The sequence below is a fragment of the Candidatus Alistipes pullistercoris genome (assembly GCF_027665465.1).
Classification (GTDB): Bacteria; Bacteroidota; Bacteroidia; order Bacteroidales; family Rikenellaceae; genus Alistipes_A; species Alistipes_A hominis.
Window position 1 is genome coordinate 1 of sequence record NZ_JAQDED010000003.1, and the last position, 57,671, is coordinate 57,671.

47 protein-coding genes, 1 tRNA gene and 1 pseudogene (1 of these 49 running past the window's edge) are annotated in these 57,671 nt (G+C 55.7%); 19 read left to right on the forward strand and 30 right to left on the reverse strand.

Features of this window, described 5'->3' with window-relative positions:
- Positions 1 to 49: 49 nt before the first annotated feature.
- The 5 genes and pseudogenes from PGR91_RS05580 to PGR91_RS05600 all read right to left on the reverse strand — a co-directional run.
- Positions 50 to 253, reverse strand: a pseudogene (locus tag PGR91_RS05580) (PcfK-like family protein); the annotation flags it as partial.
- A 23-nt stretch (positions 254 to 276) separates the two neighbouring features.
- Positions 277 to 498, reverse strand: a complete 222-nt coding sequence (locus tag PGR91_RS05585; protein WP_008019901.1) for a hypothetical protein — start codon at positions 496 to 498, stop codon at positions 277 to 279.
- A gap of 11 nt (positions 499 to 509) precedes the next feature.
- Complete coding sequence (locus PGR91_RS05590; protein ID WP_005643957.1) at positions 510 to 725, reverse strand: hypothetical protein; 216 nt, start codon at positions 723 to 725, stop codon at positions 510 to 512.
- A 7-nt stretch (positions 726 to 732) separates the two neighbouring features.
- Positions 733 to 1,068: a hypothetical protein gene (locus PGR91_RS05595; protein WP_004310306.1), complete on the reverse strand. Its 336-nt coding sequence runs from the start codon at positions 1,066 to 1,068 to the stop codon at positions 733 to 735.
- 62 nt (positions 1,069 to 1,130) lie between these two features.
- Positions 1,131 to 1,541, reverse strand: coding sequence for a hypothetical protein (locus tag PGR91_RS05600; protein WP_032588465.1), 411 nt, complete (start codon positions 1,539 to 1,541; stop codon positions 1,131 to 1,133).
- A 747-nt stretch (positions 1,542 to 2,288) separates the two neighbouring features.
- Between PGR91_RS05600 and PGR91_RS05605 the strand changes: the two genes are divergently transcribed.
- Genes PGR91_RS05605 through PGR91_RS05615 form a run of 3 tightly spaced genes read left to right on the forward strand, consistent with a single transcriptional unit; the run spans position 2,289 to position 7,263 of the window.
- Entirely contained in the window at positions 2,289 to 3,455 is a 1,167-nt protein-coding gene (locus tag PGR91_RS05605) for an exo-beta-N-acetylmuramidase NamZ domain-containing protein (RefSeq protein WP_101571603.1), read from the forward strand.
- Complete coding sequence (locus tag PGR91_RS05610) at positions 3,445 to 5,934, forward strand: beta-N-acetylhexosaminidase (protein WP_101570857.1); 2,490 nt, start codon at positions 3,445 to 3,447, stop codon at positions 5,932 to 5,934. The genes PGR91_RS05605 and PGR91_RS05610 overlap by 11 nt, the downstream gene beginning before the upstream one ends.
- Positions 5,935 to 5,949: 15 nt before the next feature.
- Positions 5,950 to 7,263, forward strand: coding sequence for a serine hydrolase domain-containing protein (locus tag PGR91_RS05615; protein WP_118656490.1), 1,314 nt, complete (start codon positions 5,950 to 5,952; stop codon positions 7,261 to 7,263).
- 102 nt (positions 7,264 to 7,365) lie between these two features.
- Here the strand turns inward: PGR91_RS05615 and rho are convergent, their stop codons facing one another.
- Together rho and kdsB are read right to left on the reverse strand one after the other, a co-directional pair.
- Positions 7,366 to 9,210 (reverse strand): transcription termination factor Rho, encoded by a 1,845-nt coding sequence (gene rho / locus PGR91_RS05620; RefSeq protein WP_118656492.1) that lies wholly within the window; start codon positions 9,208 to 9,210, stop codon positions 7,366 to 7,368.
- A 117-nt stretch (positions 9,211 to 9,327) separates the two neighbouring features.
- Entirely contained in the window at positions 9,328 to 10,086 is a 759-nt protein-coding gene (kdsB, locus tag PGR91_RS05625) for a 3-deoxy-manno-octulosonate cytidylyltransferase (RefSeq protein WP_101571600.1), read from the reverse strand.
- A 102-nt stretch (positions 10,087 to 10,188) separates the two neighbouring features.
- Here kdsB and PGR91_RS05630 point away from each other — a divergent pair, with 102 nt between their 5' ends.
- From PGR91_RS05630 to PGR91_RS05645, 4 genes are all read left to right on the forward strand, one after another.
- Positions 10,189 to 11,196, forward strand: a complete 1,008-nt coding sequence (locus PGR91_RS05630; protein ID WP_118656494.1) for an acyl-CoA reductase — start codon at positions 10,189 to 10,191, stop codon at positions 11,194 to 11,196.
- Positions 11,197 to 11,238: 42 nt separating this feature from the next.
- Positions 11,239 to 11,757: an IS1096 element passenger TnpR family protein gene (locus PGR91_RS05635; protein WP_055203859.1), complete on the forward strand. Its 519-nt coding sequence runs from the start codon at positions 11,239 to 11,241 to the stop codon at positions 11,755 to 11,757.
- On the forward strand, positions 11,741 to 12,670 hold the full coding sequence (gene miaA, locus PGR91_RS05640) for a tRNA (adenosine(37)-N6)-dimethylallyltransferase MiaA (RefSeq protein ID WP_055203861.1): 930 nt from the start codon (positions 11,741 to 11,743) through the stop codon (positions 12,668 to 12,670). The genes PGR91_RS05635 and miaA overlap by 17 nt, the downstream gene beginning before the upstream one ends.
- 51 nt (positions 12,671 to 12,721) lie before the next feature.
- Positions 12,722 to 12,807, forward strand: a tRNA-Leu gene (locus PGR91_RS05645).
- 516 nt (positions 12,808 to 13,323) lie between these two features.
- Here PGR91_RS05645 and PGR91_RS05655 read toward each other — a convergent pair.
- Positions 13,324 to 14,655, reverse strand: a complete 1,332-nt coding sequence (locus tag PGR91_RS05655; protein ID WP_222613612.1) for an aspartate kinase — start codon at positions 14,653 to 14,655, stop codon at positions 13,324 to 13,326.
- Positions 14,656 to 15,062: 407 nt separating this feature from the next.
- Between PGR91_RS05655 and PGR91_RS05660 the strand changes: the two genes are divergently transcribed.
- The 6 genes from PGR91_RS05660 to PGR91_RS05685 all read left to right on the forward strand — a co-directional run bounded on the left by PGR91_RS05660 (position 15,063) and on the right by PGR91_RS05685 (position 21,311).
- Positions 15,063 to 15,836 (forward strand): class I SAM-dependent methyltransferase, encoded by a 774-nt coding sequence (locus PGR91_RS05660; RefSeq protein WP_101570846.1) that lies wholly within the window; start codon positions 15,063 to 15,065, stop codon positions 15,834 to 15,836.
- A gap of 158 nt (positions 15,837 to 15,994) precedes the next feature.
- Positions 15,995 to 16,318, forward strand: a complete 324-nt coding sequence (locus PGR91_RS05665) for a hypothetical protein (RefSeq protein WP_101570844.1) — start codon at positions 15,995 to 15,997, stop codon at positions 16,316 to 16,318.
- 27 nt (positions 16,319 to 16,345) lie between these two features.
- Positions 16,346 to 17,269: a bifunctional methionine sulfoxide reductase B/A protein gene (locus PGR91_RS05670; RefSeq protein WP_081032569.1), complete on the forward strand. Its 924-nt coding sequence runs from the start codon at positions 16,346 to 16,348 to the stop codon at positions 17,267 to 17,269.
- Between the two features lie 459 nt (positions 17,270 to 17,728).
- The gene (locus PGR91_RS05675) at positions 17,729 to 19,078 is read left to right on the forward strand and encodes a Gfo/Idh/MocA family protein (protein ID WP_101570842.1); all 1,350 of its coding nucleotides are present in this window, start codon (positions 17,729 to 17,731) and stop codon (positions 19,076 to 19,078) included.
- Positions 19,079 to 19,105: 27 nt separating this feature from the next.
- Positions 19,106 to 20,029, forward strand: coding sequence for a sugar phosphate isomerase/epimerase family protein (locus PGR91_RS05680; protein ID WP_101570840.1), 924 nt, complete (start codon positions 19,106 to 19,108; stop codon positions 20,027 to 20,029).
- A 25-nt stretch (positions 20,030 to 20,054) separates the two neighbouring features.
- The gene (locus PGR91_RS05685) at positions 20,055 to 21,311 is read left to right on the forward strand and encodes a Gfo/Idh/MocA family protein (RefSeq protein WP_118656496.1); all 1,257 of its coding nucleotides are present in this window, start codon (positions 20,055 to 20,057) and stop codon (positions 21,309 to 21,311) included.
- Positions 21,312 to 21,481: 170 nt separating this feature from the next.
- On the opposite strand, the gene PGR91_RS05690 is transcribed toward PGR91_RS05685, so the two are convergent.
- From PGR91_RS05690 to PGR91_RS05705, 4 genes are all read right to left on the reverse strand, one after another.
- Entirely contained in the window at positions 21,482 to 21,976 is a 495-nt protein-coding gene (locus PGR91_RS05690) for a DNA-deoxyinosine glycosylase (protein ID WP_101570837.1), read from the reverse strand.
- 274 nt (positions 21,977 to 22,250) lie between these two features.
- Positions 22,251 to 23,114, reverse strand: coding sequence for a 4-hydroxy-3-methylbut-2-enyl diphosphate reductase (locus PGR91_RS05695; protein ID WP_172970761.1), 864 nt, complete (start codon positions 23,112 to 23,114; stop codon positions 22,251 to 22,253).
- The gene (cmk, locus tag PGR91_RS05700; RefSeq protein ID WP_118656498.1) at positions 23,099 to 23,818 is read right to left on the reverse strand and encodes a (d)CMP kinase; all 720 of its coding nucleotides are present in this window, start codon (positions 23,816 to 23,818) and stop codon (positions 23,099 to 23,101) included. The genes PGR91_RS05695 and cmk overlap by 16 nt, the downstream gene beginning before the upstream one ends.
- Positions 23,799 to 24,461, reverse strand: coding sequence for a LysE family translocator (locus PGR91_RS05705; RefSeq protein WP_055203885.1), 663 nt, complete (start codon positions 24,459 to 24,461; stop codon positions 23,799 to 23,801). Before PGR91_RS05705 ends, cmk begins: the two co-directional genes overlap by 20 nt.
- A 102-nt stretch (positions 24,462 to 24,563) precedes the next feature.
- Between PGR91_RS05705 and lnt the strand changes: the two genes are divergently transcribed.
- Positions 24,564 to 26,141, forward strand: a complete 1,578-nt coding sequence (lnt, locus tag PGR91_RS05710; RefSeq protein ID WP_118656663.1) for an apolipoprotein N-acyltransferase — start codon at positions 24,564 to 24,566, stop codon at positions 26,139 to 26,141.
- Positions 26,142 to 26,196: 55 nt separating this feature from the next.
- Positions 26,197 to 27,486 (forward strand): bifunctional folylpolyglutamate synthase/dihydrofolate synthase, encoded by a 1,290-nt coding sequence (locus tag PGR91_RS05715; protein WP_101570834.1) that lies wholly within the window; start codon positions 26,197 to 26,199, stop codon positions 27,484 to 27,486.
- A gap of 72 nt (positions 27,487 to 27,558) precedes the next feature.
- On the opposite strand, the gene PGR91_RS05720 is transcribed toward PGR91_RS05715, so the two are convergent.
- The 8 genes from PGR91_RS05720 to PGR91_RS05755 form a co-directional block, all read right to left on the reverse strand.
- Positions 27,559 to 29,457 (reverse strand): hypothetical protein, encoded by a 1,899-nt coding sequence (locus PGR91_RS05720; RefSeq protein WP_257937026.1) that lies wholly within the window; start codon positions 29,455 to 29,457, stop codon positions 27,559 to 27,561.
- Between the two features lie 130 nt (positions 29,458 to 29,587).
- Positions 29,588 to 31,474: a hypothetical protein gene (locus tag PGR91_RS05725; RefSeq protein WP_118656500.1), complete on the reverse strand. Its 1,887-nt coding sequence runs from the start codon at positions 31,472 to 31,474 to the stop codon at positions 29,588 to 29,590.
- Positions 31,475 to 31,508: 34 nt separating this feature from the next.
- Complete coding sequence (locus PGR91_RS05730) at positions 31,509 to 33,320, reverse strand: hypothetical protein (RefSeq protein WP_101570830.1); 1,812 nt, start codon at positions 33,318 to 33,320, stop codon at positions 31,509 to 31,511.
- A gap of 2 nt (positions 33,321 to 33,322) precedes the next feature.
- Positions 33,323 to 35,170: a hypothetical protein gene (locus PGR91_RS05735; RefSeq protein WP_118656502.1), complete on the reverse strand. Its 1,848-nt coding sequence runs from the start codon at positions 35,168 to 35,170 to the stop codon at positions 33,323 to 33,325.
- A gap of 29 nt (positions 35,171 to 35,199) precedes the next feature.
- Positions 35,200 to 37,029 (reverse strand): hypothetical protein, encoded by a 1,830-nt coding sequence (locus PGR91_RS05740; protein ID WP_118656504.1) that lies wholly within the window; start codon positions 37,027 to 37,029, stop codon positions 35,200 to 35,202.
- A gap of 83 nt (positions 37,030 to 37,112) precedes the next feature.
- The gene (locus PGR91_RS05745) at positions 37,113 to 38,423 is read right to left on the reverse strand and encodes a family 43 glycosylhydrolase (protein WP_101570824.1); all 1,311 of its coding nucleotides are present in this window, start codon (positions 38,421 to 38,423) and stop codon (positions 37,113 to 37,115) included.
- A gap of 68 nt (positions 38,424 to 38,491) precedes the next feature.
- Complete coding sequence (locus tag PGR91_RS05750; protein WP_101570822.1) at positions 38,492 to 39,526, reverse strand: glycoside hydrolase family 43 protein; 1,035 nt, start codon at positions 39,524 to 39,526, stop codon at positions 38,492 to 38,494.
- Between the two features lie 19 nt (positions 39,527 to 39,545).
- Entirely contained in the window at positions 39,546 to 40,475 is a 930-nt protein-coding gene (locus tag PGR91_RS05755; protein ID WP_101570820.1) for an HAD family hydrolase, read from the reverse strand.
- Between the two features lie 497 nt (positions 40,476 to 40,972).
- Here PGR91_RS05755 and PGR91_RS05760 point away from each other — a divergent pair, with 497 nt between their 5' ends.
- From PGR91_RS05760 to PGR91_RS05770, 3 genes are all read left to right on the forward strand, one after another.
- A complete protein-coding gene (locus PGR91_RS05760) occupies positions 40,973 to 41,539 on the forward strand; it encodes a hypothetical protein (protein WP_182424238.1) in 567 nt (188 codons plus the stop codon).
- 38 nt (positions 41,540 to 41,577) lie between these two features.
- Entirely contained in the window at positions 41,578 to 42,357 is a 780-nt protein-coding gene (locus PGR91_RS05765) for a 3-keto-disaccharide hydrolase (RefSeq protein WP_118656507.1), read from the forward strand.
- Positions 42,358 to 42,436: 79 nt separating this feature from the next.
- Entirely contained in the window at positions 42,437 to 43,354 is a 918-nt protein-coding gene (locus PGR91_RS05770; protein ID WP_118458857.1) for a ThuA domain-containing protein, read from the forward strand.
- 88 nt (positions 43,355 to 43,442) lie between these two features.
- Here PGR91_RS05770 and PGR91_RS05775 read toward each other — a convergent pair whose 3' ends face one another.
- The 8 genes from PGR91_RS05775 to PGR91_RS05810 form a co-directional block, all read right to left on the reverse strand.
- Positions 43,443 to 44,993 (reverse strand): alpha-isopropylmalate synthase regulatory domain-containing protein, encoded by a 1,551-nt coding sequence (locus PGR91_RS05775; RefSeq protein WP_101570814.1) that lies wholly within the window; start codon positions 44,991 to 44,993, stop codon positions 43,443 to 43,445.
- Positions 44,994 to 45,006: 13 nt separating this feature from the next.
- On the reverse strand, positions 45,007 to 45,600 hold the full coding sequence (gene leuD, locus PGR91_RS05780; protein WP_055203912.1) for a 3-isopropylmalate dehydratase small subunit: 594 nt from the start codon (positions 45,598 to 45,600) through the stop codon (positions 45,007 to 45,009).
- 38 nt (positions 45,601 to 45,638) lie between these two features.
- Complete coding sequence (gene leuC, locus PGR91_RS05785) at positions 45,639 to 47,042, reverse strand: 3-isopropylmalate dehydratase large subunit (protein ID WP_055203914.1); 1,404 nt, start codon at positions 47,040 to 47,042, stop codon at positions 45,639 to 45,641.
- 16 nt (positions 47,043 to 47,058) lie between these two features.
- Positions 47,059 to 48,573, reverse strand: a complete 1,515-nt coding sequence (locus PGR91_RS05790; protein WP_055203916.1) for a 2-isopropylmalate synthase — start codon at positions 48,571 to 48,573, stop codon at positions 47,059 to 47,061.
- A gap of 206 nt (positions 48,574 to 48,779) precedes the next feature.
- Positions 48,780 to 50,447, reverse strand: coding sequence for a DNA repair protein RecN (gene recN, locus PGR91_RS05795; RefSeq protein WP_118656509.1), 1,668 nt, complete (start codon positions 50,445 to 50,447; stop codon positions 48,780 to 48,782).
- A gap of 52 nt (positions 50,448 to 50,499) precedes the next feature.
- On the reverse strand, positions 50,500 to 51,714 hold the full coding sequence (coaBC, locus tag PGR91_RS05800; protein WP_101570810.1) for a bifunctional phosphopantothenoylcysteine decarboxylase/phosphopantothenate--cysteine ligase CoaBC: 1,215 nt from the start codon (positions 51,712 to 51,714) through the stop codon (positions 50,500 to 50,502).
- 30 nt (positions 51,715 to 51,744) lie between these two features.
- Positions 51,745 to 52,089, reverse strand: a complete 345-nt coding sequence (locus PGR91_RS05805; protein WP_101570808.1) for a DNA-directed RNA polymerase subunit omega — start codon at positions 52,087 to 52,089, stop codon at positions 51,745 to 51,747.
- Positions 52,070 to 53,137, reverse strand: coding sequence for an outer membrane protein assembly factor BamD (locus tag PGR91_RS05810; protein ID WP_118656511.1), 1,068 nt, complete (start codon positions 53,135 to 53,137; stop codon positions 52,070 to 52,072). Before PGR91_RS05810 ends, PGR91_RS05805 begins: the two co-directional genes overlap by 20 nt.
- Before the next feature lie 356 nt (positions 53,138 to 53,493).
- Between PGR91_RS05810 and PGR91_RS05815 the strand changes: the two genes are divergently transcribed.
- Positions 53,494 to 54,744, forward strand: coding sequence for an aminotransferase class I/II-fold pyridoxal phosphate-dependent enzyme (locus tag PGR91_RS05815; protein WP_055203922.1), 1,251 nt, complete (start codon positions 53,494 to 53,496; stop codon positions 54,742 to 54,744).
- Positions 54,745 to 54,945: 201 nt separating this feature from the next.
- Here the strand turns inward: PGR91_RS05815 and PGR91_RS05820 are convergent, their stop codons facing one another.
- Both PGR91_RS05820 and PGR91_RS05825 read right to left on the reverse strand, forming a co-directional pair.
- Positions 54,946 to 57,132, reverse strand: coding sequence for a glutamine synthetase III (locus tag PGR91_RS05820; protein WP_055203924.1), 2,187 nt, complete (start codon positions 57,130 to 57,132; stop codon positions 54,946 to 54,948).
- Between the two features lie 103 nt (positions 57,133 to 57,235).
- A protein-coding gene (locus PGR91_RS05825) for a M23 family metallopeptidase (protein ID WP_118458847.1) crosses the window boundary here: on the reverse strand, positions 57,236 to 57,671 show its end. The gene runs 536 nt beyond the window's last position; only the last 436 of its 972 coding nucleotides appear in the window; its start codon lies beyond the right edge, outside the window; it ends in the stop codon at positions 57,236 to 57,238.

Below are 57,671 nucleotides of genomic sequence, written 5' to 3' on the forward strand. Positions count from 1 at the left end.
ATTTTATACTTCAACAAAAATATCAACTTGTGATAAGTCACTAATTGGGATAATAGTGTACTGCTTGTCCGTATATCTCTCCGTCCGTGAAGCCGTTACAACCGCTTTTCTGCACATAGTTCAGAATGTAGGTTACGCAATCGTCAATGTTCTTGGCTGGATTGCGGTAGTTCTTCGCAAAGAGCGTGTCTTCCTCCGCACGTTGTTCCAAATACATCTGTATCGTTCTCTTGAAATGGTCTGTTCCTTTCATATCGCTGTCGTTTTTATGAGTTGTCAAATAGTATGTTTCAAAATCTCCCTCCAATAAATCGGCTCAACCTCGCTCAATAGGAAGTCTATAAAGTCCTTCCGTGCGTCCTTGTTCAGTTCGTGGTAGAGTCCACGGAACACGGACATATTGCCGTTGAGGTATGTTTCCACCATGTACTCGAAGATGTTGCCCACCTCGTAGTATCTGCATTGTTGCTCCACTGTCTTGCTTCTTCTCTTTGCCATGTCGGTAGGGATTAAAGGGTGAATAACCAAAGAATGAAGCCGAAGAACAGGATAACGGAAAGAATAGCCACGATTACCCCTATTGCCACTCGGAACACTCCGTTTATTATCTCTCTGACGATGTACCAAAGGATGCCGGACACCCAAAAGGCGGTGCGCATGATTAGGGTGCATATCGCAAGCCCTATGTATTGCGCCATTTGTCTGAAATTTACCGTTGCTGTCATAGCCGTATCATTTGTTAAGTTCCACGATGCTGTCTATCCTGCCGTATAGGAAACTGCGGAGTGCGGTCTTGTCGGTAGCCTTGTATTCCGCCCAATGTCCATACTGCTTTACAATGTAGGTTCGGAGAATGTCGGAAAAGTCAAACATCCAACCTTGCAAGGGTACTGCGCTCTTGAAATAGGTGTTGCTGTTCACGTTGCGTGTAAGCCAATCCTTTTCCTCTCGGCTCAATTTCTCACCATTGTTCAGTTTGGTGCGAAGTCCGTACACCTTGCTGCCTTGCAGGTTCTCCAAACTTGGTACTTCCCATGCCACGAATTTTGTTGCTATTGCCGTTCTCATATCCGTTTTGTTTTTGATTTTTTGTTTTTTAATGCGGATTCAAGAGCTGAGGGAGTTGAGTTTCAAACTATCTTATCTGCTTCTCGTTTATCCGACATTTTTTTTAATGCGTCTTTCTGTCGCATCGGTCGTTTTCGTTTCGGGTGCTTAAAAAGGTAGGGATTAGGGAATGCAAGGTTTTTCGGAAAAATACTACCCGAAAGGCTGGAGATTTTTCCAGAAAACAGGAGGCTTGACCTTGCTTTCCCGTACAATCCCGGAGTTACCTTTGCACCCAGCACGAAAATGACTGCCTGATGCGGCTCACTGAAAGGCGCGAAAATGGAGGTAAACGGAAGTGGAGGCAGATTAGACAGGAAAACTTCAAAAGAGAAATCCGTGAAAAAGACATCCCCAACAGAAAAGAACATAGCCGGTAGCGTGAAACCGAGCAAACCATCGGCAAGGAAGTATGTTTTTATCTGTTTGGCCAAACGTGTTTGGTCGGATGGATAAAATCATTCTTCCCGGTTTGTCTGCCGTGAGTGACGGCTTGTTCCATTTATGGAATGTGCGGTCATACACGGCTTTCCGCTTCCGGCTCAAAAGGACAACGAAAAAAGAAAAATCGTCAAAACCCCGTAAAAGCACCTCTTTGGCATAAGCACAAAAGAAAGGGGCCTTGTCTCATCAGTCTAAACTATTGTTTAGGCGTGAGGCAAAGCCCTTTTCTCCGCTTATGCGGCAGTCGGCACACGTTCGTTCAAAATCTTTTTGGGCGATGGTGTGCTGACGGATAAAATCGCTTTTACGGAAAAACTTGTGTGAGAAGAAAAAATCAGGAGATTCATTTCTAAATCTCCCGTTTTATTGTTACTTTTGCATACGAAGAGTTCTTTGAAGGTTACGCAACGCACAGAAGAATAATGCAGTAGATAACTAACTAATTCGTAACCTATTACTATTATGAGCGATTACCCAATGCTCATTTCCAATAAATTACACTCTTTTCGTAACTTCGTGGTGCAAATATACATTAATCCGAGGGAAAATCGTTAACTTTGTAAATCGGGGATATCCGATAAAATGAAAGAGGAGGTGCGGAATTTATCGGTACTATCGGCGAGAAGGGGGGCTTGTCCGATTTCGATAAAGAGTCTGAGCCGGTTTGCTCGCCATGCCGATGCGAATGATATCAGGGTGTGGTGGATCGGCCCCGAATTTTGCTAAATCCGTTATTGTTGAATAAATTGAGACTACTGATCGTTGTTTTTGCGTTGCTGGCCTGCCGGGTTGCGGGGAGCGACCGCGTGGTCGTCGGGGCCGAGCGTACCGACCGGTACCTGCCGCTGATCGAAGGCAAGCGGGTGGGGATACTGACTAACCATACCGGCCGTATCGGTCGGACGCATATCGTGGATTCGCTGTATGCGCTGGGAGTGGATCTGAAAATGGTTTTCGCGCCGGAACACGGGTTTCGCGGCGATGCCGACGCAGGCGAACACGTTTCCGACGGCCGGGACGCCCGGACGGGGATCCCGATCGTTTCGGTTTACGGGGCCAATAAATGCCCGCCCGCCGAGTATATGAAACAGCTCGACGTCGTGCTGTTCGACATCCAGGACGTCGGCCTGCGCTATTATACGTACCTGTCGTCGATGCATTACATGATGCAGGCCTGTGCCGACAACGACGTGCGGATGATCGTGCTGGATCGTCCGAATCCGAACGGCTTTTACGTCGACGGCCCGGTGCTCGATCCGAAATACCGGTCGTTCGTCGGTATGCATCCGATTCCGGTCGTGCACGGGATGACTCTCGGCGAGCTGGCCGGGATGATCAACGGCGAAGGGTGGCTCGACGACGCTGCCGTCTGCTCCCTGACAGTGATTCCGTGCCTGAATTATACGCACCGAACGCGGTATGTACTGCCCGAAAAACCGTCTCCGAATCTGCCGAACATGCGCGCCGTTTACCTGTACAGTTCGCTGTGCTTTTTCGAAGGAACGCCGGTCAGTCTCGGACGGGGCACCGATTTCCCGTTTCAGGCTTACGGGCATCCGGATCTGAAAAGGACTTCGTTCCGCTTTACGCCGCACAGCAACGCCGGAGCGAAAAATCCGCCGCTGAAAGACCGGCTGTGCTACGGCGTCGATCTGCGGAGCGTCCCGTCCGACGAACAGGTGTGGCGCGAAGGGGTCAACCTGGCCTACGTGATCGATTGTTACCGGCAACTGAACCTGGGCGAAAAGTTCTTTACGCCGATGTTCGAAAAGCTTATCGGGGTCGATTACGTTCGCCGTATGATCGTCGAAGGAGCCGACGCCGGGCAGATCGAGGCCCGCTGGAGGGAGGATGTGGAACGTTTCAAACAGAGCCGTAAACCGTATTTGCTGTATGAAGAGTAGCCTGAGCCTGTTATTCGTTTTGCTGGGTCTGTTTTGTCACGGCCAGAACCTGATTCCGCGACCCGAACGGGCGGACAAGCGGGAGGGGGAGTTCCTGGTCGCCAAGCAGACTGAAATTTACAGTCCCGCTTTTCCGGATTTGTTCGATTACCTGAACGACCACATCGAGCGGGTGTGCGGCTACCGCCTTGCCGCCGGCGGACATCGCCGCAGCATCCAGCAGATATCCATCGAAAAGCACGAGGGCGGATTGTCCGAGGAGGGCTACCTGTTGGATATCTCCCCGAGCAGGATCACGATCCGGGCGAACGACCGGGGCGGAGCGTTCTATGCGCTGCAAACCCTGTTTCAACTGATGCCGGTATCGGTTTACCGGCCGGACGCCGCGCAACATGCCGAAACGTTCGCGATCCCCTGTTTTCATATCGAGGATGCGCCCCGTTTCGCTTACCGGGGCGTTATGCTCGACGTGTCTCGTAACTTTTCGGACAAGGCGGCCGTGATGCGGTATATCGACTGGATAGCGCGTCATAAGCTCAATACGCTGCATTGGCATTTGACCGACGACAACGGCTGGCGGGTCGAAATTAAAAAGTATCCGGAACTTACGTCCCGGGGAGCTTGGCGGGGGCCCGGCGAAGTGCTACCGCCTTCCTACGGCTCGGGGAACGAGCGTTACGGCGGATTCTATACGCAGCAGGATGTCCGCGAGATCGTGGATTACGCCGCGTTCCGCAACGTGGAGATCATCCCGGAGATCGACCTGCCCGGACACAGCCAGACGCTTACGTCGGTTTATCCGGAAACGTTCTGCCGGACGTCCGGTTCGGTTACCTACAAGCCGGAGGAGATGCGGGAAACGCTTTGCGCCGGTCGCGAAGAGAATTTCGAAATGCTGCGCGACATTCTGCAGGAGCTTGCCGGACTTTTTCCGTCGAAATACATCCATATCGGCGGCGACGAGGTCAGCGTCCGCTATTGGCGGAATTGTCCCCGCTGCCGGGCGCTGATGACGGAGAAAAAGATGAAAACGCCCGCCGAGCTGCGGGGATATTTCGTACACCGCCTCGAAGACCTCGTCCATAGCGTCGGCAAGACATGCGCGGCCTGGAACGAGGCCGTTCAGGCCCGCAATTTGCGTCCGGCGACGCTGATTTACGGTTGGGAGAACGTCGACGTATGTCGGCAGGCCGCCGCGGCCGGACAGCCTGTCGTGATGATGCCCGCTTCCTATTGCTACATTGACATGAAGCAGCATCCGTGGGACCGCGGCCATACCTGGGCCGGTCGGGTCGACGTGCGGCGGGTGTACGATTTCGAGCCGGCGGATTTTCTTTCGGCCGAACGGTTGGAACGGGTGCGGGGCGTTGAGGCGGCGCAGTGGGCCGAATTGCTGAACGAGCCGGAACGTTTCGCCGAGTATCAAGGCTATCCGAGGCTTTGCGCGTTGGCCGAAGTGGGGTGGACGCAGCCCGGACAGCGCGACTGGAACGATTTTTACCGGCGGTTGACCTCCGGGCACCTCGAACGGTTGGGTGCGATGGGCATCCGGTTCCGCATGTTTCCGCCGCAGACGGAGTACCGCTCGGGCGTCGTTACCGTTACGCCGGAAATCGCCGGCGTCGAGATTCGTTATACGACCGACCTGAGCGAGCCGGACGAGTCGTCCGCGCTCTATACCGAGCCGCTGCGCACGGATCGTCCGGAGCGCTACCGGTTTCGGGCGTTCGGCTGCGGCGGGTACAGTACGGCCGTTTTCCCTGTCGCCGAGCTTTTCCGGGCGGAGCTGGCTCCAGCCGAACAACGGGTTTTCAGGGTGCCGTTGAAAGATTACGTGACCCGCGACGGGCTCTGGCTGTTGTCGTTCACGCAGCGGCGGGACAATGCGATGATCGTGCGGCTCGAAGTGAGCGGCCCGGATACGGCTTATACGATTATTCGAAACGGGCAAAAAATCAATCCGCTGCGCGATCTGAGATTGTACGCCGATTCGGCGAACCGCACGGCCGACCTGCTGGTCACGCTGAAAAACAACAGTTCGAAACGGGAAGAATTGACGCTGAACCTCAGGCCTTCGCCCTATATCGAGCCGGCGGTTTCCGTAACCAGTTCGCTGACCTGTTCCGGGAAATTTCCGATCCGCAACAGCGCCGATTACCAATTTTCATCTTACGTACGTACGGTTTCCCCCTGCAAGGCGGGCGATTATATCCTGTTCGCGTTCGACGAGCCGGTCGATTGCGAGGCGATCGATGTCCGGACGGGACTTCCGGACGTTACCCGTTACATCGTGACCGACGGTACGGCCGCTTGTTCGGCCGACGGCAAGACGTTCGGGGAAGAAATTCCGTTGAAGCCGGACGGAAGCGTCGTGCTGCGCCCTTCGGCGCCGGTTCGGGCCGTCCGCATCTCGATCCGGGGAGGCAATGGCGAAACGATTCTCGGATGGCAGGATTTGCGGGTAGTTCCCCGGTTGTAATTTAAAAAAGATTCGATGGTTCGAAAGATTGTTTTATGTTTTATCGTATGGGCGTCGGCTCTGTCGTCGTCTGCCCGGGATATTCCGGAGTGCGTGCGTGTGAAACTGGATTCGATGATCGACGATGGGCTGAAATGCCGGGCCTTTCCCGGGGCTTCGCTCGTCGTGGGCGACCGGGACGGGATCTGCTATGCCCGCCATTACGGCTGTCACGACTATTCCGGAAAACGACCCGTAGCGGACGGAGATCTTTTCGACGTAGCTTCATGTACCAAGGTGCTTTCGACGACTTTCGCCGTGATGCGGTTGTACGATCAGGGTAAATTGAAAGTTATGGAAGCCGTCGGGCGTTACCTGCCCGAACTGGCGGCTACGCCGGTCGGAGGGATTTCGCTGCGGGAGTTGCTGACGCACACTTCGGGACTGCGCGCGCAGGTTTTTTATACGCCGTTGGTGCGCAATGCCGCCGGCGGAAGCATGTTCAGCGGTAAACGGACGGCCGCCTATCCGCATCAGGTCGGCAAAAACTATTACGTGGCCGGGGAGATCGCTTACGATACGGCTTACCTTTGTTCGGCTTCGCGGCCCGGCTGGCGGCAGGCGGCCGACGACCTGTATGTCAATCCGGCGGTCGATACGCTGATCCTCGGACAGATCGTGCGGGATTATAAGCCGGCCCGTCGCGGCAGTTACCTGTACAGCGATACGAATTTTTTGCTGTTGAAGATGATCGTCGAACGCGTTTCCGGTCGGCCCCTCGACGAACTGACGCGGGAACTGTTCGCCGAATTGGACTGCACGGACACTTATTACAATCCGTTGCAATACCGCGATAAGAGGAACTGCCTGCCTACCGAGACCGACTATATCCTCGGACGCGGAACGGTGCAGGGGTATGTGCACGATGAACTGGGAGCTCTGATGGGCGGCGTGGGCGGCAACGCCGGACTGTTTACGACGGCGTGCGACATGGCTCGTTTCTGCGAGATGATCCTCGGGGGCGGAACTTATGCCGGACGGCAGGTGCTGACCCGCAAGACCGTCGAGCTTTTTACGGAGTCGCCCTATACGGAACAGGGCGTTTGGCGCGGCCTCGGGTTCGATAAGCGGGACCCGAAAACGGGCGAATTGGGCGGCGAGACCCGTTTCGGCCATACCGGGTTCACCGGGACGATTTTCTGGATGGACAGCCGGACGGGCGTTTACATGGTTTTCCTGACCAATGCCGTGCACCCGACCCGGGTGAACAACAAGCTGAACGCTTCCATGCTGCGTACGAAAATCTGGGAAACGCTTTGCTGTATGCCGGACAGTTCCGGTAGTTTTTGAAAAATGCCCGGAGCGCCCGTGCGAACGGAGGTGCGATGATAAAAGATGCCCGGCCTTTCGTTACAGTGAAAGGCCGGGCGTCGTATTTGTCAGGGAATCCGCTTATTGATTCATCGTAACGAGCAGTTCTTCGTTCGAACGCGTGGATTCCATGTGTTTTTTGATGATCTCCATCGCTTCGCTCGAGTTCATGTCGGCCAGGTAGCGGCGCAACACCCAGATTTTCTGCAGAACCTCTTTGCTGAGCAGCAGGTCTTCGCGGCGCGTGCCGGAAGCGATGATGTCGACGGCCGGGTAAACCCGCTTGTTGGAGAGTTTGCGGTCGAGTTGCAGTTCCATGTTGCCGGTGCCCTTGAACTCCTCGAAGATCACCTCGTCCATTTTCGATCCGGTATCGATCAGCGCCGTTGCGATGATGGTCAGCGAACCGCGCTCCTCGGTGTTGCGGGCCGCGCCGAAAAACCGTTTGGGCTTGTGCAGCGCGTTGGCGTCCACCCCGCCCGACAGGACTTTGCCGGATGCCGGCTGTACGGTGTTGTAAGCTCGCGCAAGCCGCGTAATCGAGTCGAGCAGGATCACGACGTCGTGTCCGCATTCGACCATCCGTTTAGCTTTCTCAAGCACCATTTCGGCGACTTTTACGTGGCGCGAGGCCTGTTCGTCGAAGGTCGAGGCGACGACTTCGGCTTTGACATTGCGGGCCATTTCGGTCACTTCTTCGGGACGTTCGTCGATCAGCAGGACGATCAGGTAGACTTCCGGATGGTTGTCGGCGATCGCGTTGGCGATCGATTGCAACAGCATCGTTTTACCGGTTTTCGGCTGTGCCACGATCAGTCCCCGCTGGCCTTTTCCGATCGGAGAGAACAGATCGATCACCCGGGAGGACAGGTTATTGTGCCCGTTTCCGGTCAGGTTGAACTTTTCGGACGGGAACAGCGGGGTCATGTATTCGAATTGTACGCGGTCGCGGGTTTCGTCGGGACCGAGTCCGTTGATCCGGTTCACCTTGACCAGCGGGAAATATTTTTCGCCCTCTTTCGGCGGCCGGATGACGCCTTGTACCGTGTCGCCGGCTTTCAATCCGAATAGCTTGATCTGCGACGGCGATACGTAGATGTCGTCCGGGGAGTTCAGATAGTTGTAGTCCGGCGAACGTAGGAAGCCGTATCCGTCGGGCATGATCTCCAGTACGCCTTCTCCCTGTACGCTGCCCAGAAACTCGTCTTTCGCATCCTTCTTGGAACCCGTTTTCGGGGATTCGTGCTGCGGTTCCGCGTGGCGTTCCGCATGATCCGTTCCCGGCAGGGTTTCCGGAACGGTCTCGGTCGGAACGATCTCCTGGCGTACGGGGGATTCGTTGTCATGGACGGGTTGTTTTACAGCGTCGTTCTGATCCGCCGTCGGCGTTTCCGGTTTCGTATAAACGATCCGGTTTCTTTTCCGGTCGCGTTCCATTTTGTTTTTTTCCGGACTGGCCGTGTAATTCCGCGCTTTCTGGTTTTCGCGGGGGGCTTCCGGATGGGCCGTTTTTTTCGCGTTCCGGGATTGTCCCGTTTCGGTCGCCGCAGGCTGCGGGTCTGCCGTTTCGGCGCGTGCCGCGTCTTCCTGTTTTTTCTCTTTTCCTGCGGCATTTTCCGCGAAGAACGGTTCGGACGGAATCGGGAGTTCGGTTTCCGGCTTTGTATCGGAGCCGACTCCGGTTACTTTGACGGCATTGATCTTTTTGCGTCTTTCCCGTTTTTGCGGCACCGGATGGTCGCTTTGCGGAGTTTCCGCGGGACTCGTTTCCTGGAGGGGGCTTTCGCCGTTTTCCGGCCGTTCCGACTGTTCGAGGATTTTATCGATGAGGGCCTGTTTGCGCATCTGGGCTTTGATACCCAATTTTTTCCCTATTTCACGCAATTCGGCAAGACTCTTTCCGCTCAATGCTTCTGCGTCATACATAGAATATGCTGTTTTTATTTATTTCAGTGATTTACGTTTGTCCGAACGGACAACGAAGACCATCGTTTAATGATGATACAAATGTAGCGGATTTTTTGAGAATAACAAAACGGAGGTCTATTTTTCGCTTCGCCGCAGGAATTCGACGGCTGCTTTCAGGTCGTCGGGCGTGTCGATCGCCAGGCTTTCCGAATGCGTTTCCGCCGCTTTGATGCGGAAGCCGTTTTCGAGCCAGCGGAGTTGTTCGAGCGATTCCAGTTTTTCGAGCGTGCCCTGCGGTAGTTCGGCGATCCGCCGCAGCACGCTGCTCTTGTAGGCATACAGGCCGATGTGCTTCAGGAATTTGTGGGATCGTTGCCACCGATCGCGCTCCGTGCCGCGCAGGTAGGGGATCGCCGAACGGCTGAAGTAGAGCGCATAGCCGTCGGTCGAAAGCACCACTTTCGGCGAGTTGGGGTTGAAGATGTCTTCGTGCGCGTCGAACGCTTTAACCAGCGTCGCGATTTCGGTGGCAGGATCGTCGAAACATCCGGTAATCAGCCGCAGCTGTTCTTCGGCGACGAACGGTTCGTCGCCCTGGATATTGACGACCGCGTCGAATCGTTTGCCGGTCGAAGCCTCGATGCGGTCGAGGGCTTCGCGGCAGCGGTCGGTTCCGCTGCGGTGTTCGGCGGAGGTCATAACGGCCTGTCCGCCGAATCCTTCGACGGTGCGGACGATCCGTTCGTCGTCGCTCGCCACGTAACAGTCGGAGAAAAAGGCGTGCGCTTTTTCGTAGACGTGCCGGATCATCGGTTTGCCCGCGAGGTCGGCCAGCGGTTTGCCTGGGAATCGGGTCGATGCGTACCGTGCCGGTATCAGTGCCAGGAATTTCATGTTTTTCGTTTTTTTAACGGCCGGAGAGCAGCGGATGCGGAAAGTTTTACCGGCCTGAATGCGTTGCAAATTTAACTTTTTTATAGTTTTGCGCCTACGGATATGGAAACAAATTATCGGATAAGCCCTTTTGTCGAACTGGGCAGGAGGTTGGCTCGGCAACTTGCCGGCGGGGAACTGGATGCGGTCGTCGCCCGTGCGATTGCCGAAAACGGCTGGTTTACGCGGCAGAGCGTCGCGCAGGCGATCGAAGCCATTTGCACCGATCTGCTCGACGAGACCGTGCTGCGGGACTGGCTCGCCCGTTATCCCCGTCCGGACGCTTCCGCCGTTCGGCGCGTCGGGATCGTTTTGGCCGGCAACATTCCGCTGGTCGGCTTTTTCGACCTGCTGTGCGTTTGCATTTGCGGGCACCGCTGTTTCGTAAAACCTTCCTCGAAGGATCGCGTGCTGACGGGTTATGTCGTGGAGCAGTTGCTTCGGATCGAGCCCGCAATGCCGGTCGCTCCGCTGGAAGAGGATACGCCGCTGGACGCCCTGATCGCGACCGGAAGCGATTCGACCCGGAGTTATTTCGGGAAGCGTTACCGGGAAATGCCGTCGCTGTTGCGCGGTAGCCGGTACAGTATTGCCGTATTGGACGGAACCGAAACGGAAGCGCAGTTGGAAGGACTTTCGAACGACGTTTTCCAATATTTCGGTTTGGGGTGCCGCAATGTCGGCCGGATTTTTGTTCCTCGCGGTTACGATCCGACGTTGCTGCGCGATGCGTTGTCGCGCTATCCGATGTCGCATCCGGGCTACCTGAACAATTACCGCCAGGCGCGGGCGCTGCGGATGCTCGACGGAGAGCCGCTGCTGGACGGCGGTTTTTTCCTGCTCCGCGAGAGCGACGAGCAGAGTCCGAACCTCAGCGAGATCGGGTATGCGTATTACGATGATCTGGACGGAATGGAGTCCTGGATACGGCGGCACGACGACCGGCTGCAGTGCGTCGTTTCCGAAGTCGTGGACCACCCGCGCCGGGTCGGTTTCGGCCGGGCGCAGCATCCTTCGCCTACGGATTATCCCGACGGGACGGATGTGATCGCTTTTTTGCGGCGGATTTAAATAAGTTTGATTATATTTATTGGATATTAAAACGAACAGACCATGTCGATGATTTTTCAATTCAGGATGCTGTGCGACGAAGACGATTATTTCCTTCGCGAATACGAGGTGCCGTACGATATGACGCTCGCCGCTTTCCGGGATTTTATCAATAAGGATCTGCAATACCGTCCGGAAGAACTGACGTCGTTCTTCACGGCGGACGACCGTTGGAACAAGTTGCAGGAGTTTACGGCGATGGATATGGGCGCGACGGAGTCGGACGGGGAACTGTTGCCGCAGGCGATGGACCGCACGTTGCTGTCGCAGGTGGTTCGTAAAAAACGCGACCGGTTGATTTACCAGTTCGACGTGCTCGGCGACCGGGCGTTTTTCTTGGAACTGACCGAGGCCATGAAGGTGGAACCGGACAAGCGCTATCCGGCCGTAACGCTTGCCGAAGGCGATGCTCCCGACCAGTATCGTGCAGGGGCGGGAAGCGGAAGCGGTTCCGTTTTCGACGACGCGATGGGCGATTTCAGCGATTTCGCAGGCACCGACGGCTATGGCGATGACGAGTAACGTGGCAGGACATAAGACGTTGGCGGTCGTTCTGGGAGCGACCGCAACGGGCAAAACTGGGGTCGGGATCCGTTTGGCGCAGGCGTTCGGCAGCGAGATCGTCTCTTCCGATTCGCGTCAGATCTACCGGGAGATGAGTATAGGCACGGCCAAGCCTACGGCCGAAGAGCTCGCTGCCGTGCCGCACCATTTCATCGATACGCGCAGCGTGAGCGAGGATTACTCAGCCGGACGCTACGAGGAGGATGCGCTCCGCCTGCTCGGGGAGTTGTTCGCAAAGCACGATCTGTTGTTTTTGGTGGGCGGATCGGGGCTCTACATCGATGCGGTTTGCGACGGAATGGACCCGTTGCCGGCTGTCGACGAAGGGTTGAGGCGGCGGTTGACCGAACGTTTCCGTGGGGATGGGCTGGCTCCGTTGCTGGTGGAACTCGAAAAATACGATCCTGCGTATTACCGGCAGGTCGACCGTGAGAATCCGCACCGGGTGATCCGTGCGCTGGAAGTGTGCCTGCAAACAGGGCGGCCTTACAGCTCCCTGCGCCGGGGGGAGGGTAAACAGCGTCCGTTCGATATCCTGAAGATCGGGATCCGGATGCCGCGCGAGACGCTTTACCGGCGGATCGACGACCGGGTCGACGGGATGGTGGCCGAAGGTCTGGAACGGGAGGCGAGGGCACTCTACCCGCTGCGGGACTGCAATGCGCTGCAAACGGTCGGCTACCGTGAGTTTTTCGAATATTTCGACGGGAAGATTACCCGGGACAAGGCGATCGAGCTGATTAAGCGCAACAGCCGCCGGTATGCCAAGCGCCAGCAGACCTGGTTCGGCCGTGACGACCGGATCGAATGGTTCGACGGCGGGGAGGGATGCGCCGAATCGATCGAAAAGTACCTGCGAAAGTTTGTATAATCCCCGAATATCCCTATATTTGCGCTCCATGCGTAGAAATAGGGCGATGATGCTCGGATGGTGGAATAGGTAGACACGCAGGACTTAAAATCCTGTGGACAGCAATGTCCGTACGGGTTCGATTCCCGTTCCGAGCACTGTAAATAAAGTAGTTGCGATTTGCTTCGCAGCTACTTTTTTATTTGTCCCGCTATGTACATGAAAATGCGCACAAAAGAGGTTTATTATATCATCTATTTGATAGTTTTTGTCTATTAAAACGTAATTGTACTTTCTCGAAACAATTGTGATTATATCTATTGGTTTTACTTATTTTCTCTCTTCAAATCAAATGGTCTATTGATAAATAGGTATATTTGTATTTCTCTGACAGCCTTTGTGCCGATAGGGTTTTCCTGTGTGTGTTTTCTGCAATTAAAATAGCCATATCTCAAGTGTAAATATATGAAAATTAACGTTTTTGTCGTTCTTGTGCAGTCTCTGTCTCCAGTACGTTAGCCGTAGGGACTGCGTCGGCTTACAGTATGTTCAATTCAAATAGGGAGGGGATTTCCCGTTTCTTCCCGGATAATTGGAAAGTCTCCGCGATACAGGAATGTATCGCGGAGACTTTGTTTTGCAACAGATCCGTTTTCCGGGGAAAAGTATTCCGTTTACAGCGAGACGCAGCAGTTGAGCGCTTCGAGGGCTTTCTTTTTGTCATTCCGGCGCAGTACGAACGAGATATCGCAGTTGTCGCCGTAAGAGATCATGCGCACGGGGATGTCTTTCAGCGAATCGACTATGCGGTGTTCGAATCCCACGTTGTACCATTTCAGGTCGCCCACGACGCATACCACGACCATGTCGTCTTCCACCGTAACGTCGGCATAACGGCTCAGGGCGGCGGCGATTTCCGGCAGGTGCTTCCGGTTGTCGATCGACAGGGATATCTCCGTGTCGGAAGTGACCATCAGGTCGATCGGGGTGTGCGAACGAGCGAAACAATGGAATACCTTGTCGAGGAAGCGGTAGCCCGGTACCTTGTAGGTGGAGCGTATTTTTAGGTAGGTTATATCGTCCTTGGCGGCCACCGCTTTGATTCGTCCCGTGTCGGCCGCCTCGGAGATCAGCGTGCCGGGTGCCTGTGGATCCAGCGTATTCAACAGTCGTACCGGGATGTTCTTTTGCCGGGCGGGCAGGATGCAGGTCGGGTGCAGGATTTTCGCGCCGAAATGGGCCAATTTGGAAGCTTCGTCGAAAGTGAGTCTGCGTACCGGAGAGGTTGCGGATACGATCCTCGGATCGTTGCTGTGCAGTCCGTCGATGTCGGTCCATATCTGGATCTCGCAGGCGTCCAGCGCGGCGCCGAGCAGCGAAGCGGTGTAATCGCTTCCGCCCCGTTGCAGGTTGTCTATTTCGCCCGAAGCGTTGCGGCAAATGTAGCCCTGGGTAATGAAAATCCGGTTGAGGGGATAACCGTTTATGGCTTTGCGCGCATGTTTCCGGATAAATCGCATGTCCGGCTCCCCGCATTTGTCCGTCCGTATGAAATCGACTGCCGGCAGCAGGGCGGCATGTACTCCCGTCTCCGCGAGATAAAGGTACATCAGCCGGGTTACGATCAGTTCCCCCTGGGCCAGAATGATTTTTTCTCCGGCGGCGGAAAAGGGTTTCCGGCAGATTTCTCTCACCAGCGAAAAGCTGTTCTGGATATGTTTTTTCGCCTTTCCCGCGCTTCCTGCGCGGCGGTAAAGCGCGTCGGCGACCGCCGAATACTTGTTTTCCAGGCGGGCGGCGTCGTCCAGCGCGCCGTCCATATCACCGCCGGACAGTTTCGCCGCGATCCCGGCCAGCGCGTCGGTCGTTCCCGACATGGCCGAAAGTACGACCACTTTGGGCTGTTCGTCGCTGATAAGTCGTGCGACGTGTTTGATTCTTTCGACGGAGCCTACCGAGGAGCCTCCGAATTTCAGGATTTTTATTTTCCCTTGCTCGTGATTCATTGGTTTGTTTTTTTGTTTGCGATTTGGTTCGCGGTTCCTATCGGACAATTGGAGTGCCGTTTTCCGGTGTCTTAGTTTGTGCTTTGAATGTCAGTGTTGTACGGGAACGAAAGGGAGCGTGCCGGTCTACCGAAATGAAAGGGTGCCTGTCGTTTTGATATACTTCGATATGGTTCCCGATTCGCCGTATGACAAATATTGTATATCTTCGCGGCATGACGACGACGTTTAAATCGGATTTGGTGCGGTAAACAATCTGTGTTTTTGATACGGATTGTCCTTTCGTTCGTTCTCGGATCGTTCTTTCCGGGAACAATTTTCGTATTGCTGTAATTTTAATTTTTAATCTGCGTGCGGTGGTGAACGGTATGGTTATGCCTTCACGCGTGCGCTAACATACCGAAGTAATGAGTAACGAGTATAAAACGATTCACGAATTTGATTTCAATTTAATCTGCGAATATTTTTCGAACGTAGAACGTCAGGGACCGGGCAGTCCCGAAGTGACTGTCCGGGCGCTGGGCTTTATCGACGGCCTGACCCCGCAATCCCGCATTGCCGATCTCGGTTGCGGGACGGGCGGACAGACAATGACGCTGGCGCAAAGAGCGCCGGGGCAGGTCACGGGGCTCGATCTCTTTCCCGATTTTATCCGGATATTCAACCGGAACGCCCGTGCGCTCGGCCTCTCCGACCGGGTGAAAGGGATCGTCGGCTCGATGGACGACCTGCCCTTCGGGAAGGAATCTCTGGATCTTATCTGGTCGGAAGGCGCTATCTACAACATCGGTTTCGAGCGGGGATTGAAAGAGTGGCGCGACTATCTGAAAACGGGCGGATATATCGCCGTTTCCGAATGTTCGTGGTTTACCGCCGAACGCCCCGCCGAAATCCACGACTTCTGGATGGCGCATTATCCCGAAATAGATACGATTCCGAACAAAGTCGCCCGGATGCAGGACGCCGGTTATGTTCCCGTCGCGACCTTTGTTCTGCCGGAAAACTGCTGGACGGAGCATTTCTTTTTTCCGTGCGTCCGGATACAGGACGCGTTTCTGCAAAAACATGCGGGCAGTAGAACCGCTGAAGAATTTATTGCCGGTCAACGCCGCGAAATGGAATCGTACCGCAAATACAAGGAATTTTACGGTTATGCGTTTTATATCGGGAAGAAAATTTAAGTAACTTATCGCGGAGATCGTCGCCGGAGACGGTCGCATACGACCGTAGAGGGGGCTTGGACGTAAGGACACTTTCCGTATGAAGGCTCGCGAGGCCGACAGGAAAGGAATGTCCGGGCGTTCTCTCCCTTTCTTTTTTATAGTTTTGCCGTAGCGCCTTGTCGCGGACGCATGGGCGGAGGTTTCCGACGCTCGGCTCGATCGTCGTCGGGTTTCTTTCGCACCGGGAGCTGCTGTGGATCGAGGCCCGGCTCCGCGACGCGGTTTCCCGTTTCGTCCGTTCCGCTTCGTCGTCTTCCGGATACGCTTCCCGCGGTCAGGGCTTGTGCCCGCAAACGCGGCTGCGCCGGGGATTCCCCCGGCGGACGGGTAGTCCCGTCTGGGGAAGGACGTGCCGGCCGGAAAGTCCGACCGGAGCGGAATCCGGTCCGTTTTTGCCGGGCGGCAGCGCAACACGGTTGCGTCCGGATACGTTCCTGTAAAAAAGAGGCAATATTTTTGCGGGAATGATGAAATGGATTTTAATCGTACAGGCGGTACTGATGCTGTCGTGTACCCAATCGAATGGGCAGACTATGAAAAAAGAACTGACTCCCGAGGAGAAGCGCGTGATCGTCGGCAAAGGAACCGAAGCGCCGTTCTCCGGCGAATACTACCGTTTTAAAGGAAAAGGAACTTACTGTTGCAAACAGTGTGGCGCGCCGTTGTACCGCTCTTCGGACAAGTTCGACTCCGGATGCGGCTGGCCGAGCTTCGATGACGAGATCGCGGGGGCCGTCAAGCGGGTTCCCGATGCGGACGGGCGTCGGACGGAGATCGTCTGCGCGAAATGCGGCGGCCATCTCGGTCATGTTTTCGAGGGCGAGGGACTCACCCCGAAGGATACGCGACACTGCGTCAACTCGGTTTCGTTGCGGTTCGTGCCGGAAGAGACCGAAGGAGCGGAACGGAAAACCGAAACTGCCGTTTTCGCCGGCGGTTGTTTTTGGGGCGTGGAGCACCTGATGGGCAAGACGCCCGGCGTCCTTTCGATCGAGTCGGGCTATACCGGTGGAAAGACCGGGCATCCGACTTACCGCGAGGTCTGTTCGCATACGACCGGCCATGCCGAGGCCGTTCGTATCCGGTTCGATCCGGCCGTCGTGTCTTACGAGACGCTGGCCCGTCTGTTTTTCGAAATACACGATCCGACGCAGGTCGACCGCCAGGGACCCGACGTCGGGGATCAGTATCGTTCGGAGATTTTTTACACGACTCCCGAGCAGAAACGGACGGCTCTCGAACTGATCGGGCGGCTCCGAGCGAAAGGGTACGACGTGGTGACGAAACTCTCTCCCGCGACCACGTTCTGGAAGGCCGAAGATTACCATCAGAATTATTACGACCGCAAAGGCGCGTCGCCCTATTGCCACCGGTATGTCAAGCGCTTTTAGGCCCCGGACACCGTTTTCGGGCGGATTCTGTCCGGATTCGTTAAAAAGAGGACATAATCCGTTATGATTTTACGGATGTCTCTGTGGAACATGCCGGTAATAATATTTAACTTGTGCTCTGTTCTTCCGGGGTGTCCGCAGCGGGGGCGATTCGCGAATTCCGGCCCGGAACTCGGGGCTTCGGGAGAACGGATATTTTTATAACTTTTATAAAATATAACTATTGAATCAGGGCAAAGTTTACCTTAAGTTTCGTTGTACTGCGAAAGTCGCCGCTCGCGTTGCGATCGAAGGTTTGAATCCTAAGTGGCGGCTCGAAGACATATCCGGATCGTAGCGGATATCGAGGAATGAAAGGGGGGCCGGATCAGAATGAATCCGACCCCCTTTTTCGCGCTCTTTTTTGCATTTTCGCGAAGAAAAGGTTATATTTGTAAATGTCATATAACCTACTGACCCATGAAAGAGGATTTTAAATTAAGTCGTAGAGATTTTATCAAAAGTTCCGCGTTGGGAACTTTGGGCGTTTTGAGTACGGTCGGCGTGCCCGCTTTGCTGACGGGTTGCTCGTCGCCGAAGAAAAAAGTAACGGTAACGGTTCCCGAGATACTGGCCAGCGCGCCGGAAGGCCGTCCGCTGAAAGCGGGGCTGGTCGGCTGCGGAGGCCGCGGCACCGGAGCGGCTTGCAATTTTTTGGATGCCGGTCCCGGTTTGCAGATCACGGCTCTGGGAGACGTGTTTCCCGACAAGCTGGACGCGTGCCGGAAGACGCTGAAAGATAAGGGACAGGAGATAACCGACGAAAATTGCTTCCTCGGTTTCGACGCCTACCAAAAAGTGATCGACTCGGGCGTGGATGTCGTGCTGCTGTGTACGCCTCCGGTATTCCGCCCGATGCATTTCGAATATGCCATCGAAAAGGGCAAGCACTGTTTTATCGAGAAACCGTGCGCAGTGGATCCCGTAGGGGCCAAGCGGGTTCTGGTTACGGCTAAAAAAGCCGATCAGCAGGGACTGTCGGTTATCAGCGGTACGATCCGTCGTTCGCAGAAGGATTGCATCGAGACGTACCGTCGCGTAGCCGAAGGCGCTATCGGAGACATCGTATCGGCGCATGTGACGCGTTTGGGCGGGGCGCTGTGGTACATCAACCGCAGACCCGAATGGAACGACATGGAGTACATGCTGCGCAACTGGGTGAATTTCTGCTGGACTTCCGGAGATCTGGTGGTCGAACAGTTCGTTCACGAGATCGACATGATGAGCTGGTTCATGGGCGATAAGACGCCTGTCCGGGCTGAAGCCACCGGTGGCCGCCAGCGCCGTGTCACGGGCGATATGTACGACTTTTTCAGCATCGAATACGTATATGACAACGGCTTGCGCGCGCACTGTACGTCGCGCCAGATCAACGGTTGCGATACGACGCACAACGTGATGGTGTACGGAACGCAAGGGTACACGAATTGTTTCGATACGATTTACAACCTCGACGGCACCATTGCCTGGCAGTACCCGAAGCCTGCGCCGGAGGATCCCGACCAGTCGATGGCCGTTCCCGATCCGTATGTGCAGGAACTGATCCGCCTGGTGACGGCTATCCGTACCGATACGCCGGTGAACGATGCCGAGCAGCACGTCAAATCGACGCTGATGGCGATGATGGGACGGCAGTCGGCCTATACGGGCAAATTCGTAACCTGGGACGAGATCATGGCTTCCGAAATGAAACTGGGCCCCGAAACCTACGAATTCGGTCCGGTGCCGGGGATTCCCGAAACGCCTCCGGTAGCAGGATCGCCGGCCTGATAATCTGAAACCTAAAACGATACAGTTATGCACCGCAGAGATTTTTTGAAAAACGCCCTGCTGGCCGCAGGAGTTCTGTCGTTTCCGTATTTGCGCGCCGGTGTGCTAGCCGATTCCGTGTCGGTTCCTGCCGATGACAAGGAGCCGGTTTCCGGCGATTTCCGTAAGTCGATCATGTGGGGAACGGTGGGCATGGAGGGTTCCGTGCTGGACAAGTGCAAGGCGATCAAAGTCGCGGGTTACGACGGAATCGAGCCCAATAGCCACATGGATCGCGATGAAGTGCTGGCCGCCATGCGGGAGACCGGTCTCGTGGCGTCGAGCGTCTGCAACGTCCACCATTGGGCGAAACCGCTCTCGCATCCGGATGCCGCCGTGCGGCAGGAGGGGATCGACGCGATGATCGTCGCGATGGAAGACGCGAAGGCGTACGGTACCGACGCCGTGCTGCTGGTGCCGGGTATCGTCAACGAGGAGGTTAGCTATGACGATTGCTGGAACCGTTCGACCGAATGTATTAAAGAGTTGATCCCTACCGCCGAAAAGCTGGGGGTCAAAATCTGCATCGAAAACGTGTGGAATAATTTTCTGTTGAGTCCGGTCGAGGCGTGCAATTACGTCGATCAGTTCGAAAGCCCGTATGTGAAGTTTTATTTCGACTGCGGCAATATCCTGGTTTACGGATGGCCCGAGCAGTGGATCGACATTCTGGACAACCGGATCGGACGTATCCATATCAAGGAATTCAGCCGCAAGGAAGCGGACTCCAAAGGGAGGGGAGCCGGGTTCGGCGTGTCGTTGACCGAGGGCGACGTGAATTGGAGCAAAGTGATGGAAGCGGCCCGCAAGCATTACCGGGGCGGATGGCTTACCACCGAGCAAGGGAACAGCGCTTCGGCGGAAGCGCTGGCGGATCTTTGCGCCCGGCTCGACCGGATCGTTGCTTTGTAGTTTATTGATTGAATCCGATAAACCGATGGAAAAAAGAGCGGTCACCGCCGTCGTGCTGGGAGCCAGCGGGCGCGGAAAATTGTACGGCGATTATGCGCTGGAGCATCCCGAAGACCTGAAGATCGTCGGCATCGCCGAGTTAGTCGATCTACGCCGTACGATGTACGGGGACAAATACGGCGTTCCGGTCGAAAACCGGGTCGCAACGTGGCAGCAGATGCTCGACCGGCCTAAATTCGCCGATGCGGTCATTATCGCGACGCCCGACCACCTGCATTACGAACCCTGTATGAGGGCGCTCGACCTGGGTTACGATATCCTGCTCGAAAAGCCGATCGCGCAGACGTTTGACGAGTGCCGCCGGCTGGTCGCCCATGCCCGCGACAAAAAGAAGATCGTCTGCCTGACGCATGTGCTGCGCTATTCGCCCTATTTCCTGAAGCTGAAAGAGATGATCGATACCAAACGGATCGGCGACCTGGTGAGCATCCAGCATTTCGAGCCGGTGGATCATATCCATATGTCGCATTCGTATGTGCGCGGAAGCTGGCACGATTCGGTCAAAAGCACGCCGCTGGTGCTTGCCAAATCGAGCCACGACCTCGATATTCTGTACTGGATGATCGGGAAGCCCTGTCGCCGGATAGCGGCCTTCGGCGGCCTGAAACATTTTAAGTCGGAGAACGCTCCGAAAGGGAGTACCGAACGTTGCACGGACGGATGCGCCGCAGAGGCGACCTGCCCGTTCTCCGCGTTGAAAATCTACTATCGCGACCGAACCTGGCTGTACGTATTCGACCTGCCGGAGGAGGAGCCCGAACGCGGCGAAGCGATTCTCCGTTACCTGCGTACGACCGATTACGGCCGTTGCGTTTACCGTTGTAGCAACGATCAGCCGGATCATTACGTGACCAGCATGGAGTTCGAAGGCGGCGTGACGGTAAACTTTTCGATCGAGGCTTTTACCTCTTACATGGGGCGTCGTACCCGCATCATGGGAACGCGCGGCGATATCGTCGGCGATATGGAATCGTTCACGCTGACCGATTTCGCGACCGGCGAAAAGACGGTTTACGATGCGAATGCGATCGATGCGGAGAATTACAAAGGAGCCGGTCACGGCGGCGGCGACGCCGGCATGATCCGCGATTGGATCGAAGCTGTCCGCAGGCAGGATGCGACGATCATGAGCACTCCGCTCGACGACTCGCTCGAAAGCCATGCGATCGCTTTTGCCGCCGAACGGAGCCGCAAAGAGGGACGTATCGTCGAGCTCGAATAACTAACGGCGGTAAAGGAAGGGGGGGCGGTCGGTTTCCCGAAGTGTGGAGGAAAATCCCTCGCGCGAAATTTTCCGACCGGATAAGGTTTCCGGTTTTTTCTGTTCTGAATTTAAAACGGCCGCAGGATTTTTAAATCCTGCGGCCGTTTTCAGTCGGTTTTGCGTCCGGCTTATTTCAAAAAATCTTTTACGGCCTGCCAGGCCCGTAGTTTCTTCTCCAACGGAACGGCGTGTGCCGGACTGGTCGACGGCAGGATGATCCGTGTGATTTCCGGATCGACATTCGGAAAATAACGTTTGAAAAGCCGCGCGGCATACTGCCCGTTGAAAGCGATTGTGCGGATCTGCGGGTATTGCCGTAGCAGTTCCCCGATGCGGTTCGGTGCTTCGTTGCTGATGTTGCTGTCGAGGCTGCCGTCGCGCTCGCACCGGCGGCAAACGTCCCAAAGCGCGATTCGCGTCTCCAGCAGCATAGCTTTCCGATGCTGGTACGCGTCCGGAAGTTCCTGTCCGCAGAGTGCGGCCATGATGGGCCAGAATGCGTTGCGCGGGTGTCCGTAATATTGTTGTTTGCGCAACGACTCTTCGCCGGGCATCGTTCCGAGTACCAATATCCGGCAGCCTCCGTCGACGATCGGGTCGAAACTGTGGATCAATTTTCCCATGTTCTCTGTTTTTACGGCCTGAAGTCCGGTCGTTCGGACTTCAGGTCGATACAAAGATACGGAAAAACAGGGCAGCCGGGAGGTTCCCGTCTATTTTTTGCCAGGGGTTGGCATACAGGGCCGTAGTAGACCGCGCCGCCGAGGTGAGCCTCTTTTACGATCGTACGGCCGGACAAAAAAGAGGCGACTTGTTCGCTGATGGCGGTGGTTTCGGGGATTTCGAGCATGACGAGGACGGGTTGGTTGTTCCCCGAGATAAGAAATAATTTCGGGTTTATCCGATCGTTTTACGGATCGTGTCGGCGACTCGCTGCATCAGCCATTTCGGGGTGGATGTCGCGCCGCAGATGCCGACCGATCGGCAGTCGTCGAACCACTCTCTTTGCAGTTCTTGTTCGTCCTCGATGTTGTAGCAGCGCGGATTGGCTTCCGTACAGGTTTGATACAGCACTTTCCCGTTCGAACTTTTCCGGCCGCAGACGAAGATTACGACGTCGAACCGCCGGACGAACTCTTTTAGGTGCGGGTTCCGGTTCGAAACCTGCCGGCAGATCGTATCGTTGACGGTCACCTGCGACGGGTCGGCGGAGCGTTCCAGGATGGTTCGGTGCACCTCTTCGAACAGGGCAAGGCTCTGCGTGGTTTGCGACAGCAGGTAAACGGGTCTCGTGAAGTCGATGTTGTCCAGGTCGTCGAGCGTTTCGATGACGATCGCATCCCCGTCGACCTGTCCGGTCAGGCCGACCACTTCGGCATGACCCCGTTTGCCGAGGATCACGACCTGGCCGTTGCAACCGCTCATTTGTTCGTGCGCCTTTTTGACCAGCGTTTGCAGGCGGGCCACCACCGGGCACGTAGCGTCGATCAGGCGGATACGGTGGGCCGCTGCCAGCGCATAGGTCGTCGGCGGTTCCCCGTGCGCGCGGATCAGCACCGTCTGTCCGTCCAACTCCGGAAAATGGCTGTGTGCGATGGTTTCAAGCCCGAGCTTCTCGAGCCGCTGGACTTCGACGCGATTGTGTACGATATCTCCCAGCGAAAAGACCTTGCCGAGTTCTGCGAGCGATTCCTCCGCCTTGGTGATGGCTTTGACCACTCCGAAACAAAATCCCGATTTGTCGTCTATTTCGATGTACATGGAGCGCAGGTTATTTTTTCGATCCGCCGCATCACCCAATCCATTTGCTCGGGGAGGGTCATGTGGCTGTTGTCCAGGACGACGGCGTCTTCGGCCTGCCTGAGCGGGCTGACGGCGCGCGTCTGGTCGGCATGGTCGCGCTCGCGCAGGTTTCGTTCGACCTCTTCCAGCGACACTTTTTCGCCTTTGGCTTCCAGCTCCTTGTAGCGCCGTTGCGCGCGGATCGCCGGGTCGGCCGTCATGAAGATTTTCAGTTCGGCGTCCGGGAATACGACGGTGCCGATATCGCGTCCGTCCATCACGATCCCTTTCTGCCGTCCCAGTTGCTGTTGCTGCCGGACGAGTTGCTCGCGTACGGCAGCAATGCCGCTGACTTTGCTGACCAGGTCGCTGACTTCGATGCTGCGAATCCGTTTTTCGACGTTTTCGCCGTTCAGGAAGATATCGCTCGCTCCGCGTTCGGAGTTGAATGCGAACGTGATCTCTATCTCGGGAAGCATCGCGATCAGCAGCGCTTCGTTCACGTCCCCGTCCTGTACGGCGCCGTGCCTCAGGCCGTACAGCGTTACGGCCCGGTACATCGCTCCGGTGTCGATGAATACGTAGCCGATCCGCGCGGCGATCTCTTTCGCAAAAGTGCTTTTGCCGCACGATGAAAAACCGTCGATCGCGATAACGATCTTTTTAGTAGGGGAATATTTCATGGACAGGTACTTTCATGTGAATGAAGATGGATAAAATGGCTGCGGCTCCGAGCATCACGATGACGCTTCCCGATATCCGGTTCATCCACAGCAGGTGGCGGGGCCGGAATTTGCGACGCAGAAAGCTGATGCAGAACGTCAGCAAGAACCACCACAGCGAAGTGCCGCACAGCACGCCGAGGATCATCAGCAGGCCGTTGGCGTACGGGATTCCTTCGTGGTTGACGCCGAGCGCCGCGAACAGCGCGACGAAGATCAGGATATAAGCCGGATTGGCCAGCGTAATCAGCAACACCGACAGGTAGTCGCTCCACAGGTTGCTGCCTTTGCCGGCCCGGTTGCGGCGGATCTGACCGACCGGATTTTTCAGCAGGATGGTCATGCCTACGATAATGACCGAGATGCCTCCGAGCACTTTAATGATAACCATGTTGTCTTCGATGAAAGAGAGCACGACTGTCAGCGAAAACAAGGCGACGGTAGCGAAAAGCGTGTCGGCGGAGGCGGCTCCCAGACCCGATACGAACCCCGAACGCTGGCTTTTGCTCAGTGTCCGCTGGATGCACATCACGCCGATCGGCCCCAATGGAATGGAGGCCAGAAGTCCGATAACGATTCCTTTCAAAAAAACTTCAAAACCCATAAATCATGCGTTTTCACGGAGATTTCGCAGTTGCGGCCGCGAAATCTTTCATGCAAAAGTAATAAATATAATCTATCTTTGCAGAACAGAAAAAGCGAAAAGATGGGAAAACGTATTCTTTGTTTGCTGCTCAGCGTGGCGTTGTTTTCGATCCCGTGGCTCGGGGGAACTTCCCTGACGCTGTTCGTGGCTTTCGTCCCGCTGTTGTGGATTCAGAGCGACGTGGCCGCGAAAACGGGACGAAAGGGGAAGCCGTTGCGATTCTGGCCCTATGCGGTGGCGACTTTCACGCTGTGGTGGCTCGCGACGGTCTGGTGGGTCGGTTTCGCGGCCGTGATCGGGGTCGTTGCGGCGACGGTGACCGGAACGGTATTGATGTCGGGGGCCTTTCTGATCTACCATGCCGTCTGGCGCAGGGCCAAACGGGCGCTGGCCTACACGGTGTTGGTCAGCGGCTGGATCGCTTACGAATATCTTTTCCTGAACGGCGAGATCTCGTTCCCGTGGCTGGTGCTCGGCAACGGGTTCTCGATGGACGTGAAGTTAGTGCAGTGGTACGAATACACCGGTGCGCTCGGCGGATCGCTGTGGGTGCTGGTGGTGAACCTGCTTGTGTTCGAAGCGTGGAAACGGCGACGCGAGCCCGTCCGGTGGATCGCTCCGGCGGTGGCGTTGCTGCTGCCCGCGGTCGTTTCGCTGATTATGTATGCCACATACGAAGAGCCGTCCGAACGGACGAAAATAACGGTCGTTCAGCCGAATATCGACCCTTACCATGAAAAATTCGTTTTGAAGCAGAGCGAACAGAACGAACTGTTGATCGGGTTGATGGACCAGGCGCCGCAAGACGCCGACCTGATCGTGGCTCCGGAAACGGCGATCGATGAATATTTCTGGGAAGAATACCTGGAACGGACGCCTTCGATGCTGCTGTTTCACGATTTTATCCGGCAGCGTAAACCGGGGACGATGGTGGTGACCGGTGCGAATACGTATGTTCCTTACGATTCCGAAGAGACCGCGTCTCCTACGGCGCGCGAGCGGGGCGGACAATGGTACGATGTTTTCAACACGGCGTTGGGGCTCGATTCGACGGAAGCGATCAAAATACACCATAAAGGGAAACTGGTGATCGGGGCGGAGATGCTCCCTTATTATTCGGTAATTCGAAAATGGAAATTCTTATTCGTCGATCTGGGCGGACTGTCCGGACAGATCGGATACGGGAAAGTGCGCGAGGTGTTTACCGCTCCGGGCGGCGTCCGTGCCGGGCCGGCGATCTGTTACGAGGCGGTTTACGGCGAATATTTCACCGAGTTCGTTCGCAACGGGGCGCAGGTGATGTGCGTGATTTCGAACGACGGCTGGTGGCGGGATACGCCCGGACATCGCTATCTGTTCGCTTATTCGCGGTTGCGGGCCGTCGAAAACCGGCGTAGCATCGCCCGCAGCGCCAATACCGGTATTTCCGGATTCATCGACCAGCGCGGCGACGTGTTGCAAAAACTCGGATGGGACCAGCGCGGAGCGTTGACCGATTCGTTGAGCCTGAACGACAGGATGACTTTTTATACCCGTTACGGGGATGTGATCGGTCGGGTGTCGAGCTATGTGTTCGTGCTGGGCCTGCTCTATTTCATGGCCTACCGTTTCCGGCGGAAGAGCCATATCGTCGATTAAAAGTGTACCTTCCGGTTTTTGCCCGGAAGGTTTTGTTTGTCCAAATAGTATTCGAATGACTTATCAGCAGACGCTCGATTTTTTGTATAATTCGCTGCCGGTGTTTCAGCACGTCGGCGGTAGCGCTTACAAGGCCGGATTCGATAATATCGTGGCGCTGGAGGAGGCTTTGGGGAATCCGCACCGCAAAATCCGCAGCGTTCACGTAGCCGGGACGAACGGTAAAGGCTCCGTGTCGCATATGGTCGCTTCGACGCTGACGGCGGCCGGATATCGGACGGGGCTTTTCACTTCGCCGCACCTGAAGGATTTCCGGGAACGCATCCGGATCGACGGACGAATGATTTCCGAGGAGGAAGTGATCGGTTTCGTCGAACGGAATCGCGGGACGATCGACCGGGTGCAGCCTTCGTTTTTCGAGATCACTACGGCCATTGCATTCGATTGTTTTGCGCGGCACGAGGTCGATGTAGCGGTGGTCGAAGTCGGAATGGGCGGCCGTCTCGATTCGACCAACATCATCCGTCCGTTGGTGAGCGTCATTACCAACATCGGTTACGATCACACGCAGTTTCTCGGCGATACGCTCGAAGAAATCGCCGGCGAAAAGGCCGGGATCATCAAGGAGGATACGCCGGTGGTCGTCGGCGAAAGCCGGATCGAAACGCAGCTCGTTTTTATCGACAAAGCCAAAGCATCCCGCGCCCCGATTCTCTTTGCCGACCAGACCTACCGGGTGCTCGGACAGATTTCCCGGCCGCAGGGACAGTCTTTCGAAATCGAAAACCGGCTGGACGGCTCTCGCTTCCGGATCGACAGCGATCTGCCGGGACTGTATCAGCGCAAGAACGTATTGACGGCGCTGACGGCGCTGGACGTACTGAACGGGGCGGGCGGGCTTTCCATCTCACGGGAACAGGTGTTTCGGGGAATTGCGACGGCGGCCCGGACGACCGGGTTGATGGGACGCTGGCAGCAGTTGGGCGAACGCCCGCTGGTTGTGTGCGATACCGGTCACAATGAAGCCGGAATTACGGAAGTGGCGGCGCAGCTTGCCGCGCAGCATTATCGCAAACTCTTGATGGTCGTCGGCTTCGTCGAGGACAAGGACTTGTCGAAGGTATTGCCGCTGTTGCCGAAAGACGCTTACTATTTTTTTACCCGGGCGGCGATCCGGCGCGCGCTCGACGAAAAAGAACTGGCGCGGCGCGCGGGAGCGTACGGATTGCGCGGGGAATGCGTCGGAAGCGTTTCCGAGGCGCTCCGTTTGGCCAGGTCGCAGGCCGGCCCGGAAGATCTGATATTCGTCGGCGGTAGCACGTATGTCGTGGCGGAGATCATCTGATCTTTGTCGGGGATAAAAACGATCAGGCCGGCACTCGTTGGGGTGCCGGCCTGATCGTTTTTCGGGAAGAATCTATTTGACCGTGTAGATAAAGTTGAAACGCGCTCCCGGCGCAGCGTCGCCGCAGGTATAAAACTGCGAGGCGTTGTATTCGGGTTTGCCCGATTCTGTATTTTTCGGCATGTTGTCCACCCATTTGAATTCGAGGTCGATTTTATCCTTGATTCCGAGTACCGACCGTTTCATCCGAATCGCCATTTTGTTGCCTTTGACGACGTAATCGAAATCTCCGGCTTTATCCCATTCGCATTTGCCTCCGACGTTTTTCGAGACGGTTCCGGTCGATGCGTCCGGCGTTTCGTAATTGACGACGTAGTCGTAGCCTTCCCATCCGGTCGATTTGTTCCGGTCGATGTCGATGAAAAGCATCATCCAGTTTTCGTCCTGCGGAGAAGTCATCGCCGAAGCGGTTTCGACATAGAAGTAGATGTATTCGGCATCGCGGGCGATTTTCGCATCGACGATATCGTTGCGTCCCAGCGAGCTGTTGTAATACTTGTCGGCATGCCCGGCGTGGGCCCGCTTGATCGCGTTTCCCTTGTAGTGCCTGAAGTCGGGTTTCACGTCTGTCCAAGCTGCCATCGAGTCGAGTTTGATCGTTTTGGTTTCCGACGCATATTCGCGCTGAGTCATGCCTTTGAATTTACGCACGTTCTGGATCAGTTGGTAATAATAGGTGTCTCCCCTGTAATTGCCGTCGGCATCCCACCATTCGTTGTTCGGTTCGATGTCCCGGCTGTGTTCCCAATCGAATTGGTCGACGAACGAGAACGGGTCGCCCTGCCATCCCGTATCCCATTTCCCGGCGATGTATTCGTTCCATCCGGTGACGAAAATCAGGTACGGATCGAGCTGGATGCCGCGGTCCCATTGTTCCTGGAAATTGGCTCCGTACAGGTAAGAGTCCGGGCGCGTGTCCCAACTTTTGTTCTTTCCCGTGTAGCTTCGTCCCAACGTACCGGGAATATTGAATGCGCTGGCATGGTAGTAGTTCGAAGCGCAGGTATTCTGGGCTACGCCGACCGCTACTTCCTCGTTATAGGCGTATTTGTTCTGCGGGTAAATCTCCAGCCAGCCCCACTGGGTGTTGTTCGAAGGGCCGTTGACGTAGTCCGCCTGACCGGGCCGGAATGTGAAGAAATTCTTCATTTCACGGTCTTCGGCGTTGTTCGTCGGGATGTTGTCGTTATAACCCATCAGCATCGGCTTGCCCTGCCAGGTGAACCAGAGGTTCTGGTATTTGCGGACTTTATACACGTCGTTGTACAGCCTTTTGATCATGTCGTACGATGCGTCGCTCGGCCCGAAAGGAAGCAGGAACGAAATTTTCGGGACTTTCACGCCGTCCTTACGCGCCTGATCCCAGGTTTTCATCAGGGCATTGTAAGACTCGTCCCACAGGAACGGCGCGTTCGTGCAGTCGAAGAACACGACGTCGACTCCGGCGTCGGCGAGCATTTCGGCATGTTTGCGCAGTACGTACGGGTCGGTCGTCCGGTAATAGCCGAACAGCGGTTCGCCCCAGAAGTGCGTATTGCTGCCTCCGCGGTCCCATACCGGGTTGTCCTTCTCCTTGATGGCATTGGGGTTCTCTTTCAAAATTTGGGAAATATTTCCGACCGTACCGTAACTGACCATGTTGGGGTTGTGCCACGTCCAGTAGAACATGGCTATGTATTTGTTTTTCTTTTTTGTGCCGGCCTGTTCGTAGTCGGGCAGTTTGCGTCCCAGCGGATCGGTGGCCGTCCACAGGTCGCTGTTTACCTGCGCTTCTTCGTAAACAGGACCGGGCGTATTGCCGCCGTTATCGCCTCCTTCGCCGCCGTCGCCTTTCTCCGGTTCGTCTTTCGAGCAGCCCGCCAGCAGAGCCAGCATCATCGCCAGAACGGATAGCCTTAAAAAATTTTTCATACGTATCATACATTTGAAATTTTAGGGAAATTGGTTAATAGTTGTATTCGTAAAATTACAAAAATATTTTTTCGGGACAACCGGATTCCGGCAAGAAACGTTCTGCCGGAATCCGGCCGATCCGAAGATTTTACTTTTTGAATTGGTAACGGTAACGGAACCGCCCGTTCGGGGCGGCGTCTCCGTCGGTCAGGCACTCTTGGATGTCGCCTTTGGATACGGCGTTGTCGATCCATTTGAAGTCGATCTTGAAGTCCCGGACGTTTTTGATTCCGAGGCTCGCCATCGGGATCGCGAGTTCCATTTCGCTGCCTTCGACCCGGTAGCTGATCTCCTGCTGCGTTTCCCAGTTCCAATTGCCGCGGCATACGGCCAGCGAGGTGGTCGTTTCGTCGGTCACCTCGCCGTTGATCATATACTGGAAATGTTCCCAATTCGGCTTGTCGCTTCCGATTACGTTGATAAACAGTCGCATCCAGTTCTTGTCCTTGTACGGCGTGATATCCGACGCGGTTTTTACGTAAAAGTAGAGGTAAGTGCCGTCATTAGCGACTTTCGCCTGGACGATGTCGTTGCGGCCGGTCGTATTGACCAACTGTCCCATGCGTCCGTATCCGAAATGATTCCGGAAAGCGATGTCGCCCTTGTCGTCGGCGTAAGCCGCCTGCACCGGTTTCCATTCGTCGGTTTGGCCGTCGATCCGGATAGTGTCCGTCGTCGTGAACGTAGGCGACGGTTTGGTTCCTTTGAAACGACGGATGAAGTCGGCCATCTGGTAGTAATAATTATCTCCGTAATCGCCTCTCAGCGGTTCGATGTCGCGGCTGAACTCGTGGTTGTACTGGTCGACGAAGTAGGAGCCGCCGGCGGGCAACGGTTTGCCCAGCATGTAATCTCCGCCGCTTTTGGAGATAAACCGTTGGGCGACCCATTCGTTCCAACCCGTAAAGAACAGGAATTGCGGATCGAGGGTATACGCCCTTTCGAACTGCGCCTTGAAATGGATGCCTTCTCCCGAACGCAGGGCGCTCGGTCCCGGCTGCACCTGGGTGTTTACGTTGTAACTGCGGCCGATGTTCGAGGTGGGGTGGGTCGCCGGCATCACCGAAACGCATTCGCGGACGCCGTTGTGCGTGCCTACTTTTTGCGGGTAGACCGATCCCCAGGGCCATTTGTCTTCTCCGTTGCCGAACCAGGCGTCCGCCGAACTGTTGTTGCTCAGAAACCAGGCGTGGCGGATCGTAAAGAATCCTTTGACGGTCGACGAAACTTCGTCCGGGTTACAGAGCAGCAGCGGTTTGTGATCCCATTGGAACCAGAGGTCTTTGTACAGTCCCCGCAGGTAAATGTCCCGGTACACGGAATGTGCTGTCTCAGATGCGCCGGAGTGCACAACGAACGCGAATTGGGGCGTTTGAGAGCCTTCTTTGCGCATCGCCGTATAGACGTCTCCTACCTTTTTGACTACGTCGAGGTAGGTGAATCCGTTGGTTACGTCGAACAGCACCACGTCGACGCCGGCATCGCTGAGCATCTGGGCGTGTTTGCGGATGACCCATTCGTCGTCGGATACGTAGTACCCCATGTAGGGTTCTCCCCAGTGATGGAAAATGTTTTCGGGCCCCAGTGCCGGATCGGTCGGATTCGCATTGAGCAGCTTCTGGATGTCGTAAGGACTTTCCACATCGGTTGCGGACGGCTTCTGAACGCCGCCCGTGTAGGTCGGCAATCCGGTGTCGTACGAGTGGCATCCCAGCCACAGGAAGTAAAAAATGCCCACTGTTTTTTCTCCGCGGGTTTCGGGCGTTTCGTAATTCACGCCGGGTTCGATGGTTCTGTCGAGGCCGTCGACCGACGTCCACGACAGGGGATCCACTTCGGCGATCACTTCTTCGGCGGGAGGCGTGGGATCGGGTCCGGGGTCTGGCCCTGGACCCTGGTTATCGGAATTTGTCTTGTCGTCTTTGCACCCGACGGTCAGCAGCGTGCAAAGGAGCACGCAAACGAATTTGTTCATGGGTGTGTTTTAGGTTATTAAAATTCAGACGTTTTTATTTTTTAAATTGGTAGCGGTAGCGGAAGCGTCCGTTCGGCGCGGCGTCTCCGTCCGAGAGACATTCCTGGATATCGCCTTCTTCGACCGCATTGTCGATCCATTTGAAGTCGATCGCGAAATCGTTCGCATTCGCGATTCCGATCGCCTGGGCGGGAACCGCCACGACCAGTTCGTTGCCGGCGACCCGGTAGTCCAGATCGGCGATTTTCTGCCAGTTCCAGCCGTTCAATGACTTTTCGAGGCTCGTTTTATTGTCGGTCACGTCGTTGTTGATCCGGTACTGGAAACCTTCCCAGTTACCCGATTCGCTGCCTTTGACATCCAGGAACAGCCGCATCCATTTCGGATCGGAGAACGGGGTTACCGGCGCTGCCGTGCGGACGTAGAAATAGAGCGTTTTGCCGTCGTTGGCGACTTTTGCGGTCAGAATGTCGTTCCGTCCCGTGTTGTTGACGTACTGTCCTACGCTTCCGTAACCGTAATGGTTCCGGTGGAAGACATCCCCTTTGTCGTCGGCGAATTCCGCTTTTACTTTGTTCCATGCCTGCATGTCGCCGAGGTCGATCGTCTGGTAAGCCGAATAGACCGGCGTCGGTTCCACGCCTTTGTAGCGGCGGATGAAGTCGCAGAGTTGGTAGTAATAGTTGTCGCCGAAGTCGCCGCGTAGCGGTTCGATGTCGCGGCTGAACTCATGGTTGAAAAGATCCACGAAATAGCTGTCCCCTTTTTTGCAATCGTATTCGCCTACTTTATGGATGCCGCCCGGATTGACGAACCGCATGGCCGTCCACTCGTTCCAGCCGGAGAAGTAGATGAATTCCGGGTCGACCTCCATGGCGCGTTCGAACTGTTCCCGGAAACAGAGCCCTTCGCCGGAGCGCCAGTGCTCTTTGTCCGGCTGCGCGCCGTCATGATAGCTGCGTCCCACCTGTTTCATGTCGTTCGTAACGATCGGGTGCGTCGCGGGCGATACCGCGATCATCTCGGGTTTGTCGGGACGGTCGTGCCAGCCGTATTTCTGCGGATAGATATCCGCCCACGGGCATTTGTCGTGTCCGTCGCCGAACCAGTCCCATGCCGAGCAGAACCACGAATGACGCACGGTGAAAAAGCCGGCCATGTCCGGCGTGATTCCTTCCGGCGGACAGAAGATCAGCGGCTTGCCTTTCCAGCGGAACCACAGCTCTTTGTACAAATTTTTACCGTAGAAGCTGTCGAACAGGTTTTCCAGCGTTTCCTTGGCGTTGGTGTTGAAGATAAACGAGATTTGCGGGGTTTTGTTTCCCTCCTTACGCATTTTGGTGTAGACGTCGCAGATTTGTTTGACCACAGGCAGGTAGATCGCCTGGTTGGTTACGTCGAACATGATCATGTCCACGCCTGCGTCGGACAGCATTTGAGCATGCTTGCGGATGACCCATTCGTCGTTGGCGACGTAATAGCCCAGGTAGGGTTCGCCCCAATGATGCATCGCGTGTTCCGCGCCATATTGCGGATTCTGCGGGTTCGCATCGATGATTTTCTGGTTGTCGTACGGACTCAGCGAGTCGGCTGCGGTGGGAACCATCACTGCATTGTCGGGGTTCGATGCCGGTCGGTCGTATCCGTGCACGCCGTGCCAGATGACGAAAAACATGCCGACGACCTTGTTTTTGCGGGGTTTGCCGTATTGATCCGTCGTACCGATTTTACGACCCAGCGCATCCTGCGCCGTCCAGGTATCCGGTTTGGTCTGCGCCGGGGCTTCCGTCCCGATTGCCGTCAGCAAAGCGGACAGCAAAAGCGCCGAGATAGTGGTTTTTTTCATGATTATCGGGTTTTATCAGGTTGTTGTTCGAAAATATATCGGTATCTGAACCGTCCGTTGGGCGCGGCGTCTCCGTCCGAGAGGCACTGTTGGATGTCTCCCTGGTCGACCGCGTTGTCGATCCACTTGAAATCCACGGTGAAGCTCTTCGGATTTTTCATTCCGATCGCGGCGAACGGAACCGCAACGACCATTTCGTTGTCCGAGACGCGGTAATCCAAGTCGGCGATCTTTTCCCAATTCCATCCGTTGCGCGACCGCGACAGCGCGGTTTTCGATTCGTCGGCGGCCGGATTTCCGACCGCATACTGGAATCCTTCCCAGTCGGGCAGCTCGGAGCCTTTCACGTCGATGAACAGCCGCATCCATTTCGGGTCGGTGCAGGGCGTGATCGGCCGGTCGGTGCGGACGTAGAACCACAGCGTTTTTCCGTCGTTGGCCATTTTCGCTTCGACGATGTCGTTGCGTCCGGTCGTATTGATCAACTGTCCGATCCGTCCGTAACCGAAGTGGTCGCGGTGGAACGTGTCGCCCCGGTCGTCCGCGTAAACGGCTTTGACCTGCTGCCAGGTCGTCATGTCGCCCGGGTCGATTCGGTGAATGTCCGAATGTACCTCGATCGGTTCCACGCCTTTGTAGCGGCGGATGAAGTCGCAGAGCTGGTAGTAGTAGTTGTCGCCGAACCCGCCGCGCAGCGGTTCGATGTCGCGGCTGTATTCGTGATTGTAGTCGTCGCAGAAATAGCTGTCTCCGATTTTACACTCGTTATTTGCCAGGGTCAGGATCTCGCCCTGATTGATGAAGCGCATCGCGCTCCATTCGTTCCATCCGGTGAAGAACAGGAAATCCGGATCGACCTCCATGGCCCGCGAAAACTGTTCGTTGAAATGGAGTCCTTCGCCGGAGCGTTGTTCCGCTTCGGTCAGCGGTTGGCGGCCGTTGTGAAAGCTTCGGCCGATCCTCTGTACGCGATCCCGGCGATCGGTAGGATGGGTGGCGGGAGCGACCGACATCATTTCGGCGACGTTCGGGTCTTCGTCCCATCCGTAGTTCTGCGGATAGTAGTCCGCCCAGGGGCAGCAGCGCTGGCCGTCGCGGAACCAGGGTTCCCGCGAGTCGAACCAGCAGTGGCGCGTCGTGAAAAACGCATCCATTTCCGGAGTCAGCGCTTCCCGGGGGCAGAATACCAGCGGTTTGCCCTGCCAGCGGAACCACAGTTCTTCGTACAGTCCTTTCGAATAGATGTTGTCGTACATCTTTTTCAGCGTCTCTTTGCCGTTGGGCAGCAGCGTGTGGAATACGCACGAGATCTGCGGCGTCCGGTTTCCTTCGCTGCGCATTTTCCGGTAAACTTCCATCAGCTTGGTCACGATCGGCAGATAGATCACTTCGTTGGTCATGTCGATGATGATAACGTCCACGCCGGCGTCGGAAAGCATTTGCGCGTGTTTGCGGATGACCCACTCGTCGTTGGCGACGTAATAGCCCAGGTAGGGTTCGCCCCAGTGGTGGAAAGCCCCGACCGGTCCGTACTGCGGGGCGTCCGGACGCTCGTCCAGCAATTTCTGGATGTCGTACGGACTTAGCGTGTCGTTTTTGCCGGGGACGATCACATCCATGTCGGGGCGCGCTTCGTAGTGGTCGTATCCGTGCGCACCGTGCCAGACGACGAAGAACATGCCGACCGTTTTGCCCGGACGCGGTTTTCCGTACTGAGCGTCCGTGCCGATCGTGCGTCCCAGCGCGTCCTGCGCCGTCCAGGTCGGCGGCACGACCTGCGCCGCAGCCGCCCCGCCCGTTATACTCAGCAAGCAGACGAGGCGTAATATTCTGAATTTTATCGTTTTCATAGATAGGTTTGTTGGGTTTGTTTGCCGGGTTATCTGCTGAAGGCATATCGGTATCTGAACCGTCCGTTGGGCGCGGCGTCTCCGTCCGAGAGGCACTGTTGGATGTCTCCCTGATCGACCGCGTTGTCGATCCACTTGAAATCCACGGTGAAGTTCTTCGGATTTTTCACTCCGATTGCGGCGAACGGAACCGCAACGACCATTTCGTTGTCCGAGACGCGGTAATCCAGGTCGGCGATCTTTTCCCAATTCCATCCGTTGCGCGACCGCGACAGCGCGGTTTTCGATCCGTCGGCGGCCGGATTTCCGACCGCATACTGGAATCCTTCCCAGTCGGGCAGCCCGGAGCCTTTCACGTCGATGAACAGCCGCATCCATTTCGGGTCGGTGCAGGACGTGATCGGCCGGTCGGTGCGGACGTAGAACCACAGCGTTTTTCCGTCGTTGGCCATTTTCGCTTCGACGATGTCGTTGCGTCCGGTCGTATTGATCAACTGTCCGATCCGTCCGTAACCGAAGTGGTCGCGGTGGAACGTGTCGCCCCGGTCGTCCGCGTAAACGGCTTTGACCTGCTGCCAGGTCGTCATGTCGCCCGGGTCGATTCGGTGAATGTCCGAATGTACCTCGATCGGTTCCACGCCTTTGTAGCGGCGGATGAAGTCGCAGAGCTGGTAGTAGTAGTTGTCGCCGAACCTGCCGCGCAGCGGTTCGATGTCGCGGCTGTATTCGTGGTTGTAGAGATCCCAAAAATAAGTGTCACCCTCTTTCAGATCCCGGTCGCCGCACTTGAGAAAGTCGTTGTGGTCGATGATCCGGATCGCCGTCCATTCGTTCCATCCGGCGAAGAAGACAAATTCCGGATCGAGCTCCATTGCTCGCGAGAACTGTTCGGCGAAACAGAGCCCCTGCTCCGAATGTTGATGCGCCTTGTCGGGTTGCTGTCCGTTGTGGTAGCTGCGTCCGACGCGGCGTACGCGTCCTCCGTCGGTGATCGGGTGGGTGGCCGGAGCGACCGAAACCGCTTCCGGCTTATCGGGCGATTCGTGCCAGCCCGCATTCTGCGGATAGTAGTCGGCCCACGGCCATTTGTCGCGTCCGTCGCCGAACCACTCCCACTCCGGCAGCGAGCAGAACCACGAATGCCGGATCGTGAAAAAGTCGGCGAACTGCGGCGTTACGTCCTGCGGAGGGCATAGGATCAGCGGTTTCCCTTTCCAGTAGAACCATAGATCTTTGTACAGTCCTTTTGCGTAAAAATTGTCGTACAGACGTTGGACGGTCTCCCGGGCCTGCGTGTTGAAGATGAATGACAGTTGCGGGGTTCTTCCGCCTGCTTCCCGGATCTGCGTATATACTTTGCAGAGGTTTTTCAACTGCGGCAGGTAGATCACCGCATTGGTCAGGTCGACGATGATGACGTCCACGCCCGCATCGGTCAGCATTTGCGCGTGTTTGCGGATTACCCAATCGTCGTCGGCCAGGTAGTAACCCAGGTAGGGTTCTCCCCAGTGATGGAATACCCACTGCGGTCCGTATTGCGGATTCTGCGGATTTTCGGTCATCAGTTTCTGGTTGTCGTACGGACTCAGCGTATCGGTCGGCTGCGGAATGCGGACGCCTTCGTCGGGCAATTGCTTCATGTAGGTGTCGTAACCGCTCGTGCCGTGCCAGATGACGAAGAACATGCCGACCGTTTTGCCCGGTCTCGGAGCGCCGTACTGTTCGGTCGATCCGATCGTGCGTCCCAGTGCATCCTGCGCCGTCCATGTCTGCGGGCGCGTCGCGGGGGGAGCGCAAAACAGCGTTTGCGGCGTCGTCAGAGCAGTTGCCAGTAAGATGCTTAGGTAGAGTTTTTTCATAGATTAGGTTTTAAGGTCGTAGGTTTGCAGGTTAAAGGAACAGCCGGAGTCCGACTCCGGCTGTTCCGGTCGTATCGGGTCGTCTACTGCTTTCCGAAACGGAACGCGTCGACCGTAAACAACTCGTCTGCGTCTTTGTCGCCGGTGAAACGCAGCGTCAGGGCATGTACCCCCTTGACAGGCTGTATTTTTGCGGTCAGCGTGACCGGTTTCCCGTCGTCCGACGCCGGAACATCGACGACGCCTACCGGCGGGGTCCACAGGTTGTCGATCCATACTTCGATCTTGCCTCCGGCTTTCGGGGTGACGTCCACCGTAAAGCTGTCGGCCCCGTCTCCGAAATCGAGGTATTTATAGACGGCGTAATTTTCGTTCTGTATGCCGCTCAGTTCTTCGTTATCCGGTGCGCAGAGGCGTATCCGCGTATTTCCCCACAGCAGACACGCCCGTTCCGCCCCGGTTTTGTCGAATGCGTTCAGCGGATCGCCGGCTCCCTGAGAGGTCATTTCCACTTCGTTGATGCTTCCGTCTTCGTTGAATGTGATCGGTTCCATACAGGCTTTGCGCATCGACCGAGCGCCGTTCGTCGTCCGGTGGTAGAGTACGTACCATTGTCCGTTGAACTCGCAGATCGAGCCGTGGTTGTTCCACGATTCGGGATCGCATCCGGCGTTATCGACGATTACGCCGCCGTATTTGAACGGTCCGAGCGGCGATTTCGACGTCGCATAGCCGATGCAGGTCGGACGTCCTTTGCGCAGGTGAGCGTAAACCATGTAATAGATTCCGTTGCGCTTGCGCATACTGCTGCCTTCGTGGAAAAAGTGATCTTTTTCAGTGACCAGTCCGTCTACTATCGTCGTAGTGTCCACTTCCAGCATGTTGTCTTTCAGTTTGGCCCCTTTGGCCGAGAATTGCCCCCAGTAGAGGTACGCCTGTCCGTCGTCGTCGACGAAGACCGCCGGGTCGATCTGCGAAATACCTTTCATCGGCTGACCGTTTTTGAACGGTCCGTCGGGCGAGTCCGATACAGCCACGCCTTCGTCGATCGCGTCCCGCATACTGTAATATAAATAGTATTTGCCGTTTTTGTAAGCGGCGTCCGAAGCGTAGAGTTCGCCGTCGCTGTACGGAACCTGGTCGTTCGGCCCCTTCGAGGCGAAAGCGTTTTTGGTGATCTTCCAGTTTTTCAGGTCGGATGTCGACAGCAGGTCGTAACTCCACGAACAGTAGTAGTCCGGGCTTTCGTCGCGCGAAACGTAGAGGTACAGTTTCCCGTCCTTCCATTGGTGTCCTTCGGGATCGGCCAGGTATACTCCCGGCGGAACGATCGGGTTTTGTCCGTAAAGCGTGCCGCAAGCCAGCAGGCCGGCAATAAACAGTGATTTTTTCATTTCCAGATGGTCTATTGGGTAAAGTTAATAAAAATCGGATTAAAACGATAACGTATATGCGATCGATTTTACGGTACCGGCTGCGGCGTCGAAGTCGGGCCGTCCGTCTTCAGTTTGCCGTTTTTGTCGAAGAACAGCCGGTCGATGCACACCACCCGGTCGAACGACGGCTTCGGACAGGCGGGATCGGTATGGCGATGATAGACGATCCATAGTTTCCCGTCCTTCGTTCGGACGATCGAGTTGTGTCCCGGAGACGATACTCCTTTACTCAGGTCGGTCGTCATCAGCGGGTTGTCGTCGTATTTCGTCCACGGGCCGAGCGGGTGGGGGGCCGTCGCGATCCCGATTCCGTAGAACTCGAATCCGGTGTCGTTGGCCGAGTAGGTCATATAATAGGTTTTCCCTTTTTTGATGACGGTGACCCCTTCGTTGCAACGGTTTACGTTCCAGCGCACTTTTTCCCACGGTTGCGATGCACGTGAGACCAGCCGCGGTTCGCCGACCATTCCCGAAAGATCCTTTTTCAGTTCCACGACGTAGTTCTCTCCGTATCCATAACCGTCCTGATTTCCGTTTTTGCTGAAGTACAGGTAGGGCGTTTTCGCTTTGTCGTCGTCCACGAAAATATGGCAATCGATGGCCGAATATCCCAGGTCGAACCACGGCGTATAAAGTTCTTCGAACGGCCCGTCCGGCGTGTCGCTGACGGCCAGGCACGACAACAGTACGCCCCGTTCGGCGTTCAGGCAACTGTACGTCATGTAGAATTTTCCTTTATAGTACTTTACCTCCGGAGCCCAGAATGCCCCGGCGCCGAAATGCCCGGCCGATTTGCGAAACAGCGGCCCCCCGTATTCCCACGTCACGAGGTCTTTCGAGGTATAGTAATCGAAACCGCAGTCTCCGGCCGTGGTTCCGGTCATGTAATAGGTACCTTTGTATTCGTATACGAACGGGTCGGCGACTTGCAACACTTCTCCGTCGGTCGTCCGTACCGGATTCGTGTACGTGTCTTTTTCGGATTCCGGATTTCGGGCGCTGCCGTGCGTAGCAGGCGCCAGTAGACTGCATAATAAGAAAACGAGGATTGTGTTTTTCATGGGTCGTATCGGATTTGCGTTATTGAATTGCAGAATTGGTGCGGTTTTGCGGAATTCCGTATGCCTTACATGCCCAGTCGTAACCTTCGTCCGGCACGTCGTTGCAGCGGACGGCGATCGTATTCGGGTCCGTTTCCCAGAAAGCCTTTACCGTTTTGCCGCCCATCGCCTCTTCGGGTTTCGTGTCGTCCGGGTTGACGATCACGCGCAGACCGACCGATTCGAGCATCATCTCCATGTCTCCGCGCGAGTTGCCGCCGACCAGGATCGGCCGGGCCTTAATAAAGGTGTTGAGCGCTTCGGCTTTACCGGCGTCCTGCGGGATCGGACGCACCGTTTCGTCGGTGACGATCCCGTCGCGGATGCAGGATTTGACTCCGATGATCCGGTCGACCGGAATCCCCAGCTCTTCGTGGATAAACCGCTGGTACAATAGTTCAGGAGAGGCCGTAATCACCCAGATTTCGATGCCGTATTCCTCGAGGTTTCCGAGCAGTTCTTTCATCTCCGGATAAAATTTCCGCTGGAATTTGTCGTGGAAACACTCCCAGCCGACCCGGCACATCTCGTCGGGAGTCATTCCGGCATAGAACCGGATGTAATTTTCGATGTAGGAGAAAGTGACGTTGTCCCCGTCGATCAACTGCCGGCAGACCGCCCACTTCGTTTTCGAATTTTCATCCTTTTTGCCTTCGTAATTTTTACGGGCGAAATCGTAAGTGGCTTCGTCGGCGAGGTAGTACGGCGTTTGGCCGAGCAGCGTGCCGTCGCAGTCGAAAACGGCTACCTTGCGTTCTTTCATCGTGCGGGTGGAGTTCAGAAACGATTCCAGTTTCCGGTTCGTTTCGGCGGAGAAGCCGGCGATCGGGCGGTAAGTTTGGGCGTTGACGCTCCATGCCAGCATCGCGAAAACGAGCGGTGCGATCGACCGGAAGGTTTTTTTGATCATGTCGGTTCGGGTTTGAAACAATATACGGATTACAGATATGGTATAAGTCGATTCTGAAAAACGATTCGGATGTCAAATATACAAAAAAGGTCCGGTATAAATACCGGACCCAACCTAACTTAACCCAACTTTACCTAACTGCATCGCAGCTAACCTAACCTAAAACTAACCTTAACATTAACCTTTTTCGCTGAGAACCAATTTGCTTAAGCCGTTCGATTTCGTTCCGCCATACGCTTACCGGTTTATCAACTTTTCCTACGTGCAATATTAGACCTTTTGCGAGGCATTTTTTTTCATGAGCTATCCATTTTTTTGCAATCCTGTTCCGATTTACGGGTTTAACGGTTAAAATTCGCGAAAAAGAAAAACAAATTCGGGTTTTGTAAGATTTTAATGAATTAGTTGTAACTTTGGTTCGTCATCCGGCGGACGTATCCGGCAACCGGGGCAAAAGCTGCCGGATACGTATTTCTGCGGTTGCAAAAATGGAGTTTATGAAAGGAAAATGGATGCTTGGTGCCGTCCTGATTTTTATTTTTCTCTCAGGAGGGTGCGATAAGACGGACGATTCGAGTTTTGTTACGGATGTTTATTGGTTCCGGACGGCGACCCAGACGGTCGATGTCGATACGTCGTTGCGGGTTCCCGTCGAGCAGCCCATTTATGTCTACCGCCTGGGAGGAGTCGAATATGCCGTCGACACCCTCGCTTTCGAGGTGCTGCCGGAATACACTACGGCCGTCGATCCCGACAACTATCAGTTGGTTAATTCGATCGTGCGGTTCGTGACTGCCGATACGCTGCGTTCGGAGATCGTATTGAAGATTTATCCGGAGACACTGCTGAAGCCCGATACGGTCGCTCTGAAACTGCTTTACACGCATCCGGCCAATACCGGAAACAACCGTCGTCACGACCGGATCCGGGTAATCCTGAATCCTGTCAAGCCGCCGGAACCGGATCCCGAGCCCGAAGAGCCTGAACAACCCGACGATCCGGATAATCCCGATGATCCGGATAACCCGGACGATTCCGGAACTACGGAAACGCCGGCCGAATGAGCGGAACATTTACCGAACATTAACCAATACATTAAAAAATGAAACATTTATTATTGTTGAGTGCCTGGTGCGTGGGGGTATGCGCGGGCGCCGCCGGTCAGGATGCCAAAAAATACCCCGATCCCGCGCCGATGACGCACGACATGTCCGAGTTCTGGACGCCGCAACCGAAAATCGTTACGCCTCCGGATATGGACAATGCGGTGGTTGCGCCGCCGTCCGACGCCGTCGTTCTGCTGGGGCTGAAAGACAACGCGATCAGCGAATGGGTAAACTGCGAGGAGGGCAAGCCCGTCGGCTGGCAGATCGAGAATGGGATCATGACCGTCAAGCCGCACTCCGGCAGCATCCGCACGAAAAAGGATTTCGGCGACTTCCAGTTGCACCTCGAGTGGAGCGCACCGACCGAAATCGTCGGCGAAAGCCAGGGACGCGGCAACAGCGGCGTGTTTATGCAAGGCATGTACGAAGTGCAGATTCTCGACAACTACCAGAACGAAACCTATGCGAACGGCCAGGCCGGGAGTATCTACAAGCAGACTCCGCCGCTGGTGAACGCCTGCCAGAAACCGGGCAAATGGAATACTTACGATATTATCTATACCGCTCCGCGTTTCAAGGAGGACGGCTCGCTGCAATCGCACGGGCGCATTACCGTGCTGCATAACGGTGTTTTGGTGCAGAACAATACGATGATTCTCGGAACGACCGAGTTTATCGGTTTCCCGCGGATCGTCGCGCACAGCAAGGGCCCGATCATCTTGCAGGATCATTTGAATCCGGTGCGTTTCCGCAATATCTGGATCCGCGAACTGTAATCCGGAGGACTTACCGGCAAAGGGAGGCGGATTCCGGCTCCCTTTCGCTATCTTTAGGAATCACCTGAACGTTAACCTTATGTATAGAAAAACGATTTTGAAGGCTGCGCTGCTGCTGGCATGCGTCGTCTGTTTTCCCGGTGTGTCCTGCGCCCGCAGACCGATCCGGGCGTTGATCGTCACCGGGCAGAATAACCACAACTGGCCCGTCAGCCACCGGGCGTTGCAGGCCATCCTGCAAAATTCCGGACTGTTTGCCGTCGATCTGGCGGTTTCTCCGCCGCAGGGCGGCGATATGGATGCTTTTGATCCCGATTTTAGCGCCTACCGGGTGGTGATCCTGGATTATAACGGAGACCGCTGGAGCGCTTCGACCGAGCGGCGTTTTCTGGATTATGTCCGCGACGGAGGCGGGGTGGTGCTCTACCACGCCGCCGACAATGCTTTTCCCGATTGGGAGGAATTTAATCGTATTGCCGCTCTCGGAGGTTGGGGAGGCCGCGACGAGCGTTCCGGCCCGTACCTGTACTGGAAGGACGGAAGTTTGGTAAGAGACACGACGAAGGGGCCCGGAGGCTCGCACGGCGAACAGCGCGAATACTCGATGAATGGCCGTAATGCCGAACATCCGGTTGTCCGGGGATTGCCCGGGCGGTGGATACATGCGACCGACGAGCTGTACGATCGGATGCGCGGTCCGGCCAATGTCGCGGAATTGCTGTACACGGCCTATGCCGATCCCGGACGAGGAGGTTCCGGACGCGAGGAACCGTTGGTTTTTACCGTCGATTACGGGAAAGCCCGCATATTTCACTTGATGATCGGTCATGCGGGACCGAGTCTCGAAGACAATCCGGCCATGCAGTGCACGGGGTTTCAAACGTTGTTGCTGCGCGGGTCGGAATGGGCCGCTACCGGGAAAGTCCGTCAGCGGGTACCCGACGACTTCCCGACGGAGCGGAAAAGCAGTTTGCGTAAGGATTATCGGAAGCCTTGAATGCTTTGCTGTATGGTTTGTTCACCAGATAAAACGGGCGGCCCAATCTTGAGGGGCCGCCCGTTTCGGTTTTGCGGGATTCCGGTTATTAATTTTCGCCGGACGACTGTTGATTGAGGATGTTTTCGACCTTGTTCAACATTTTGAGCGTCGCCTTGATAGCGGCTTCCGTCTGGTCGGCGTCCAGCCCGCGGGTCTTGAACGTTTCGCCGCGGTATTCCCACGTGATGTAGGTTTGGACGAAAGCGTCGGTGCGTCCTCCCGGAGGAATCGATACCGAATAGTTGACCAGCATCGGGAAATCGCGTTTTAGTTGCTCCTTGTAGATTTTCCGGATGGCCCGCATGAATGCGTCGTACTGCCCGTCTCCCGACGAGGTTTCCTCGTAATCCCGATCGTTGATCCGGATTTTCACGGTCGCCACCGGCCTAAGGCCATACGACAGAGACAGATTGTAATTCAGGATATGCACCTTTACGTCGTAAACGTCCTGTTTCAGGATGTCCGCGATGATGTAAGGCAGGTCTTCCGACGTTACGGCCTGTTTCTTGTCGCCCAGTTCGATGATCCGTTCGGTCACTTTGCGCATCGCTTCCTCGTCGAGGTCGATGCCCAGCGTATCGAGATTTTTTTTGATATTCGCCTTGCCCGACATCTTTCCGAGCGCGTATTCGCGCACCCGTCCGAACCGTTCGGGCAACAGGTCGTTGTAGTACAGGTTGTCCTTATTGTCCCCGTCGGCATGGATGCCGGCGCACTGCGTGAATACGTTTTCGCCGACGACCGGTTCGTTGGCCGGGATGTGGATGCCCGTGTAGGTTTCCACTATCCGGCTGACGTGGTTGATGCTCTTCTCGACGATCGTATTACGCACTTTCAGGTGGTCGTTCAACACGGCGATTACGCTCGACAGCGGCGCATTCCCGGCCCGTTCGCCCAATCCGTTGACGGTCGTATGGATGCCCTGCACTCCGGCTTTGACGGCTGCGGCGACGTTGGCGACCGCCAGATCGTAGTCGTTGTGCGCGTGGAAGTCGAAATGCAGCTCCGGATAGCGTTCCACCATGTCGCGGCAAAAAGCGTAGCAGTCGTCCGGGTTCAGCACCCCGAGCGTGTCGGGAATCATAAAGCGCCGGATAGGCTCTCTTTTCAGCGTATCGACCATCTCGTAAACGTAGTCGGGCGAAAAACGCATCCCGTTCGACCAGTCTTCCAGATAGATGTTGACCGCGATGCCCATTTCGGTCGCTTGCGCGATGGCCGTTTTGATATCGGCGAAGTGTTGCTGCGGGGTTTTGCGTAGTTGAAGTTCGCAATGACGGCGCGAGCCTTTCGCCAGTAGGTTGACTACCCGGCAGCCGGCGTCTGCGATCCATTTCAACGATACCCCGTTGTCGACGAATCCCAGTACTTCCACACGATCCAGATACCCGCGTGCGGCAGCCCACTGCGCAATCCTGCGCACCGATTCGAATTCGCCCTCCGACACCCGTGCCGAAGCGATTTCAATCCGGTTTACGTGCAGTTCGTCGAGCAGCAGGCGGGCCATACTGAGTTTTTCGCGTACCGCGAACGAAACCCCGGAGGTCTGTTCGCCGTCGCGCAACGTCGTATCGAGTATCTCAATCTCTTTTACCATAAGCGTAAGGAAGTTAGGCCCGGGCCTTTTCGAAACGGGCGATATCGTCTTGGATGCTCAACAGATAGTCTACGTCGTCGTACCCGTTCAACAGGCATTCTTTTTTGTATCCGTCGATTTCGAACGAAGTTTTTTCGCCGGTCGAGCAGATCGTGAAGGTCTGATTCGGCAGGTCGACTTCGAATTGAGCCTTCGGATCGGCAGCGATGGCGGCGAATATTTTGTTTAAGAACTCGTCGCTGACCTGTACCATTACCAGGCCGTTGTTCAGCGCGTTGTTGCGGAAAATATCGGCGAAAAAGCTCGATACCACCACCCGGAATCCGTAGTCGAAAATCGCCCACGCGGCATGTTCGCGCGACGAACCGCAGCCGAAGTTTTTGGCGGCCACCAGGATCTCGCCGCCGAATTTCGGATCGTTCAGCGGGAAGGAGTCCACCTTGTTGCCGGCCTTATCGTAACGCCAGTCGCGGAACAAATTGTCCCCGAAGCCTTTGCGTTCGACCGCTTTCAGGAAGCGGGCGGGAATGATCTGGTCGGTATCGACGTTCTCTATATTCAGCGGACAGGCCGTAGTCGTTAATTTCGTGAATTTTGGAATAGCCATGGTATTTGAAAATTATGCACCTCGTGCTTGTTATCGGATTAAAGGTTGAATACTTCGCGCGGATCGGAGATCACGCCGGTTACGGCGGCGGCGGCGGCTACCAGCGGTCCCGCCAGCATCGTGCGGGCTCCCGGACCCTGGCGTCCCTCGAAATTGCGGTTCGAGGTCGATACGCTGTACATGCCCGAAGGAATTTTGTCCGCGTTCATCGCCAGGCAGGCCGAGCAACCGGGCTGTCGCAGTTCGAAACCGGCTTCGTTCAGGATCGTTTCCAGTCCTTCGGCTTTGGCCTGCGCTTCGACCATCTTCGAACCCGGAACGAGCCATGCGGTTACGTTCGGCGCTTTCTTGCGGCCTTTCACGGCGTTGGCGAACTGCCGGAAGTCCTCGATCCGACCGTTGGTGCAACTACCCAGAAACACGTAATCGACCTTTTTGCCGAGCATCTTCTCGCCGCTGTGGAAGCCCATGTAATTCAGCGATTTGTCGAAGCTGACCTTGTCGCTGCCGCTGAGTCCTTCGCCCGACGGAATCGTGCCGGTAATGCCCATTCCCATGCCCGGGTTCGTACCGTACGTGATCATCGGCTCGATATCGGCGGCGTCGAACGCGTATTCGGTGTCGAAATGCGCGTCCTGATCCGAATAAAGTTCTTTCCAGGCGGCTACGGCTTTGTCGAAATCGGCTCCCTGCGGGGCTCGGTTGCGGCCTTTCACGTAGTCGAACGTCGTTTGGTCGGGGGCGATGATGCCGCCGCGCGCGCCGCATTCGATGCTCATATTGCAGACGGTCATCCGCTCTTCCATCGACAGGTCGCGGATCGCTTCGCCGGCGAACTCGATAAAATGTCCCGTTCCGCCCGACGCCGATATCTTCGAGATGATGTACAGGACGATGTCTTTGGCCGTCACCCCTTTGCCGCGCTTGCCGTTCACGGTGATACGCATCGTTTTGGGCTTCGGCTGCAGGATGCACTGCGAAGCGAATACCATTTCGACTTCCGACGTGCCGATTCCGAATGCGACGGCGCCGAAAGCCCCGTGCGTCGAGGTGTGGCTGTCGCCGCATACGATCGTCATGCCGGGCTGAGTGATCCCCTGTTCGGGCCCGACGATATGCACGACGCCGTGTCCGGGACTGCCCAGCTTGAAGTATTCCACACCGTTCTCCTCGCAGTTGCGGCTGAACGATTCGAGCTGTTTGCGGCTCTGTTCTTCGGCAACGGGTCGATCCTGGTTCAGGGTCGGCACGTTGTGATCCGGCGTTCCGGTCGTCTGCTGCGGCCGGGCTACTTTGATCCCGCGGTTTTTGAGTCCCAGAAAAGCGACCGGCGAGGTTACTTCATGAATATAATGACGGTCGATATATAATACGCTGCGGCCGCCGTCCAACTGACGGACTACGTGTGCATCCCAAACTTTGTCAAAAAGTGTTTTTCCCATTTTCGTGTGTTTATGATTATTCTGTTTTTTCCGTTACATTGAGCAGGTTCAGTCCGTCCACGAAAGCTTCGACGGCCGCTTTTACGACGTCCGTATTAGCCGAAAAACCGTGGACCAGCATCGACCCGCATTTGACCTGTACGTGTACGCGGCCTACGTCGTCGCTGCCCTTGTTCATCGCCTGGATCAGGAATTCGGTGATCTGTACCGTTTCGTTGATCAGCGTTTTGATCGCTTTGACCGCCGCGTCCACCGGGCCGTTTCCGGTGCAGGTGGCCGTGCGTTCGCTGTCGCCGATCTTGACGATAACCGTCGCGGTGGGGATCAGCGTGCCGGTCAGGATTTGCAGGTATTTCAGTTTGATCCGCTTGCCGACCTTTTCGCCGGTGGCGGCCCCGACCAGGTAGAGCAGGTCGTCGTCGCGGACGTCCTTCTTCTTGTCGGCCAGTTCGAGGAACTTGGCGTATACTTCGTCCAGTTCTTTCTGTTCGAGTTTGAATCCGAGCAGTTCGAGCCGGTGGTTCAGCGCCGCGCGGCCGCTGCGGGCCGTCAGGGCGATCACCGATTCGTCCAGTCCGACATCGACCGGATTGATGATCTCGTAGCTTTCGCGGCTTTTCAGCACGCCGTCCTGGTGGATTCCCGACGAGTGGGCGAAGGCGTTGCGTCCGACGATCGCCTTGTTGGCCTGTACCGGCATGTTCATCATGCTGGCTACCATGCGGCTGGTCGAAGTCAACAATTTCGAATTGATCGACGTATCGACATTCAAGTGCTTGTGGCAGCGCAGTGCCATTACCACCTCTTCGAGCGAGGTGTTGCCGGCGCGTTCGCCGATCCCGTTGATCGTCACTTCAGCTTGGCGGGCGCCGTTGATGACGGCTTCCAGCGTGTTGGCCGTCGCCATTCCGAGGTCGTTGTGGCAGTGCGTCGAGATGATCGCCTTGTGGATGTTGCCGACGTTTTCCATCAGGTATTTGATTTTCCGCCCGTACTCTTGCGGCAGGCAGTATCCGGTCGTGTCGGGGATATTGACCACCGTAGCGCCCGCTTTAATGACCGCTTCGATGACGCGCGCCAGGTATTCGTTGTCGGCCCGGCCGGCGTCTTCGGCGTAAAATTCGACGTCTTCTACATATTTCTTCGCGTGTTTCACGGCGGCTACGGCCCGTTCGATGATCTCTTCGGGGGTCGATTTGAGCTTGTCGTAAATATGCGAGTGGGACACGCCGATCCCGGTATGGATCCGCTTATGTTTGGCCAGCGCCAGCGCGTCGGCGGCTACGTCGATGTCTTTCTGTACGGCGCGGGTCAGCGCGCAGATCGTGGGATTCGAAACCGCCTTCGAAATTTCGCGCACCGAATTGAAGTCGCCCGGACTCGAAATCGGGAAACCTGCTTCCAGGATATCTACGCCCAGTTCTTCCAGGGCGCGGGCTACTTCTATCTTTTCAATCGTATTCAACTGGCAACCGGGAACCTGTTCTCCGTCGCGCAACGTCGTGTCGAAAATAAATAATTTCTCACTCATGGCATCAAGTCTTTTAAACCGTAATTCTACATTCTTTCATTTACAAAATTAGCGGTTTCATTTCGAAAGTAGTCAAATTGCAAATATACAAATACGACGGCAAAAAGCAAAACGGCGCGACTAAAGAGTCCATAATAAATGCGATACGCTCCCGTGCCGCCGCAAAATGTACGACGTCAACCTGTCCGGGGGAAAAGCATGAAGGATTACTGTTCCGGCCTGGTATTCAGCAGCAGCCGTGCCTGTTCGCGCGCGGCTGCGGTGACGTCCGTGCCGCTGAGCATTTTTGCGATTTCGTCGATGCGTTGCTGCTGATCGAGTTTGCGGATGCGGGTGGTCGTGGTCGATCCGGATTCTTCTTTGTATACGAAGAAGTGATGGTCGCCTTTGCTGGCGATCTGCGGCAGGTGCGTGATGTTGACGACCTGCAGGTCGTCCGACAGGCGGCTGATGATCTCGCCCATCCGGTCGGCGATCGACCCGGACACGCCGGTGTCTATTTCGTCGAAGATGATGGTCGGCAGTTGGCTGTGGTGCGCGACGATCGCTTTGAGGCTCAGCATCAGCCGCGACATTTCGCCGCCCGAGGCGACTCGTTCGATCGGCTGCGGCGGCATGTGGCGGTTGGCCGTGAACAAAAAGCGGATGTCGTCCGCGCCGTCGGGTTGCAGTTCCGCTGCCGGCGTGATTCCGATACGCAACTCGGCCGCCGGCATTCCCAGTTCTGCGAGCATCTCTTTGACCTGCTTTTCGACGTGCGGGACGGTTTTTTTGCGTCCGGCGGTGATTTCTGCGGCCTGCTTCGCGGCTTTTACGCGTAACTCTCCGATCCGCCGCGATAGCGTTTCGATGGCCTGCGCCGATCCTTCGAGCTGCGCGAGGCGCTTTTGGTAATCGTCCTGCAGGGCGAGCAACGTTTCGACGGAATCCGCCTTGTGCTTTTGTTGCAGCGAGTAGATCAGGTCGAGCCGCTGCGACACCGATTCGAGTCGTTGCGGATCGGCTTCCAAGCGATCTCCTTCGGAGGCGATCTCGGAGGCCATGTCTTTCAGGTCGAGCGCGGCGCTGTGCAGCCGGGTATAGAAGGCGTCGGCCTGCGGATAGACCCTGGCGATCCGACCGAGCGACACTTCGATCTCTTTGATCCGACCGAGCAGGTTTTCATCGGCTCCGGTCATCTCCTGCGAGATCCATAGCAGCGTATCCTTGATTTCGGCCGCGTGGGACAATTCGGTCTGTTGCGCTTCGAGTTCAGCCTGTTCTCCCTCTTTTAATTTGGCTTTTTGCAATTCGTCCGACTGGAAGGCGAGGTATTCTCGGTCGCGGTCGTTCGCTTCGGCCTGTTGCCGCAGCCGGTTCAGTTCGCGTTCGGATTGTTGCAGCGCAGCGAACGTCTCCTTGTAACGCGACAGCAGACCGTCGTGCGAAGCGACGCTGTCCACGATACCGGTCTGGAAACGGTTGTCCGCGAGCAGCAGGGTTTGGTGCTGCGAATGAATGTCGATCAGCCGGCTGCCGATCTCGCGCAAGGTGTTCATCTGTACGGGAATGTCGTTCACATAGGCCCGGCTTTTTCCTCCCGGCGTGACGATGCGCCGGATGATTGTCCGGTTTTCGTAGTCGATGTCCAACGATTCGAACAATGCCTCCAGTCCGTATCCGTCGACGTCGAATTCCGCTTCGATGACGCAGTTGCGCTGGCTGTTCTTAATCGCCGCGGCATCGGTGCGATTACCGAGAATCAGGCCGAGAGCCCCGAGCAGGATCGATTTTCCGGCTCCGGTCTCTCCGGTGACGATATTCAGCCCGGCGGCCAGTTCGATGTCCAACCGGTCGATCAGCGCGTAATTTTCAACCGACAAACGATTCAGCATGGCGATTTCAAAAGTTTATCCAGACGGTTTATAGGTATTGTTGAGCGTTCGGTTATTCGGGACGGGCGTTTTTCGGCGCCCAGAACGCTTCGATTTCGTCGACGATGTCCGCGGCTACTTCAGTTTTGCTTTTCAGCCCGAATACGGTTTCGCTTCCGTCGCGGCGAAGTATCGTGATCTTGTTGGTATTGCCTCCAAATCCGGCGCCGTCGTCCTGCAGGGAGTTCAGTACGATGAAATCCATGTTTTTGCGTTCCAGCTTGGATTGCGCGTTGGCTCGTTCGTGGTCGGTTTCGAGCGCGAATCCGGCCACGAGGCGCGTTCCTTTGACCGCTCCGATCGCAGCGGCGATATCCCGGGTCGGCTGCAGGGCGATGTTCCATGCCGATCCTTCCTTTTTGATTTTCGTGTCGGCGACCGCCTGCGGCGTATAGTCGGCCACGGCGGCGCACATGACCGCCGCGTCGCATCGGTCGAAAGCTTTCGTAGCGGCCCGGAACATCTGCTCGGCCGTCACCACGTCGACCGTCTGCACGCCGTCCGGCGGCGTCAAGGCCGTTTTACCGGTTACGAGGATCACTTCGGCGCCGCGTTCTTTCAATTCGGCGGCGATCGCATACCCCATTTTGCCCGACGAGAAGTTTGAAATGTAGCGTACCGGGTCGATCGGTTCGATCGTCGGGCCGGCCGTTACGAGGATCGTTTTGCCGGTCAGGTTGCGTTTCTTGGCGAAAAAATCCGATACGAAAGCGACGATCTTCTCCGGTTCTTCCATGCGGCCTTTGCCCGACAGGCCGCTGGCCAGTTCGCCTTCGGCGGGCTCGATCACCTGGTTGCCGTAGCTTTTCAGCGAGTCGAGGTTGTATTGCGTGGTAGGGTGGGAGTACATGTCCAGATCCATCGCCGGAGCGACGAAAACGGGACACCGCGCCGACAGATAAGTGGTCAGCAGCAGGTTGTCCGCCACGCCGGTCGCCATTTTCGCGATCGTGTTGGCCGTAGCCGGGGCGATCAGGTAAGCGTCCGCCCACGTGCCGAGACTGACATGGCTGTTCCATTCCCCGTTCTCCGGATTGAAGAATTCGACCGGAACGGGATGTTTGCACAGGGTCGCCAGCGTCAGCGGCGTGATGAACTGTTTGGCCAGCGGGGTCATTACGACCCGCACTTCGGCTCCTTCGCGCACCAGCAATCTGACGAGTATCGCAGCCTTGTAGGCTGCGATACTTCCCGTTACCCCGACGAGTATTTTTTTCCCTCTGAGCATCGTATTTGAAAATTGTCGGAACGATCCGGTTTATTCTGCCGGCAGCTCCTCGGTTGCGTCCGCTTTCGTATCCCGGAAATAGATCTCTCCGGAGAGAAATTCTTCGGTAGCTACGATCGCCGGTTTCGGCAGGCGTTCGTAATATTTCGATATTTCGATCTGTTCGCGGTTCTCGAAAGTCTCTTCCAGCGAGTCGTTAACGCTCGAAAAATCGGCCAGCTTGCGCGTCAGTTCCTGTTTTATTTCGCTGGAGATCTGGTTGGCGCGGCGTGCGATGATGACTACCGATTCGTAAATGTTGCCCGTCGGAGCGTCCAGATCCGTCAGTTTACGCGTTACGGTGTTGGTCGGAATACTACTTTTCTTCAGTTCCATTGCTTGTTTCGGAATTATCGGATTTATTTGATTTTTCGCTCTTTTCTTTTTTCGGCTTGGGCTCCCGGGCCGCTTTGGACTCTTTGGCCGGTTTGTGCTCTTTCTCGACAGCGGCTTTTGCTTCTTTCTTTTCTTTCCGTTCCGCTTTCCCGCGTTTTGCCGTCGTGCCGGTCTGGTCGGAGAAATTGAGGGACGGAGCCGATTCCGTTACCTCTTCGCTGTCTTCCGCTTCGGTGCCATCGGGCTTCTCTTTGTATTTCTCCAGGAATTTTTTAGCCTCGTCCTGCATTTTGTCGGCTTCTTTGCGGTATTTGCTTTCCGGATATTCGTCGATAAAGCTGTAATAAGCGTTCTGAGTATCCAGATAACGCTGACGCTGTAAGGCAGGAACGCTGTTGCGGGCATAGAGACACTGCGCGCTGACGATCAGATAAGCCAGTTCCTCGCGGTGGTTGCTTTCCGGATATTTCAGGATCGCGTTGCGCAACGCCGTAACGGCCGAATTGTAATAACCTACGTCGTAATAGAGTTTGGCGTTCAGGAAAGCTTTGTCGTAAAGCTTCTGACGCAGTTCGATCATGTTTTCGAGCAGCTCGTCCCGTTTTTGGCTTTTGGGATACCGATCCAAATATTCGCTGATGGCCTGCATGGCCTGGAACGTGAACGATTGATCGTTTTCGGGTTTCGGCGACAGGTAATAGAACCCTTTGGCGAAATAGTATTCCGACTCTTCGAGGAACGGGCTTCGCCCGAAACGCCGGCGAAATTCGTCGAATTGCTGGGAGCTGGTTTCGAAATCCCCCATTTTGTAGGAGCACAGGCTTGTGTAGAAAGCGACGGTATCGGCCTGATCGGATTGACTGAAGATGTGTTCGATGTCCTTGAACAGGGTGAGCGACCTGCTGTATTTCCCGGCATTGAAGTATTCGAGAGCCTTGTCGTACTTTTGCTTGTTGCTGCCGCTTTTCAGGAGTTTGTTGTACTCGCTGCACGACACGGTCGTCAAAAGCATTAACGCAATAAAAATTTTCGCAGGATAAAATTTCATCGTTATTTACAGGGTTTAAACGCTTCGCACGGAAAACACCATATTTACCGGACGGGCAAAGTTATGTATTTTTAACGATTTGGGAAAACATATATTGTTTTTTTTCGATTTATATTTTGTATGCGGGCACGGAGCGTTCCGATGCCGATCTCCGGTAAGGAGGGCTGCTTCCCGCGGATGCGGCGGCGCGGGCGGGAAGCGTTCCGATGCGGATGCGGCGGGTGCGTTTTGCGTTCGATTGCCGGGCGGAAAAACGGAAACGGAACATAAAAAAAGGTTAAATTTTTTATGCTTTGTAGAAAAAGGTTAACTTTGTGTGATTTTTTGTGGAATTCAACCAAACAAATTATACTACAGTGGATATTTTTGAACGAATACACGAGAACGCCGGCGGCCCGATCGGTCAGTATCAGAAATTGAGTCACGGTTACTATTCTTTCCCGAAACTGGAAGGAGAAATCGGTCCCCGGATGATGTTCCGCGGGCGGGAAGTATTGAACTGGAGCCTGAATAACTACCTGGGGCTGGCCAACAACCCGGAGGTGCGGAAGGCCGATGCCGAAGCCGCCGCCGAATTCGGTATGGCGTATCCGATGGGGGCGCGTATGATGAGCGGGCAGACCAAATGGCACGAACAGCTCGAACGGGAGTTGGCCGCCTTCGTCGGCAAGCCCGACGCGTTCCTGCTGAACTACGGGTATCAGGGGATGATCTCGATCATCGATTCGCTGCTGACCCGCCGCGACGTGGTGGTTTACGATTCGGAGGCGCACGCCTGCATCATCGACGGGTTGCGGTTGCATACCGGCAAGCGTTTCGTTTATCCGCATAACGACATGGAGGCCTGCCGCAAGCAGCTCGGTCATGCCACGAAGCTGGCCGAAGAGAACGGCGGCGGCGTGCTGGTAATCACCGAGGGCGTGTTCGGCATGAAAGGCGACCTGGGCAAGCTCGACGAGATCGTCGCCATGAAGAAGGATTTCAAGTTCCGCCTGCTGGTCGACGACGCGCACGGGTTCGGAACGATGGGGAAGACCGGCGCCGGAACGCCCGAGCATTTCGGCGTGATCGACGGCGTGGACGTACTGTTCAATACGTTCGCCAAGTCGATGGCCGGGATCGGCGCTTTCGTTTCGTCTGAAAAATATATCGTGGATTACCTGCGTTACAACATGCGTTCGCAGACCTATGCGAAAGCGCTGCCGATGCCGATGGTCAAAGGGGCGTTGAAGCGTCTGGATATGATCCGCAAGCATCCGGAATTCAAGGACAACCTTTGGACGATCGTCCATGCGTTGCAGAGCGGCTTCCGCAAGCGCGGGTTCGATATCGGCGGCACCTTGTCGCCCGTTACGCCCGTTTACATGAAAGGCGGGGTGGACGAGGCCTGCAATATCGTGGTCGATCTGCGCGAGACCTATAACCTGTTCTGTTCGGTGGTCGTGTATCCGGTGATTCCGAGAGGGGAGATCATTCTGCGGATTATTCCTACGGCCGTACATACGCTCGAAGACGTGGAGTATACGCTGGATTGCTTCGAAAAGTGCCATGCGAAACTTAAGAACGGCGATTACAAGAAGCCGATGCCGGACATGGGCGAAAAATAGTTTGATGCGAAGGCGGTCTCCGAACCGCCGGAAAACAGCTTCGAATTCTGAAGGGCGGCGTTTTCGGATTGCCGCCCTTCGTATTTCGATTTCTGATGTTATTGTCCCGGCGACCGTATGCCGATAAAAAGCGAAGCCGCCGGAAATCTCCCGGCGGCTTCGCTTTTTACAGGTCGTCGCGTATGCCGTTTTGCGGCGGCATTAGTTGATCGTCATCATTTCGCGGTATTTGGGCAGCGGCCAGAGTTCGTCGTCCACGATCAGTTCGAGCTTGTCGATGTCGTGGCGAATCTTGTCGAGATAGATCAGCACGTCTTCCGAGTAACCGGTCGCCCGCGCCACCAGGTTGTCCATGTGGTTGTATTTTTTACGGGCTTCGACCATCAGGTAAGTGTTCTCGCGAATGGCCTTCACGTGCTTGGCGATCGTCTGGATCGTACGGATTTCCTCGGCCGCCAGGTCGAGGTACTCGTTCGGCAGGATGTCCTTGAGTCCCTGGACGTTCTTAATCAGGATATTCTGGTAATGAATAGCTGTCGGAACGATATGGTTGGCCGCCATATCCGCCAGTACGCGCGATTCGATCTGGATTTTCTTGATCAGATTTTCCATGTTGATTTCGTAACGGGCGTGGATTTCCGATTCGTTGAACACTTTGTGTTTGTCGAACAGTTTCGAATAGGCTTTGCTGCTGAAAATCTTGAATGCGTCCGGAACGCTCTGGATGCTTTCGAGCCCGCGTCTGTCGGCTTCGCGCAGCCATTCGGCGCTGTATCCGTTGCCTTCGAACCGGATTTTTTTCGATTCGATGATGTATTTGCGGATGATCTGTAGGATCGCTTCGTCTTTTTTCACCCCTTTGTCGATCAGCTTGTCGACTTCGGCTTTGAATAGGGTGAGCTGTTCGGCGACCGCCGTGTTGATCGGAATCAGCGGCGCGGCGCAGTTGTTCGACGAACCGGTTGCCCGGAATTCGAACCGGTTGCCGGTGAAGGCGAACGGCGAGGTGCGGTTGCGGTCGGTGTTGTCGAGCAGAATTTCCGGGATCTTTCCGATGTCGAGTTTGATCTCGGTTTTTTCGTCGGGAGTCAGTTTCTTGTCGCTCAGGCGTTCTTCGAGCGAGTCGAGGATGGCCGACAGGGTCGAGCCGGTGAATACCGACATGACGGCCGGCGGCGCTTCGTGCGAGCCGAGCCGGTGCGAATTCGACTGGGTGGCGATCGACGCCATGAACAACGGACCGTAATTGTGGGCGGCCATGATCGTATTGACGAAAAAGGTCAGGAATTGGATGTTGTTTTTCGGCGTTTTGCCCGGCGCAAGCAGGTTTACGCCCGTGTCGGTCAGCAGCGACCAGTTGCAGTGCTTGCCCGATCCGTTGACGCCGGCGAACGGTTTTTCGTGGAACAGCACGCGCAGCTTGTGTTTTTGCGCCAGCCGGCGCATCAGGGTCATCAGCAATGTGTTGTGATCGACGGCGATGTTGGCTTCCTCGAATACAGGCGCGCATTCGAATTGATTCGGGGCCACCTCGTTGTGCCGGGTCTTGATCGGGATGCCGAGGCGGTAGGCTTGCAGTTCGAAGTCTTTCATGTATTCGAGCACGCGGCTCGGAATGGCTCCGAAATAGTGGTCGTCGAGTTGCTGGTCTTTGGCCGCGATGTGCCCCATCAGCGTACGTCCGGTCTGCGCCAAGTCGGGACGGGCCAGAAACAGCGCTTCGTCCACCAGGAAATATTCCTGCTCCCAGCCCAGCGTGACATTGACCTTCCTTACGTCCTTGTCGAACAACTGACACACTTCGACGGCGGCTTTATCAATGGCCTGCAGCGACTTGAGCAGCGGCGTTTTGAAGTCGAGCGCTTCGCCGGTGTAGGCGATGAATATGCTGGGGATACAGAGTGTCCGGTCGAGAATGAACGCGGGCGACGAAGGGTCCCAAGCCGAATAACCGCGCGCTTCGAACGTGTTGCGGAGGCCTCCGGTCGGGAAACTCGATGCGTCGGGTTCCTGCTGTACGAGCAGCTCGCCTTTGAACGCTTCGAACGATCCGCCTCCGAACATCGGTTCGAAGAAGGCATCGTGTTTCTCGGCGGTGGAGTCGTTCAGCGGCTGGAACCAGTGCGAATAGTGGGTTGCTCCTTTTTCCATGGCCCACGTTTTCATCCCCTGGGCGACCTGGTTGGCGATCTTGCGGTCGATCCGCCGTCCTTCGTCGACAGCGGTGCAGAGGCTTTCGTAAGCTTCTTTCGGGATGTATTGACGCATTTTTTCGCGGTCGAATACGTCCGCGCCGAAATAATCGGATATCTTTTTGTCCGGCAGGTCGGCTTTTACCGGCTCCCGTTTTGACATTTCGTCAAGCGCCTTGAAACGTAATATTGCCATGTCGATTCGTTGTTTGTATTTGAACGGACAAAAGTAGCAAATATTCGCGAATGCCCCTATTTTTTTGCAGGGGTATTCGCGAAAAAAATGTTTTTTCGGACGCTTAGTCGAACGATTGCATCCCGGTTTGGGCGATCCGGATGATTTTTTGGTAATCTTGGTAATTCAGTTCCATGAAAAAATAGTGGATCGGGTCTACCCGCATACCGTCGTGCTTGACTTCGTAATGCAGGTGGGGCGCCAGCGACAGACCCGTGTTGCCGGATTGGGCGATGATGTCGCCCCGTTTGACGAATTCGCCTTTTTTAGCGTAGATTTTTCCCAGGTGGCTGTAAGTCGTTTCGTAGCCGTTCCCGTGGTTGATGACCACGGTATTCCCGGACGTGGTGTTACGCGTAACGACGTCCTTGATCCGGCCGTCGGCCGTCGCGAAAACGCGCGAACCTTCGCTCACCGTATAGTCCACGCCTTGGTGGGCGGTTAGAATTTTATAGAACGGGTGGATCCGCATACCGTACGAGGCGGTCAGCAGCGTCAGG

What these genes read in the sequence shown, in the direction of transcription:
- PGR91_RS05585 (WP_008019901.1), bottom strand. Translation starts at nt 498, where the DNA reads ATGGCAAAGAGAAGAAGCAAGACAGTGGAGCAACAATGCAGATACTAC.
- PGR91_RS05590 (WP_005643957.1), bottom strand. Translation starts at nt 725, where the DNA reads ATGACAGCAACGGTAAATTTCAGACAAATGGCGCAATACATAGGGCTT.
- PGR91_RS05595 (WP_004310306.1), bottom strand. Translation starts at nt 1,068, where the DNA reads ATGAGAACGGCAATAGCAACAAAATTCGTGGCATGGGAAGTACCAAGT.
- PGR91_RS05610 (WP_101570857.1), top strand. Translation starts at nt 3,445, where the DNA reads ATGAAGAGTAGCCTGAGCCTGTTATTCGTTTTGCTGGGTCTGTTTTGT.
- PGR91_RS05615 (WP_118656490.1), top strand. Translation starts at nt 5,950, where the DNA reads ATGGTTCGAAAGATTGTTTTATGTTTTATCGTATGGGCGTCGGCTCTG.
- rho (WP_118656492.1), bottom strand. Translation starts at nt 9,210, where the DNA reads ATGTATGACGCAGAAGCATTGAGCGGAAAGAGTCTTGCCGAATTGCGT.
- kdsB (WP_101571600.1), bottom strand. Translation starts at nt 10,086, where the DNA reads ATGAAATTCCTGGCACTGATACCGGCACGGTACGCATCGACCCGATTC.
- PGR91_RS05630 (WP_118656494.1), top strand. Translation starts at nt 10,189, where the DNA reads ATGGAAACAAATTATCGGATAAGCCCTTTTGTCGAACTGGGCAGGAGG.
- PGR91_RS05635 (WP_055203859.1), top strand. Translation starts at nt 11,239, where the DNA reads ATGTCGATGATTTTTCAATTCAGGATGCTGTGCGACGAAGACGATTAT.
- miaA (WP_055203861.1), top strand. Translation starts at nt 11,741, where the DNA reads ATGGCGATGACGAGTAACGTGGCAGGACATAAGACGTTGGCGGTCGTT.
- PGR91_RS05655 (WP_222613612.1), bottom strand. Translation starts at nt 14,655, where the DNA reads ATGAATCACGAGCAAGGGAAAATAAAAATCCTGAAATTCGGAGGCTCC.
- PGR91_RS05660 (WP_101570846.1), top strand. Translation starts at nt 15,063, where the DNA reads ATGAGTAACGAGTATAAAACGATTCACGAATTTGATTTCAATTTAATC.
- PGR91_RS05670 (WP_081032569.1), top strand. Translation starts at nt 16,346, where the DNA reads ATGAAATGGATTTTAATCGTACAGGCGGTACTGATGCTGTCGTGTACC.
- PGR91_RS05675 (WP_101570842.1), top strand. Translation starts at nt 17,729, where the DNA reads ATGAAAGAGGATTTTAAATTAAGTCGTAGAGATTTTATCAAAAGTTCC.
- PGR91_RS05680 (WP_101570840.1), top strand. Translation starts at nt 19,106, where the DNA reads ATGCACCGCAGAGATTTTTTGAAAAACGCCCTGCTGGCCGCAGGAGTT.
- PGR91_RS05685 (WP_118656496.1), top strand. Translation starts at nt 20,055, where the DNA reads ATGGAAAAAAGAGCGGTCACCGCCGTCGTGCTGGGAGCCAGCGGGCGC.
- PGR91_RS05690 (WP_101570837.1), bottom strand. Translation starts at nt 21,976, where the DNA reads ATGGGAAAATTGATCCACAGTTTCGACCCGATCGTCGACGGAGGCTGC.
- PGR91_RS05695 (WP_172970761.1), bottom strand. Translation starts at nt 23,114, where the DNA reads ATGTACATCGAAATAGACGACAAATCGGGATTTTGTTTCGGAGTGGTC.
- cmk (WP_118656498.1), bottom strand. Translation starts at nt 23,818, where the DNA reads ATGAAATATTCCCCTACTAAAAAGATCGTTATCGCGATCGACGGTTTT.
- PGR91_RS05705 (WP_055203885.1), bottom strand. Translation starts at nt 24,461, where the DNA reads ATGGGTTTTGAAGTTTTTTTGAAAGGAATCGTTATCGGACTTCTGGCC.
- lnt (WP_118656663.1), top strand. Translation starts at nt 24,564, where the DNA reads ATGGGAAAACGTATTCTTTGTTTGCTGCTCAGCGTGGCGTTGTTTTCG.
- PGR91_RS05715 (WP_101570834.1), top strand. Translation starts at nt 26,197, where the DNA reads ATGACTTATCAGCAGACGCTCGATTTTTTGTATAATTCGCTGCCGGTG.
- PGR91_RS05720 (WP_257937026.1), bottom strand. Translation starts at nt 29,457, where the DNA reads ATGAAAAATTTTTTAAGGCTATCCGTTCTGGCGATGATGCTGGCTCTG.
- PGR91_RS05725 (WP_118656500.1), bottom strand. Translation starts at nt 31,474, where the DNA reads ATGAACAAATTCGTTTGCGTGCTCCTTTGCACGCTGCTGACCGTCGGG.
- PGR91_RS05730 (WP_101570830.1), bottom strand. Translation starts at nt 33,320, where the DNA reads ATGAAAAAAACCACTATCTCGGCGCTTTTGCTGTCCGCTTTGCTGACG.
- PGR91_RS05735 (WP_118656502.1), bottom strand. Translation starts at nt 35,170, where the DNA reads ATGAAAACGATAAAATTCAGAATATTACGCCTCGTCTGCTTGCTGAGT.
- PGR91_RS05740 (WP_118656504.1), bottom strand. Translation starts at nt 37,029, where the DNA reads ATGAAAAAACTCTACCTAAGCATCTTACTGGCAACTGCTCTGACGACG.
- PGR91_RS05745 (WP_101570824.1), bottom strand. Translation starts at nt 38,423, where the DNA reads ATGAAAAAATCACTGTTTATTGCCGGCCTGCTGGCTTGCGGCACGCTT.
- PGR91_RS05750 (WP_101570822.1), bottom strand. Translation starts at nt 39,526, where the DNA reads ATGAAAAACACAATCCTCGTTTTCTTATTATGCAGTCTACTGGCGCCT.
- PGR91_RS05755 (WP_101570820.1), bottom strand. Translation starts at nt 40,475, where the DNA reads ATGATCAAAAAAACCTTCCGGTCGATCGCACCGCTCGTTTTCGCGATG.
- PGR91_RS05760 (WP_182424238.1), top strand. Translation starts at nt 40,973, where the DNA reads ATGAAAGGAAAATGGATGCTTGGTGCCGTCCTGATTTTTATTTTTCTC.
- PGR91_RS05765 (WP_118656507.1), top strand. Translation starts at nt 41,578, where the DNA reads ATGAAACATTTATTATTGTTGAGTGCCTGGTGCGTGGGGGTATGCGCG.
- PGR91_RS05770 (WP_118458857.1), top strand. Translation starts at nt 42,437, where the DNA reads ATGTATAGAAAAACGATTTTGAAGGCTGCGCTGCTGCTGGCATGCGTC.
- PGR91_RS05775 (WP_101570814.1), bottom strand. Translation starts at nt 44,993, where the DNA reads ATGGTAAAAGAGATTGAGATACTCGATACGACGTTGCGCGACGGCGAA.
- leuD (WP_055203912.1), bottom strand. Translation starts at nt 45,600, where the DNA reads ATGGCTATTCCAAAATTCACGAAATTAACGACTACGGCCTGTCCGCTG.
- leuC (WP_055203914.1), bottom strand. Translation starts at nt 47,042, where the DNA reads ATGGGAAAAACACTTTTTGACAAAGTTTGGGATGCACACGTAGTCCGT.
- PGR91_RS05790 (WP_055203916.1), bottom strand. Translation starts at nt 48,573, where the DNA reads ATGAGTGAGAAATTATTTATTTTCGACACGACGTTGCGCGACGGAGAA.
- recN (WP_118656509.1), bottom strand. Translation starts at nt 50,447, where the DNA reads ATGCTGAATCGTTTGTCGGTTGAAAATTACGCGCTGATCGACCGGTTG.
- coaBC (WP_101570810.1), bottom strand. Translation starts at nt 51,714, where the DNA reads ATGCTCAGAGGGAAAAAAATACTCGTCGGGGTAACGGGAAGTATCGCA.
- PGR91_RS05805 (WP_101570808.1), bottom strand. Translation starts at nt 52,089, where the DNA reads ATGGAACTGAAGAAAAGTAGTATTCCGACCAACACCGTAACGCGTAAA.
- PGR91_RS05810 (WP_118656511.1), bottom strand. Translation starts at nt 53,137, where the DNA reads ATGAAATTTTATCCTGCGAAAATTTTTATTGCGTTAATGCTTTTGACG.
- PGR91_RS05820 (WP_055203924.1), bottom strand. Translation starts at nt 57,132, where the DNA reads ATGGCAATATTACGTTTCAAGGCGCTTGACGAAATGTCAAAACGGGAG.